This window comes from Bacillus sp. JJ1532, assembly GCF_036965085.1.
Classification (GTDB): Bacteria; Bacillota; Bacilli; order Bacillales; family Cytobacillaceae; genus Cytobacillus.
Genome location: NZ_JBALOW010000045.1, coordinates 33,309 through 90,979, shown reverse-complemented (window position 1 = coordinate 90,979; position 57,671 = coordinate 33,309). Strand labels below are relative to the sequence as shown.

The window sequence follows — 57,671 nt, the reverse complement described above, 5'->3', positions numbered from 1 at the left end:
ATTAAGAGATTACGGGATGTTGATAGGGTCGTCCATCAATTCAGTGATTTTGATTTTATTGATCGGGCGGGACTAGCAGGCATCGAAATGGGTCAAGGTGTAGCAGAAATTGACTTATATGCCCCAGACGATCTTTATGATGAAGTATTAAAAGAGATTGTGGGAGTAGAAATTCGCGGCAAAGATCATTTATTAGAATTAATGCAAGATTTTGCCCATGCCAAAAGGGAGTTTGATCAAATTTCAGATGCATTGAAAATGGTAAAACAAACTGGCTATGGGATTGCGGCCCCATCATTGTCCGACATGAGCCTTGATGAACCGGAAATCACACGCCATGGCTCGCGGTTTGGGGTAAGACTTAAAGCAGTAGCTCCATCCATTCATATGATTAAGGTTGATGTAGAATCAGAGTTTTCTCCAATCATTGGAACAGAAAAGCAAAGTGAAGAACTCGTTCGCTATTTAATGCAGGATTTCGAGGATGATCCTTTATCAATTTGGAATTCCGATATTTTTGGCCGCAGCCTTAGCTCGATTGTTCGAGAAGGAATTCAGGCAAAGCTTTCGATGATGCCTGAAAATGCAAGATATAAATTAAAAGAGACACTAGAAAGAATTATAAATGAAGGATCAGGCGGTTTAATAGCCATTATTTTATAAGACTCCACTCGGGGTCTTTTTTTGTTTTTTCATATAATATGACAAATAAACAAAAAATTAGGCGGTAAATGGGTGTAAAAAGAAAACTTTCCCAATAAAACGTGAATTATTCTTGATAACACGAAATGATTGTGATAATCTTTTAACAGAATTACCGTTGTGACATCCTAAACCCTTAGTAATAAAGGTTTTTTGGAGAAATGGTTTGAAAACTTCATCCATTTAATTTATTATGAGACATGTTAAACAAAAATTTGTTACAACGTTTAGAATTCAGTAATTTTGTTTACAAATGTAAGTAAGAATGCTTAATATGTCTAATTTAAGTCACCCATTTATATTTTTGGGAGGAGGTGAAACCATGAACAAGACAGAACTAATTAACGCAGTTGCTGAGAGCAGTGAACTTTCTAAAAAGGACGCTACTAAAGCAGTTGATGCAGTATTTGATGCAATCCTAGATGCTTTAAAAGCTGGTGATAAAGTACAATTAATTGGTTTCGGAAACTTTGAAGTTCGTGAGCGTGCTGCCCGTAAAGGACGCAACCCGCAAACTGGCGAAGAAATCGAAATCGCTGCAAGCAAAGTTCCTGCATTCAAACCAGGAAAAGCATTGAAAGATGCTGTTAAATAAGTACATACAAGTGCTTAAACAAAGCCTAAGTTAAAAACCGCGATCATTCGCGGTTTTTTTTATATCAATGCCCCCTTGCATTTCTTTTTGCTTGTAATGAAAATAATATGCTAATATGGAAATATTGGAGTTTAAGAAAGCAAGATTGTCTGAGGGGGAAGTTTGATGTCGAACGTAAATCGTGCGCAGATAGAAGATGCCGTACGTTTAATATTAGAAGCAGTCGGGGAAGATCCAAACCGTGAAGGATTATTAGATACACCAAAGCGAGTAGCAAAAATGTATGAAGAGGTGTTTGCAGGATTAAATCAGGATCCGAAAGAATACTTCGAGACCATTTTTAGCGAAGATCATGAAGAGTTAGTGTTAGTAAAGGACATCCCTTTCTATTCACTTTGTGAGCACCACCTTGTACCTTTTTACGGAAAAGCACATGTTGCATATATTCCTAGAAATGGCCGAGTTGCAGGATTAAGTAAATTGGCTAGGGCAGTGGAGGCAGTTGCGAAACGTCCACAGCTTCAGGAACGAATTACTTCTACAGTGGCGGATGCGATTTTAGAGAAGCTTGAGCCAAATGGAGTAATGGTTGTAGTGGAAGCTGAACATATGTGCATGACGATGCGCGGAGTGAAAAAGCCGGGCTCCAAAACAGTTACAACTGCTGTTAGAGGTACATTCTCAGAAGATGATAAAGCACGTGCTGAAGTTTTAGCTTTAATCAAGTTTTAATCCATTAAGCTAAGAATGAGAGAATTCTTCTTGACGCTTAAATAATCGCTAAAAGGGTGTTAGTATGGATAAGAAAAATCCCAATGGAAATGATTATATCGTTATTAAGGCAAAGGAAGACGGTGTCAATGTCATAGGTTTAACAAGAGGAACTGATACTAGATTTCATCATTCGGAAAAACTGGATCAAGGTGAAGTCATGATTGCTCAGTTCACAGAGCATACTTCCGCCATTAAAATAAGAGGAAGCGCGAAAATCCTGACATCTTATGGTGAGATAGACAGCGAAGCGAAAAAATAACTTTATCGCAGATTAACGAGCTGTAAGATCCCCACTTCAAAATGTTGTTTAAAACAATAAATTCTACTTGGGGATCAACAGCCCGTAAAGGCCCGATTGGTTCAACTAACATTTAGCGGGGATAAAGCGCCCCATTAAATGAAGTTTCACTTTAATCCATTTGCAGGCTTTTATATGTAAGACTTTAGTTTTTCCGGAAAATCTCCTATTAAGGTATTCTAAGTTGTGATATAATTGTCCTGCCTTATGGATATTAGATATGTGTAATAAATGTAAAAAAGAAGAAAATGATAATAACGCACTGATGAAGAAAACTTAAGGAAATCAAGGGTGATCGCATGCTAGACATGAATGTGAAAATGGCAATTGTTAAGGAGCAAATCGAAAAAAAGATACGGCACCCTTATTTACTTAAATACATAGAATCTCCAAATATAGATGAAGATAAGCTATTACTTCTAGTTACGGTTCTTGATCATGTTAATCTTCCTGAAGAAAGGCTAAGAAACTTTGCTATTACAACGATGCTGATTCAAATTGCGCTTGATACACATGAATTAGTAACGAATGAAGAGCTGGACTCAGATCAACTAAAAGACAGGCAGCTAACAGTTCTCGCCGGTGTGTATTATAGCGGTTTATATTATAAGATTCTTGCCGAACTTGAAGATATCCCCTTGATTAAATCGCTGGCTACAGGTATTAAAGAAGTAAATGAAAATAAGATTTCTGTTTATCAAACAGCAGTTGAAGCAGTTGATATATTAATGGAAAGTGTAAAAAAGATTGAATCCTCATTATTTGAAAAGGTAATTGATTTAATAGAGGATCCGAATTGGAACGAATTTGCCTCTAACCTTTTATTTAGAAAAAGATTGTTGATGGAAAAGATGAGATTTTTAAAAGGTGAGACATCAATCGTTTTTGAGGCACTGAAAAAATTGTTACTACCTAAAAATCAAAATACCGAGCTATGTGAAGAGCAGCAGCACTTATTGATTCACACGTGCGACAGGTATCTTAATAGCTCAAAGCAATTAATTGATAAATATATGAGCAAACTCCCGAATCTGAATGAACCGATGAAGCAAAGAGCATATGCAATCATTAGTCAGCATCAGCCCGCAGAAAATATATTTGTGGAGGAAGGTTAGAAGGCATGCAACAATCAAAAGAAGAGCGCGTCCATCATGTTTTTGAGAAGATCTATGACAATTATGACAAGATGAATTCCGTCATTAGCTTTCAGCAGCATTTAAGATGGCGTAAGGACACCATGAAACGCATGAATGTCCAAAAAGGTTCCAAAGCATTAGACCTTTGCTGTGGAACTGCTGATTGGACTATTAGCTTGGCAGAGGCAGTAGGAACTGAGGGAGAAGTGGTAGGCCTTGATTTCAGCAAAAACATGCTGAAAATCGGTGAGCAAAAGGTAAAAGAGCTGAATTTGAAGCAAGTTAAGCTCGTTCATGGCAATGCAATGGAACTGCCATTCCCTGATCACTCCTTTGATTATGTGACAATAGGCTTTGGACTCCGAAATGTGCCGGATTATTTGCAAGTATTAAAGGAAATGCGCCGCGTGCTTAAACCTGGTGGTATGGCTGTTTGCCTTGAAACATCTCAGCCAACGATGTTTGGCTATAAACAAGCATATTACCTTTATTTCCGCTTTATCATGCCTATGTTCGGAAAAATATTTGCAAAAAGCTATAAAGAGTATTCATGGTTACAAGAATCAGCCCGCGATTTCCCTGGTATGAAGGAGCTTGCAAACATGTTCGAAGAAGCTGGTTTTGTCAAAGTAACATATAAACCGTACAGCGGTGGAGTTGCAGCGGTGCACATTGGAAGTAAAGAAAAATAAAACTTTTTTCTGAATGCTTTTTTCATAGAAATTAATGTCCGGACGGATCCAATGAAGAACTTCTGGCTCGATTTGTACGTCCTCTAATGTATGGAAGCTGCAGACAGGATTTTAAGCTGGGTGAGTATGGGAAATGAAGTTAAAAATGATGTATTCATTTCTAAATTCCGATTTAAAAAATATAGAGCAAACACTCGAAGAGACAGTTCAAGCGGAGTCTCCTTTATTACACCAAGCATCCTTGCATTTATTAAAAGCTGGGGGAAAGAGAATCCGCCCCGTTTTTGTTTTGCTTGCTGGCAAGTTTGGCGCTTACGACATTAACAAAATAAAAAATGTGGCTGTTGCGCTTGAGTTAATTCACATGGCTTCCCTCGTTCATGATGATGTCATTGATGATGCAGAATTAAGACGGGGAAAGCCAACAATTAAAGCCAAATGGGATAATAAAGTCGCCATGTACACAGGGGACTATATTTTTGCTCGTGCTTTGGAACTGATTACAGATATTGAGAATCCATTTACTCATCAGATTTTGTCAAACACGTTAGTTGAACTTTGTATTGGTGAGATTGAACAGATTCAGGATAAATATAATTTTGAACAAAATATTCGCGATTACTTCCGAAGAATAAAGCGGAAGACAGCGATACTCATTGCTGTAAGCTGCCAGCTTGGGGCAATTGCAGCTGACGTTGATGAAAAGGTCCACAAAAAGCTGTATCGCTTTGGGTATTATGTTGGAATGTCCTATCAGATTATTGATGACGTCCTTGACTTTACAGGCACGGAAAAAGAGCTCGGGAAACCAGCTGGAGATGACCTTCATCAAGGCAATATTACTTTACCGGTCTTTTTTGCCATGGAGGATGCAGAAATTCGAAAAGAGATTATTAAAGTTCGTGAAACGACAGAACGAAGTGATATGGAAAGAATCATTTCGCTCATTAAGAACTCTGGCGCCATCGAAAGATCTCTTCAAGTCAGTGATTTATATTTAAATAAGGCACTGGATATATTAAAAGAACTCCCGCAAAATCGTGCAAAGAAAACACTAATCGATATTGCGAAAGTGATTGGCAAAAGAAGTTTTTAATCACGATTTGGTCGATGTTTCTCCATTGACCTTGTATTATCTTCAAAACAATGTTAATATTTTCGTGGATTATCGTATTAGGATAATTCACTATACATAGCTTTAGGAGTTGACATTTATGGAAAAAACATTTTTAATGGTTAAGCCTGACGGCGTTCAACGTAATTTAATTGGTGAGATCGTTGCTCGTTTCGAAAAGAAAGGTTTTCAACTTGTTGGTGGAAAGCTTATGAGCATCTCTAAGGAACTTGCTGAGCAGCATTATGGTGAGCACAAAGAGCGTCCTTTCTTCGGAGAATTAGTAGATTTCATCACTTCTGGCCCTGTTTTCGCAATGGTATGGGAAGGCGAAAATGTAATTGCAACAGCTCGTCAAATGATGGGAGCAACTAATCCAAAAGATTCAGCACCAGGTACAATCCGTGGTGATTTCGCAGCTACTGTAGGAAAAAATATTATTCACGGTTCTGATTCACCTGAAAGTGCAGAACGTGAAATTGGCTTATTCTTCAAACAAGAAGAACTTGTAGAATACTCAAAGTTAATGAATGAGTGGATTAACTAAATGGAAAAAGTGCTCGCAAACATTGCGGGTGCTTTTTTTTGTTATAATCCCTTTTTGAAACAAATTTTGGACCTTTTTGTCAAATTTTCAGCTATACTTACTTTATATGAGAATAGAATGAATATATGCTTAGGGGAGAAGGGCAAATGTCTAGTGATTATCAAAGCTTTATTGTAAATATAAAGAAGAAAACAGGAATTGACCTATCTTTATATAAGGAAGCACAAATGAAAAGGAGACTCCTATCTCTTTATGAAAAAAAGGGATATAAGACCTTTCAAGAGTTTTTTGAAGCAATAAGAATGGATAATCAGCTTTTAAATGAATTTTTGGATAGAATGACCATTAACGTTTCTGAATTTTATCGAAATTCAAAAAGGTGGGAGGTGCTAGAGAATAAAATACTTCCTAAATTGCTGGCTAATAATAGACGGTTAAAAATATGGAGTGCTGCTTGCTCCACTGGTGAAGAGCCTTACACGTTAGCCATGGTAATGTCAAATTTTATGTCATTATCCCAAGTGCAAATATTGGCGACAGATATTGATGAAAATGTCATTGCGAGAGCAAAAATTGGTACATACCCTGAAAGATCATTGAATGAAGTCCCAGAAGATATGAAGAAGAAATACTTTGTGAAGGACGGAAGCTTTTATAAAGTGTCAGATGAAATCAAAAAAACTGTAACCTTTAGAAATCAAAATTTGCTTTCAGATCCATTTGGCGGACCATTTGATCTCATTGTGTGCCGGAATGTCCTCATTTATTTTACGGAAGAGGCGAAGGATACGCTTTATAATAAATTTAGCAACGCTTTAAAAACAGATGGCATTTTTTTTGTTGGCAGCACAGAGCAAATATTTAATCCTAGCAAATATGATTTTGAATCGGAGGATACATTCTTCTACAGAAAAAAATAAAGATCTGAAGTCTGTTTAGATGCAGGCTTCTTTCTTTTAGAAGTTAATATTTTTTTGTGTTGAAAATGCCGGCCTTCCTTGAATGGATTGTACGTAATAATTATTGTTTTTTTGCAAAAAATTAAATGAATTTTCTATTTTTACTATTCATATTTTTGCCGATATGTTATATTGGTACATAATTCTTTAATGAGTTGAAGGGGGAAAGAGTTTTGAGATATTTGACTTCAGGTGAATCACATGGACCGCAGCTGACCGCTATTATTGAGGGGCTGCCAGCGGGGTTGCCTTTGCTTACTTCTGATATAAATATAGAATTAGCTAGACGTCAAAAAGGACATGGCCGAGGCAGAAGAATGCAAATTGAAAAGGATACAGTACAAATTACTGGGGGAGTCAGGCACGGATACACTTTAGGATCCCCAGTTGCATTAGTCGTTGAAAATAACGATTGGAAGCACTGGACGAAAATTATGGGTCAAGATCCTATTGCTCCAGAAGAAGAAGAAGAGATAAAAAGAAAAATTACTCGTCCTCGCCCTGGGCACGCTGATTTGAATGGTGCTCTAAAATATGGACATAGAGACATGAGAAATGTTCTTGAACGCTCTTCAGCAAGAGAAACGACTGTAAGGGTGGCTGCAGGGGCAGTTGCCAAGAAGCTATTAGCTGAGCTTGGAATAAATATCGCTTCTCATGTTGTAGAAATTGGCGGAATTAAATCCGCAGTCAGAGAATACGAAACTCTTGAAAAGCTGAAGGAGATTTCAGAAGACTCACCAGTTCGCTGCATAGATCCTGATGCAGCACAGCAAATGATGAAAGCTATTGATGATGCAAAAGAGCAAGGTGATTCTATTGGCGGTATTGTTGAAGTCATCGTTGAAGGCATGCCTCCAGGAGTCGGCAGCTATGTTCACTATGATCGTAAGCTTGACGCTAAATTATCAAGCGGGATAATGAGCATCAATGCCTTTAAAGGTGTAGAGATTGGGATCGGCTTTGAAGCGGCAAGTAAGCCAGGCAGCGAAGTTCATGATGAAATTGCATGGAGCCAGGAACAAGGCTATTACCGTAAAACGAATCGTTTAGGCGGCTTAGAAGGCGGAATGTCAACAGGTATGCCGATTGTAGTAAGGGGAGTCATGAAGCCTATTCCTACTTTATATAAACCGCTTCAAAGTGTGGATATTGAAACGAAGGAGCCATTTGCAGCAAGCATTGAGAGGTCTGACAGCTGTGCCGTTCCTGCAGCAGCAGTAGTAGCAGAGAATGTTATAGCCTGGGAATTAGCAGCAGCGATCGTGGATCAATACTACTCGGACCGGTTTGAAACATTAAAGGAAATTATTGATCAGCAGAGAGCGTTTGCGAGGGAATTCTAATGGATGCGGTAACCATTGAAACGAATTCGAAAACATATCCTGTATATGTTGGCGCAGGGGTTATCGAGCAAATAAGCTCATTTATTCAAGATAAATTCCCTTCCTTAACAACGATTATGGTTTTGACTGATGAAACAGTTGCAGAGCTTTATTTAGATGACATGAAAGCTGCCATATCCAATTTCAAATCGGAAATCTGCATCGTTCCAAGCGGAGAAAAAGCGAAAACCTTTGATGTATATTATCAGTCATTAAGTTTTGCGTTAGAAAAAAAGCTGGACAGAAAATCAATACTGATTGCATTTGGTGGTGGAGCAATTGGAGACCTTGGAGGATTTGTAGCTTCGACATTCATGCGAGGAATCCCTTTTCTCCAAGTGCCAACGACAATCTTAGCTCATGATAGCGCAGTTGGCGGGAAAGTCGCTATCAATCATCCATTGGGAAAAAATATGATTGGCGCTTTTTATCAGCCGGAAGCTGTATTCTATGATTTGCATTTTCTGCGATCGCTACCGCTGAAAGAAAGACGATCTGGTTTTGCTGAAGTCATAAAGCATAGCTTAATTCATGATCCGTCCTTTTATGATTGGCTGTTAACTCATGTAAATTCTCTAGATGAACTTGGTGGAGAGGATTTACAATATGCTTTAGTTAAGGGAATTGAAATTAAGAACTATTTTGTTTCTATGGATGAGAAAGAGTCTGGAATCCGTGCTTACTTAAATTTTGGCCATACGCTTGGCCATGCGATTGAAGCTGAAATGGGCTACGGCAAATGGACACATGGGGAATCAATATTGATCGGCATGCTATTTGCATTGCAACTAAGCGATAACATAACGGGTTTATCCTTTAATATGGAGCCGTTAAAAAATTGGCTCGCTCGTCTAGGCTATGAAACCAAAATACCTAAAGCACTGACGATACAAAATTTAATTGAGCGAATGAAACAAGATAAAAAGTCAATCGGTCAAAAAGTAAACTTTGTTCTATTAAAGGAAATCGGTAACCCCGAATTATTTGAGGTTTCAGAAGCGGAATTGATCAAGCAGCTAGAATATTTTCAAAAATAAAGGAGGGGTTGCATGTGATACGCGGCGTAAGAGGAGCTACTACAATAAATGAAAACAATGAAAAAGAAATTATTGAAGCTACAGAGATTTTGCTGAGGAAGATGATTGAGGAAAATTCGATCGATGCTGAGATGGTTGCATCTGTCTTCATTTCAGTGACAGAGGATATCACAGCAGTATTCCCTGCCAAAGCAATGAGATTAATAGAGGGCTGGAAGTATGTCCCTGTTATGTGTATGAGAGAGATTCCAGTCGATTCCTCATTAGAAAAATGTATCCGTGTCATGATGCATGTGAATACAAATATTTCACAAAAAGATATTAGTCATATTTACTTAAGAGACGCCATTAAATTAAGACCTGATTTAAATACTGCAGAATAGTATTAAAATTAATCTTTTATACATTGATTTTTAATGACATTCAAAAGAAAAGGTGAATCATTATGAAATGGAAAGAGCAGTTGCTTCATTTATCTCCTTATCAGCCTGGGAAACCAATCGATGAAGTAAAAAGACAGTATGGTTTGGAAAAAATTATAAAATTGGCATCCAATGAAAATCCGTTCGGATGCTCTGAAAATGTGATTGCTGCTATCAATTGTTCTTCAGCATCATTTCCTTTTTATCCAGACGGAAATGCTACTAATTTAAGAGAAATGATTGCTGATTATTTCCATTTAAGCCCATCACAATTTATTTTTGGCAATGGGGCTGATAACCTCATCCAAATTATTTCAAGGGCTCTTTTAAAGCCAGGCACTAACACAGTAATGGCTACACAAACCTTTTCGCAGTATAAGCATAACGCTGTCATTGATGGTGCAGAGGTTAGGGAAATTCCTCAAATAAACGGAGAACATGACCTAGATGGAATGCTGCAGGCTATAGACGAGTCAACTTCAGTAGTGTGGGTTTGTAACCCAAATAATCCGACAGGAACATATATAGGTGAAGATCGATTAGTTTCATTCTTAGAGAAAGTGCCGAATGAAATTCTCGTTGTCATTGATGAAGCCTATTTTGACTATGCTGTTGCTGAAGACTATAGCAGTTCGGTACATTTACTGGATCGTTTTCCAAATATGATCGTCTTGCGTACATTCTCAAAAATTTATGGCCTTGCAAGCCTTCGTGTTGGATTCGGGATTAGCCAACCTGAAATCATTAAAGTTTTAGAACCAGCAAGAGAACCTTTTAATGTTAATACAATGGCCCAAGCAGCAGCAGTTGCAGCTCTTGAAGACAAGGAGTATGTTGATTTCTGCAGACAAAAAAACCGTGAGGGTCTGGAACAACTTTATGCATTTTGTGAGGAGAAGGGCTTAAGCTATTACCCCTCACAAGCAAACTTTATCCTCATTGATTTTAACAAGGACGGAAACGAAGTATTTCAATATTTGCTCGAAAGAGGATATATCGTTCGTTCAGGCAAGGCACTTGGTTTCCCTACATGTGTGAGGGTGACAGTTGGTTCAAAGGAGCAAAATGAAGGTGTTATGCAGGTTATGGCTGAATTACTAGCTGAAAAGACAATCATTTCATAAGAAAACAATTATTTATTAGAAATCAGAGGCTGCTATAGCCTCTGAAGCTTTTTTCCCTAATTACCATATATTTAGCCAGTAAATGTGCTTTTACAATGGATAACTCAATCATAAAGGTGGTGAGCCGCTTGAAAGGCCGTGTACTTATTATAGGTTTAGGATTAATTGGAGGATCCTTGGCACTATGCATTAAAAAGACTCACAAGGATGCAGTTGTCGTTGGTTTTGATGCGAACGAAGAACAGACAAAGCTTGGAAGGATGCTTGGGGTGATTGATGAAATTGCCATTTCAATTGAAGAAGCTGCTGAACATGCTGACCTGATTTTAATTGCTACTCCAGTAAAAGTAACCGAAAAGATATTTAAAATCCTAGAAAATATTCCATTAAAGAATCAAGTTATTATTTCAGATGCAGGCAGTACGAAAAAGGAAATCGTTCAATTGGCTGACGCTTTTAAGAAAAGGGGAATCAGTTTTATTGGCGGGCATCCAATGGCTGGGTCACACAAAAGCGGTGTAACTGCTGCAAAATCGATCCTTTTTGAAAATGCCTTTTATATTTTTACGCCTGAAGATCATATTTCAAACAGTAAGCTACAGGAACTGCAAAATTGGCTTTCTGGGACAAAAGCAAGATTTATTACCTTATCCCCACAGGAACATGATTATTTAACAGGAGTTATCAGTCATTTTCCGCATATTATTGCAGCCTCTCTCGTTCATCAAGCTGAGAAAACAAGTGCAAAGCAAAAGCTAGTACCAAGTTTGGCAGCTGGAGGCTTTCGAGATGTGACAAGAATCGCATCTAGCAGTCCTGAAATGTGGAGAGACATTTTACTGCATAATAAAGAAGTTATGTTACATCTTCTTGATGATTGGCAAAAAGAAATGCAGAAAGTTACTAACATGCTTGCCGAAGAAAATGAACATGAAATTTATCATTATTTTCATCGTGCTAAGCAATTTCGTGATGAATTGCCACAAAAAGAAAAAGGAGCTATCCCATCTTTTTACGATCTGTTTGTTGATATCCCTGACTATCCAGGTGTAATTTCTGAGATTACAGGATATTTAGCAAAAGAGGATATCAGCATTACTAATATTCGAATCCTGGAAACTCGAGTGGATATTAATGGAATCCTAATTATTAGTTTCCAAACAGAAGAAGATCGTGCGCGTGCAGAGGTTTGTATTCATAATTACACTAATTTTGAAACCTCTGTAGGAATTTAAGTTTGGGAGAAAAAAGCATATATAAGGGGTGTTTTTTTTGAAGCCAATTAAATTAAAGACCAGTATTCCTTCTTTAAGGGGATCAATCAATATTCCAGGTGATAAATCAATCTCCCACCGATCCATCATGTTTGGGGCTATTGCTGAAGGGAAAACGACCGTTACAAACTTTTTGCTCGGGGAGGATTGTTTAAGTACAATCGCTTGCTTTAAAAAATTAGGTATATCCATCCAGCAACTAGAGGATAAAGTGATCATTGAAGGAAACGGCATTGATGGGCTAAAGGAACCTTCAGATATATTAGATGTCGGAAATTCGGGAACAACTATTCGATTATTGTTAGGCATTCTTGCTGGACGGTCTTTTCATTCTGTATTAGTTGGAGACGAATCGATTGGGAAAAGACCGATGACTAGGGTGACAAAGCCATTACAAACGATGGGAGCAGTCATACAGGGCAGGAAGAATGGTGAATATACACCCATTTCCATTTCAGGCGGCTCGTTAAAACCAATGGAATATTCATTACCTGTTGCAAGTGCCCAAGTTAAGTCTTCTCTGTTGTTTGCGGGATTACAGGCTAATGGGACTACAACTATCATAGAGCCAGTGAAAACTAGGGATCATACTGAAAGAATGATAAATAAGTTTGGCGGCTCGATTGAAGTGGATGAACGTACAATTCGCATTAAGGGTGATCAGAAGCTTACAGGAACTGATATACATGTTCCAGGCGACATTTCATCTGCGGCTTTCTTCCTCGTTGCAGGGGCTATCGTGCCTAATAGCTGTATAACATTAAAAAATGTTGGCTTAAATCCGACAAGAACGGGAATTATTGATGTTTTGAAAGCAATGGGCGCTGATATGACCATTGTTCCTTATGAAGACGATACATTTGAACCGTGTGGAGATATTACGATTAAAACATCGACTCTAAAGGGAATCACGATTGAAGGCGACCTAATTCCAAGACTGATTGATGAAATCCCTATTATCGCTCTACTAGCTTCACAAGCTGAGGGTGAAACTGTTATTAAAGATGCTGAGGAATTAAAGGTGAAAGAGACAAATCGGATAGATACGGTAGTATATGAGCTAACGAAACTTGGAGCAGATATTGAAGCAACAGAGGATGGAATGATTATTAAAGGAAATTCTCAATTGAACGGTGGAATCGTTTCAAGTTACGGTGATCATAGAATTGGAATGATGCTTGCCATCGCCGCAGCTATATGTAAGGAAGAGGTATTCCTCAAAAATGAAGAGTCAATTTATATCTCTTATCCTTCATTTTTTACACATTTAGAAAGTCTTAGTAAGTAAATATTATTCAGGGGCTGCGTATCAGCCTCTTTTTGTTTTGTTACAAATATTAAATTGAGAATAACTTCTAAATAAATAATCATAAATATTAATATTTTTCATAGCTTGTCTTAAGACCGTATAAAGGGTGGTTTTATGACATATATCATTGAAAACGCCAATATTCTTAAGGACCAGAAATTAACGAAAGCCTCACTTTTAATTGATAACGGATCCATAGTATCAATTAAACCAGACTTTAAAAGGTATAAGTATATAAAAATGAATGCTGAACCATTTATAATGGCCCCCACTTCAATCCTGTTTAAAAAAGATTTTCCGTTAGAAAAATCTTTTCAGGAAATGAAAAAATTTTATATGGAAGAATTTATTCTAAAAGGATGCACGACCTTCATAACAGTGGCAGCTGTGAAGCATGAGTATGAATTATCAGCTGCAATTAAACGTTTAAAAATACATCTGCTAAATAGCCCAATTGATTTTATTATAGGTGTTCGGATACCAATCCGGCTATTAACCCAATCTTTTTTAAGAAAGTGTAAGCAGGAAAAAGTTCCCGCTATCTTTGTTGAGATTAATCAAGTGTACGAGCTGTTCAATTTGCCTTGGGGATGGCTTCGGGAGGCTATGTTTCCTTATAACAGCCCCCTAATACCAATATTTATGAATGCTAATAAACAGGACGCAAATGAATGGAAAAGGCTCATGAAAGAAGAAAAAATCCCGTTTGTACAGGAAGAATTACAAGAAGATAAGCCCATCCCAAAAGACGTTTTATGTAAGATGGGGATTTATCCATTCAAGGCAAGCATTTATCAAGGGTGCGAATTGTCTTATAATTACTATTTGCAAAGCAGAGAAATACGAAAAATTGAAGAATCTCAATTGTTTCATTATCATAGAGATAAGTTAGTCATTACAGTTCAAAATGGATTTGTTATCCGCTCTGGCCATGATGTTGTTTATAGGCCTGGATATGGCAAGCATGTTAAAATAAAAACACCATCATTTTTTAAGATTGACGTATAGACGTGAAAGGAACTTACTATGGAGAAAATAAATGAAATTATTAAATTGCTTGAAAACGGTCAACATGAAGAAGCGTTGACCCATTATAAGAGAATTTTATTAAATGGATCTCATGAAGAAAGATATGTTCTAGGTGAGGAATTACTTCACTACGGATTTCTGGAGGAAGCAAAAAAAATATTCGAAAGACTGCTTGAATCTTATCCGGAAGAGGGAGAATTGCTTGTCCTTTTAGCAGAAACTCATATTGATCTTGGAGAAGAGGATGAAGCAATACTCGTTTTAGAGAAAGTACAAGAGGAAGATCCAAGTTTCCCGCAATCGCTATTGCTGCTTGCTGATCTTTATCAAATGGAAGGTTTATATGAGGTGAGTGAACAAAAGCTGTTAAAAGCAAAGTCCATTTTGCCTAAAGAGGTAATTGTTGATTTTGCACTTGGCGAACTTTACGGAGAACAAGGCAGATTTCTCGAAGCTGCAAAAATCTATAGACAAGTTCTTAATACAGATGAAATCATTGCAGGTGTGAATGTTAATCAGAGGCTAGCAGAGGTTCTTAGCGTGGGAGGAGCATTCGAGGAGTCTTTGCCTTACTACGAAAAAGCTATGGAGGATAAACTTGAAATTAATACACTGTTTAGCTATGCATTTACTGCACTGCAAGCAGGATATAATAGAACGGCCATCGAAAAGTTTAATGAATTAAAGGAGCTTGATCCCGAATATCATTCCTTATATATCAATCTTTCCAAGGCTTACGAGCGTGAAGAGGAATTAGAAGACAGCTTTAATGCGATTAAGATGGGAATTCAATATGATGAATATAATAAAGAGCTTTATTTATATGGCGGTAAACTTGCGCTAAAGTTAGGCAAGGAACAGGAAGCAGAAAATTTATTAAGAGAGGCGCTTGCACTTGACCCAGAATATATTGAAGCAGGGGCCAGCTTAACAAAGCTTTTTCTTAGGCAGGAAAGAAATAAAGATGTTTTGGAAATTACGGAATTGTTAAGTGATTTTGAGGAAGAGGAGCCGCAGCTTATTTGGGATTCAGCCTTAGCCCATCACCAGCTTGAAGAATATTCATTGGCATTAAACAAATACAATCGTGCATATACTTTCTTTAAGGAAGAGCCGGATTTTCTAATAGATTACGGAAATTTTTTAATTGAGGAAGGAAAAAGCACTGAAGCTGCCGAAGTTTTTAGTAAATTAGTAAAACTTGAGCCAGGCATCATTGAATATCAGGAAATACTACAAAGACTCTTGGATCAATGAAAAAAGTGAAATGGGCTTATTAATTTTGTAATAGCAGAGGAGGGAATCGAATATGTCAGCCCCTGTATCTGTCAACGAGAAAAAAGATTTTATTCGCTGGTTTCTAAACCATTATCAATTAAAGAGACGGGAATGTGTATGGATTCTTAACTACTTAATGAGCCATGATCAGTTAATGGAAAAAGTTCATTTTGTTGAGCATGCACAGTATTGTCCGAAAGGATTAATAATGTCAACTCATTGTGTTGACGAAGTCCCGTTTCGTTTCTACAAGGAAAATGTCATGACGACTGATGCAGAGAAATCTTTTCATGACATACGGCTTAATCGTGATGAGGATATCTTTATCCAGCTAAATTTCCACGCTTCCAATAAAGCCCATCAATATGCAGCTGTTTTGGAGGAAAACCCATTTTTACCGAATAAAATGGAAATTAGTGAGAAGGATAAAATGGTTGCTGAAAAGTTTCTTTGCGACAGCATAAAGAAATATCAAAGAGAGACCCTTCTAAGGAAAATTGATGAGGCTTTGGACAGTCAAGACGAGTCCGCTTTCATCCAATTAACTGAAAAACTAAATAAATTAAAGTCTTAATCCTTGCTTGCTATTATTAGCAGGCTTTTATTTTTTTGTCGCAATTTCATAATAGTGTTAAGATAAATAGGATAAATTAGAAATATGGAGTGAGTTGGATGAAGTGGATTTCTCAGGATATTGATAAGTTTCTTCAGTCAAAAGAGTATGTGGATACAGCAGTATTGCCATTGCTTCCTGTTTCCCTCGGCAATGATATGAAACAATCAGCTTCGATGAGTGAGTTTATTTCCTTACTAAGTGTTCAGCTAGAAAGACAGTTTAGGGGAAGGGTTATGATGTTGACGGGATTTTCTTATCTTAAATCAGCAACAATGGACAAGCTTGGCGAGGATGTAAAGGTTTGGGAGAATGAATTATTTGCAAATGGTTTTAAGCATGTTTTTCACGTCACCTCTGACAGCAGCTGGAAAGGAATTGAAGATCGGCTAAATGGAAGTTTAATTTGGCTTCCATCCATTCCACTTGAACATATGGATGAGCGAAATCGAAATTCTATACTCGAGGATCAAGTTAAACAGCTATTAACTCTGTTTATGCAAAAATGGCAAAATGCTAAATGATGAAGGTTGTTATTAAGGGTTATTACTCCCTTTAGTCGAAAAAATGAAGACGAAGCTCGTTAAGAAGGGTTCAAAACTCCCTTCCAGTCGGAAAAATGAATACGAAGGTCGTTAAGAAGGTCTCAAAACTCCCTCCCATTCGGAAAAATAAAAACTATGTATTTTTAAATATCCAATTGACGGTATTCGTCTATTAATGTATTTCTGTGTAGACAAATTCGAGATAATAATTATACTCCTTTATTTTAAAAATGTAACTATTTTTAATATTATTTAAATCTGTCACAGAGTCTACATGTTTTTACCAAAGGATTATATTGACCTTCAAAGAAGATTGATATATCATGGTTATGTCCTAGTTTTATATTGTGTTGAACTTTGTCCGTTGGACTTAACTTCATAATAGAGGGGGGAAAAGTATGAGCAAAAATCGTGTATCAAGACGTCAATTCCTTAGCTATACTCTAACTGGTGTAGGCGGTTTCATGGCTGCAGGTATGTTAATGCCTATGGTTCGTTTCGCAATTGATCCAGTATTGCAAGCAAAAGCTGAAGGTGATTTCATTCCAACTAAACAAAAAGTTGCCGAAATTACCGATGTTCCAACTAGGGTTGACTATACATTTGAACAGCAGGATGCATGGTATACTTCAGATGTAACAGGTACAGCATGGGTTTACAAAGACGAAAAAGGTGAAATTGTAGCTTTATCGCCTGTATGTAAACATTTAGGGTGTGTAGTTGACTGGAATACTGATAAATCCAATCAGAATCACTTCTACTGTCCATGTCATGGCGGTCTTTATACTAAAGATGGTACAAACGTTCCTGGAACTCCGCCAATAGCACCGCTTGACGTATATCCTTTCATCGAAAAAGACGGCTTCCTTCACTTAGGAAAAGCCAAGCCAAAGGGGGCGTAATGATTGTTAAACAAAATTTATGATTGGGTAGATGAACGTTTAGATATTACGCCTTTATGGCGCGACATCGCGGACCATGAAGTTCCTGAGCACGTAAACCCTGCACATCACTTCTCTGCGTTCGTATACTGCTTTGGCGGATTAACGTTCTTCGTTACTGTTATCCAAATCTTATCTGGAATGTTCTTAACTATGTATTATGTTCCAGATATTAAAAATGCATGGGAATCTGTTTATTACTTGCAAAACCATGTTGCTTTTGGACAAATTGTCCGTGGAATGCATCACTGGGGTGCAAGCTTAGTCATTGTAATGATGTTCTTACATACGCTTCGTGTTTTCTTCCAAGGTGCTTATAAGAAGCCTCGTGAGTTAAACTGGGTTGTTGGTGTACTTATTTTCTTCGTTATGCTAGCACTTGGATTAACTGGTTATCTATTGCCTTGGGATATGAAAGCATTATTTGCAACAAAAGTTACAATGCAAATTATTGAATCAACACCACTGATTGGTATGCAATTAAAAACGCTAATTGCAGGGGATCCGGATATTGTCGGTGCTCAAACGATTACCCGATTCTTCGCGATTCACGTATTCTTCTTGCCTGCAGCCTTATTCGGGTTAATGGCAGCACACTTTGTAATGATTCGTAAACAAGGTATTTCAGGTCCGTTGTAAAAATACAATTACGATAATATTGAAAAAGGAGGGGGAATCGCCCAATGCATCGTGGTAAAGGTATGAAATTCGTAGGTGACTCTCGTGTTCCTGCTGAACGTAAACCGAATATTCCGAAAGATTACTCGGAATACCCTGGAAAAACAGAGGCGTTCTGGCCTAACTTCCTATTAAAGGAATGGATGGTTGGTGCTGTTTTCTTAATCGGATTTTTATGTTTAACAATTGCACATGAACCACCGTTAGAAAAAATAGCTGATCCGAGTGATACAGCTTATATCCCGCTTCCAGACTGGTATTTCTTATTCTTATACCAATTGCTTAAATATACTTATGCATCTGGACCATACAATGCGGTAGGTGCGTTTATTATTCCAGGTCTAGCATTTGGGGCGTTACTATTAGCGCCATTTATTGACCGTGGTCCAGAACGCAGACCATCTAAACGACCATTAGCAACTGGATTTATGCTTTTAGCTATCGCAGGTATTACATTTTTAACTTGGCAGTCTGTAGCTACTCATGACTGGGAAGCTGCTGCAAACCAAGGGAAAATCGTAGCAGAAGTTGACATTGATACTGAAGCAGAAGGCTATAAATTTCTTGAAGCAAACAATTGCTTGTCATGTCACGGAGCTGAACTTACAGGTGGTGCAGGGTCACCTGCTCTTATCGACACTGGCTTAACTCCTGAAGAAATTTCTGATATTGCGGTAAATGGTAAAGGAAGCATGCCTCCAGGGATGTTTAAAGGAACGGATGAAGAATTAAAAGTACTTGCTGAATATATTTCGGGTTTAACAAGTAAATAACTGGAAAAAGCTGACGTTTTGCGTCAGCTTTTTTTGATGATGTTAAATGTTTTGAATCTAACTATATTTAATGTATATGGTAAAATAGTCAATATAATACAAACCATATAAAGAAAAGAGGACCTTCATGAAGTGGATTTATCCTATCCTAGCACATCGAGCTGTACTGTGGCTGTTATTCATAGTGAATTTTGCAGGAACTGTATACGGTTTTATTTGGTATAAATGGCAGCTAGTTGAGACACCGCCCATTTTCTTGCCTTTCGTTCCAGACAGTCCAACTGCAAGCTTGTTTTTTGTCTTCGTATTAATTGCTTTTTTACTGGGGAAAAACTGGCCCCTTTTTGAAGCATTGGCTATTGTAACGCTCATTAAATATGGGGTATGGGCCGTAGTCATGAACTTATTAGTTTTCAATGTAACAGGAGAATTGGATTTGGTTGCACTTATGCTTATACTTTCACATGGTGCGATGGCTGTCCAAGGTGTACTGTACGCTCCATTTTATCGTATTAAAACTTGGCATTTAGTTGTTACGGGGATTTGGACATTACATAATGATGTAATAGATTATGTGTTTTTTATGCTTCCCCGTTACCCTATTTTGGACTTATACACGCCGCAAATTGGTTATTTTACATTTTGGCTTAGCATGTTTTCATTAGGTATCACTGCTTTTTTAACCTTAAGAAAAAATCGATTTATCTTAAAATTGAATTCTTATTGAATAGGTATAACCTTGTCCCATCTCTCATAGATATTTAATAGTAATTTGAGGGGGGACAAGAATGAAAGCTAGGATTATTGTTACAGTCATTATATGTTTTCTATTATTGCCTATATCAGTTATCGCAAACGAAACCTCACCTGTAGATAGATTGGATCAATTATCCGATGAAGCATTGCAGATGGTTAAGCTTCATCGATACGAAGATGCCAAAAGGCTTCTAGATTATTTTTCTGAACAATTTGTTTCTGTTACTGGAAAGGAAAGATCTTTCACTGCGGATGAATTGAGAATCTTAACCATTTCACATGATGAGGCCGTGCAGGCTGCTGCCAATGCCACCATGAATCATGAAGAGAAAATTAACCGCGTTACGAAGTTTAGGCTTGTCATGGATGCCATAACTTCTCCATATCAACCATTATGGACTGAAATGGAATCACCCATTATGACTGTTTTTGCAGAAGTTAAGGAAGCTGTGTATGCTGGTGATAAACAACAATTTAATACGACATTGAATTCATTTTTATCATTGTATGACATGATTTATCCTAGTATAAAAATAAATGTGGATAGAGACCACATACAAAGATTAGATGCAAAAATAGATTTTATTGATAAATATAGGCCTCAAGTTTTAACTGAAACAGCCAGCCAAATGGAGCTCGAAGCATTAGAAGCGGATTTACAGCTATTATTTGATGAAATGACTGAAGACGAAGCAGATCCTTCCTTATGGTGGGTAATCATTTCAACAGGAAGCATTATTATTCTTACATTATCCTACGTTGGATGGAGAAAATATAAGGGAGATCAGGAAAAGAAGGAAAAGTCACTTTCCAGGAGGCAAAAAGATTGACGCCATCTTTCAGCAAAAATACAATAATATAGAGAAGCTTCACTAACTTTGTGGAGTGTCATTCTTTCAAGTACCAATTTCTAATACTGCATCTAGAGAAAGCTGAATAAGGAGGGATAGCAATGGGGGGGTACCTTATATACTTTGCTATCATTATTTTGATTCCGCTATGGGCGCAAATGAGAGTGAAAGGCTCCTATACTAAATATTCAAAAGTCCCAGCCTCATCACATATGAGAGGTGCGGAAGTTGCAAGAAGAATTCTTGACACTAATGGATTATTCCATGTCGGTGTTGAGGAAGTAAGAGGTCATTTAACAGACCATTATGATCCCCGTTCCAAAACAGTAAGGCTGTCAACTGCAAATTTCCATGGTCACTCCGTAGCCGCTGCGGCAATTGCAGCTCATGAAGTCGGTCATGCCATACAGGATCAGCAAAATTATGCACCTTTACGTTTCCGCCATACGCTTGTGCCAGTCGCAAATATCGGTTCCAATTTTTCTTGGATCCTGATTATGATCGGTTTCTTTGCAGGTTTAAGCGGATTTGTGTTACTTGGTATTATTTTTATGGCGTCAGCTGTAGTCTTCCAGCTTGTCACTCTTCCAGTTGAATTTAATGCATCCAACCGTGCTATGGATCAAATCGTATCACTAGGGATCATCAGAAACGATGAGGAAAGGGAGACGAGAAAGGTGCTTAATGCGGCAGCACTCACCTATGTAGCAGCAGCTGCTGTTGCCGTGTTAGAATTACTTCGCTTAATTCTTATTTATACAGGAATGCAAAGACAAGATTAAAACCAGCCTGTTGGCTGGTTTTAGTCTTGTCTTAATGTTCGATTGGCTTTTTGTTTTCGTCTAATGTGAATCCTTCTCCAAGTACATCGTGGACAACTGTGACCGAAACAAAGGCATGTGGATCCACTGAGTTAATGACATTTTTTAACCGGACAATTTCATTCTTCCCGACAACACAATATAAGACTTCTCGATCCTTTTTAGTAAATGACCCATATCCCCTAAGGACTGTTACGCCCCGTTCCATTTCTATCATGATCTTGTTGGCTATTTCATCATTTAAATCGGAAATAATCATTGCTCCTCTTGCGGAATATGAGCCTTCCTGCATGAAATCAATCACCCTTGCTCCGACAAATACAGCAACAAGTGTATACATCGCTTCTTGATAGGATAAATAAAAAATTAAAGATAGCGTAATCACGACGGCGTCAAATATGAACATCGTTCTTCCCATGCTAATGCCTGCATACTTGTTCACTAATCTTGCAATAATATCAACTCCGCCAGTGGTTCCACCAAAGCGGAATATAGTTCCAAGGCCAATACCGATAAAAACACCAGCAAATAATGCTGCAAGTGTTAAGTCTTCATTGAGCGGCATATGTATTTGATTACGCTGAAATATCCATAAAAAAACCGAGACGCTGACAGTACCGAGAATTGTATATAGGAATGAGTTTTTCCCGAGTAATTTCCAGCCTAGAAAAAATAGCGGAATATTTAACAATAAATTCGTATACGAAGGATCCCATTTAAACAGGAAATATAAAAGAAGGGTAATACCAGTAAAGCCCCCTTCAGATAAATTATTTTGCATATTAAAATGAACGATGCCGAAAGAAAAGATGGCAGATCCAAACAAGATAAAAAGAATATTTTTCAATTTCACATAAAATCCTCCGCTTCCAATTTCCTACATGAATTATTGTGCCCGTTTATTAAGGATAAAGTCAAGTGTGTTTGGAAACTAGAACAAACGTATCCACCTATTATTTAATAAAAAATATTTGTAAAAGAACTATCGTTTAGCTAACATGAAAGAAGGGAAATAGTAGGTTACCTTTTAACAGAAGAAGGGATGAATAAAGAGTGCAAGAAAAAACAATGAAAGATCTACAGGAAGAAGTAGATGCATACATAGGCCAATTTAAAGAAGGGTATTTTAGTCCTCTAGCCATGCTGGCAAGACTAACAGAGGAACTAGGCGAACTTGCAAGAGAGATCAATCATCAATACGGTGAGAAACCGAAAAAAGCTACTGAAGCGGAAAAAGCAATTGAAGAGGAAATGGGAGATATGTTGTTTGTCCTCATTTGCTTAGCCAATTCATTAAATATCGATCTTGAGACAGCACATAATCAAATTATGAATAAATTTAATACCCGCGATAAAGACCGCTGGACTAGAATTGAAGAGCAGGGGGATAAATAAAATGGAAAAAATCAATATTGTGATTGCAGGTGCAAGAGGTAGAATGGGAAGGGAAGCCGTTCAGCTTGTTCAGCAAACTGATCGTTATCAGCTAGTGGCAGTAGTTGATCATAAGAATGGAGGAGGCTTGCTCAGTGAATTTGATGGCTTCACTGGAATAGATATTCCAATTTACACAGATATGTCTCAATGCTTCCAGGAAATTGATGCAGATGTCCTTATCGATTTAACTACACCTGAATTTGGTATGCTTCATGCAAAAACAGCTTTGACGTATGGGGTTAGACCGGTTGTCGGAACAACTGGCTTTACGAAAGAGAATCTAAGTGAGCTTGAATCTCTTTGCCGTGAAAAGGAACTTGGTTGTATCATTGCACCTAATTTTGCCATTGGTGCTATTTTAATGATGAAGTTTGCCCAAATGGCTGGAAGATATTTTAATGATGTAGAAATTATCGAACTCCACCATGATCAAAAGCTGGATGCTCCTTCTGGAACAGCGGTAAAAACGGCAGAAATGATTGCAGAGGTTAGGCAGCCAAAAAAACAAGGGCATCCGGATGAAAAGGAAACAATCTATGGTGCAAGAGGAGCAGATTTTGAAGGGATGCATATTCATTCAGTCAGATTGCCTGGCTTAATTGCCCATCAGCAAGTGATGTTCGGCTCAGAAGGACAAACCTTGACAATCCGGCATGACTCTTATAATCGTGCCTCCTTTATGTCGGGGGTTAAACATGCGGTAGATACCGTGTTGAAAATTGATACATTAGTATACGGTCTAGAAAATATTTTGGAATAGAAAGGGGCGATAAGATGAATATTGCTTTAATTGCACATGATAAGAAAAAGGATGCGCTTGTTGGCTTTGTAACGGCGTATAAAGACATTTTAGCCGAGCATACTCTTTTCGCCACAGGAACTACTGGTTTAAGAATAATCAATGAAACAGGCTTAAACGTTCATCGATTTCAATCAGGCCCCTACGGTGGAGATCAGGAAATCGGTGCATTTGTAGCCAATAATAAAATGGATATTGTGATATTCTTCAGAGATCCTTTAACAGCACAGCCCCATGAGCCAGATGTGACAGCATTAATTCGTTTATGCGATGTATACTCTGTACCACTCGCAACAAATATGGGGACTGCAGAAATTATAATTAAAGGGCTTGAGCGCGGGGACTTATCTTGGAGAAATATTGTATATGGAAAAAGCGGTGGTAAGGATGTCTGATATAAAGCTTGATATTCTTGCATTTGGTGCACATGCTGATGATGTTGAAATCGGCATGGGTGCATCCATTGCAAAATTTGTAAATATAGGAAAAACTATAGGTATTTGTGATCTAACGAATGCGGAGCTATCATCGAATGGAACGGTCGAAACACGAAAGATAGAAGCCCAAAAAGCAGCAGAGGTGTTAGGCGTTAGCATAAGGGAGAATCTCGGACTGCCTGATAGAGGGCTATTTCCTAATCCAGAATATATAAAGAAAATGGTAGCAGTTATTCGCAAATATCGCCCTTCCCTTGTTTTTGCACCTTATTATCATGATCGGCACCCTGATCATGGACAATGTGCCCGTCTTGTAGAGGAGGCGGTCTTTTCTGCTGGAATACGAAACTATTCTTCTGAAGAGGATTTTGGCCCGCATCGGGTTAAAAACCTGTACTTTTATATGATTAATGGGTTTCATGAACCAGATTTTGTCATTGATGTATCAAATTATATGGATAAAAAAATTGAAAGCCTACAAGCATATAAAAGCCAGTTTGTAAAAAATGCGGGGACCTTCAACACTCCGCTTGTAAATGGGTATATTGAAACGATTGAAGCAAGAGAAAGACTTTTCGGTAAAGAAGTTGAAGTAGCCTATGCTGAAGGGTTCAAACGCAAAAAGCCAGTCATTATAAATCTAGATTTATTTGGTGAAAACGAATGAAAACAAAATTAAAAATAGGGATAACCTGTTATCCGACAGTAGGCGGATCTGGAGCTATAGCTACTGAATTAGGGAAAAAGCTTGCTGAAAGGGGTCATGAAATTCATTTCATTTCCTCGAGCCTTCCGTTCCGATTAAATAGAATGCATTCAAATATTTATTATCATCAAGTAGAAGTAAATCAATATTCCGTTTTTCAGTATCCCCCATATGATATTGCCCTTGCCAGTAAGATGGCTGAAGTTATAAAACGGGAAAATCTTGATTTGCTCCATGTCCATTATGCGATTCCGCATGCTGTATGTGCCATACTTGCCAAGCAAATGTGTGAACAGGATATTAAAATTGTTACCACTTTACACGGGACAGATATTACAGTTCTTGGCTATGATCAATCTTTAACGGGGGCAATCCGTTTTGGAATAGAAAAATCTGATGCCGTTACGGCAGTATCAAACTCCTTAACTTCGCAAACATACGATGTAATCAAACCTGAAAAAAAGATTGAAGTCGTTTACAACTTTATTGATGAGCGTGTATATCGTTTAATGGATTCTTCCTATTTACGGAAGGAATACGGAATAAAAAAAGAAGAAAAGGTTATTATCCATGTTTCAAATTTCCGCGGGGTGAAAAGAGTTCAGGATGTAGTAAAAGCTTTTGCTCTAATTGCAGAAAAGCTGCCTGCCAAGCTGCTTCTTGTCGGAGATGGGCCTGAAATGACTGTCGTTTGCAGTCTTGTAAATAAATTAGGTATTAATGATAAAGTACTATTATTAGGTAAACAAGATAATCTTGAAGAGCTATACTCAATTAGTGATTTAATGCTGTTGCTTTCCGAAAAGGAAAGCTTTGGTTTAGTTGCTCTCGAAGCAATGGCTTGTGGAGTACCTTGTATTGGGACAAATATCGGCGGTATTCCTGAAGTGATAGCTAATGAGAAAAATGGCTATTTATGCGAACTTGGCGATATTCCGGCAATTGCAGAAAAAGGCATCCATTTGCTATCTAATGAAGAACTGCATCAACGGTTTTCCAGAGAGGCCATTAATACAGCGTACCATAACTTTCGCTCAGAACTTATTGTCACTCAATATGAGAATATATATTACAACCTACTTAAAGAGGATGACGTAATTTGAAAGAGTCTTTTCTAAAAGCCATTCCCCTTTTATCAAAAATTCAAGAGTCAGGCTATGAAGCTTACTTTGTCGGAGGATCGGTTAGAGATTATTTGTTAGATAAGGAGATTGCAGATGTCGATATTGCTACCTCTGCAACACCTGAGGAAATTAGAACTATTTTTCCGAAAACGATAGATGTCGGAATCGAGCATGGAACTATTGTTGTCCTATATAATGGGATTCCATATGAAGTGACAACCTTCCGAACTGAAGCAGAATATGTTGACTTTAGAAGGCCATCAGAGGTTCAATTTATCCGGTCATTGGATGAAGACTTAAAACGCAGGGATTTTACGATGAATGCGATTGCCATGGACAAGGAAGGCCGATTTATTGATCCGTTTCATGGCAGGCGGGCTATCAAGGAAAAAATAATACAAACAGTAGGTGGGGCAGAGGATCGTTTTTCAGAGGACGCCTTAAGAATGATGCGTGCTGTTCGTTTCTATAGTCAATTAGGCTTTCAAATAGAAGAGAAGACTTATCAGGCTTTGAAATCATCCGCTTCATTACTGGCAAATATCTCAACAGAGAGAAAACTAGCTGAGTTCGAAAAACTTCTAGCTGGAAAAAATCGAATTCAAGCATTGCTTGTACTAGCTGATACTGGCCTTTTAAGCCACTTGCCGGGTATGAATCCATTTGTCGAAGCGATAAATGGCATTAAAAAGTATGATAGCAGCAAACTTTCAGCTAATGAAATGTGGGGGCTGCTACTCTTTCTTTTTAAGATTGACTTACATAAAGTTAATGATTTTATGAAAAATTGGAAGCTGCCAGTGAAAAAAATAAAAAAAATCAATCAATTATTGTTTTGGCTGAATTTTAGAGAAAGAAGCGATTGGACAAATAAAGCGATGTTCGATGGGGGCTCTGAAATCATTGAGGGAACAGAAAAAATTTATAATGTATTACATAATCAGGATGTAAACGTACATATAGAAAGTTTACTGTTTAGTTATAATTTATTGCCCATTAAACAGCGAAGTGAATTACAGGTTACAGGAACCGACCTTCAAGAGTGGTTTCAAAAAACCCCTGGACCTTGGATAAAGGAAAAATTAGCTGAGGCTGAGATCGCAGTCTTAAACAAGCAAGTCAGTAATCGCAAAGATTCGTTAAAGGAGTGGCTGTTACGGTGCAATCGGAGTTAAGAAAGAAACTGCTTGATGCATTTACACTAAATGAAGATGAATATTTGTCTGGCCAATATTTAGCTGATCTATTAGGATGCTCAAGAACAGCAGTCTGGAAGCATATAGAAGATATGCGTAAGGACGGGTTTGAACTTGAAGCTGTTCGGAGGAAGGGATATAGAATAACAAGGGTTCCGGAAAGAATTACAGCAGATGAAATAAGGTTGGGGCTTTTAACAAAGTTTATCGGAAAGAATATACATTACGAGGAAAGTGTTGACTCCACACAAAAAATTGCCCATCGTCTAGCAAATGAAGATACTCCGGAGGGTACAGTTATTATCGCCGAGGAGCAGTTATTAGGCAGGGGAAGAATGGACCGGAGATGGCATTCTCCGAAATATACCGGGATTTGGATGAGTGTGATTTTGCGTCCAAATCTCCCGCCTCCAAAGGCCCCACAGCTAACCTTAATAACTGCGGTTGCCGTTGTTCAAGCAATAGAAGAATTAACTGACCTATCTCCACAAATAAAATGGCCGAATGATATTTTAATCAATGGGAAGAAGGTGACCGGAATATTGACAGAGCTTCAAGCCGATGCAGACCGGATCACTTCCATTATTATTGGAATTGGTATTAATGTAAATCAGCAAAAGGAAGATTATCCTGAGGAACTGCATACTATTGCTACCTCTCTATCTATCGAAAGCGGTAAAAAACTCCAAAGAGCAGAATTAGTAAAAATTCTGTTAAGCAAATTGGAGAATTTATATACTCTATACCTAGAAAAAGGCTTCTACCTGATAAAGCTGCTTTGGGAAAGTTATGCCATCAGTATAGGCAAAGTCATAACAGCCAGAACGATTACGGGAAGTATTCAAGGAAAGGCATTGGGTATTACTGAAGATGGTGTTCTTATGATAGAAGATGAAATGAGTAAAATCCACCATATTTACTCAGCCGACATTGAACTTAAATAAAAAAGTTTATCTAGTCAAATGAATCATTGATTTGTTATAATTAACGTGTCTAGCGTAAGCTAAATGATTGGGCAGTATCCTCAAGTTGAACTGCACCGTGTATGATTAGGTCATCAATGAAAAATTCTTTGAAACACCTAAAAATTAAAGATATTCTGCCTAGATCCAATAATGGACCGGGACAGAGGGATGAGACATAATAAAGAACGAAAGAAATTCGGAATCCTTCTGCTTACAGAAGGATTTTTATCTTTGTTTTTCACCCTCTTCCTTAATTCAAAGGAGGAATAAGGATGAAGCAAACGACTGATTTTTTGAAAATGAAGGAGAACGGTGAGAAGATTGCTGTTCTGACGGCTTACGATTTTCCGGCTGCTAAGCAAGCGGAAAAAGCCGGGGTTGATATGATTTTAGTTGGTGATTCACTTGGAATGGTTGTATTAGGATATGATTCAACCATCCCTGTTACGTTAGAAGACATGATTCATCATGGAAAGGCTGTCAAAAGAGGAGCTGGGGAAACCTTTATTGTCGTAGATATGCCATTCATGAGCTATCATCTGTCAGTTCGCGACACACTTATAAATGGTGCGCGTATTATTCAAGAAACAGGGGCACATGCCGTTAAAGTTGAAGGTGCAGATGAAGTGATTGACGGAATCGAAGCATTAACAAAGGCTGGTATACCTGTCATGGCTCATCTCGGACTAACACCGCAATCTGTCGCAGTGCTTGGAGGCTATAAGGTTCAAGGCAAAAATGCAGAAGCGGCTCGTAAGCTGATCGAAGACGCGAAAAAATGCGAGCAGGCTGGTGCGTTTGCCGTTGTATTAGAATGTGTTCCGAAGCAGCTAGCAAAGGAAGTTTCCGAATGCCTGACAATCCCGACAATAGGAATCGGTGCTGGCATTGAAACAGATGGACAAGTTCTTGTCTATCATGATGTACTTTCCTATGGTGTTGAAAGAGTACCGAAATTTGTTAAGAAATATTCAAATGTGAATGTAGTCATAGAGGAAGGTCTAACTGCTTATGTGGATGAAGTGAAACAAGGAGTATTTCCTGGAGAAGAGCATAGTTTCTCAATGAAAGAAACTGAGCTTTTAAGCTTGTACGGAGGGAAAGCATGAAAGTCATTACAACCATTAGCGACATGCAGCAAACAATGATTCGAGAAAAAATGTCAGGTAAATCAATTGGCTATGTCCCAACAATGGGTTTTTTACATGAAGGTCATCTGACATTAATCGATCATGCTCGAGAAGAAAATGATATAGTCGTACTAAGTATTTTCGTAAATCCGCTTCAATTTGGGGTAACTGAAGATTTAGGCTCATATCCTAGAGACTTTGACCGTGATAGTGCTTTAGCTGAACAACATCACGTTGACTATATTTTCCATCCGTCTGCAGAGGAAATGTACCCAGCACCCTTATCGGCAACCGTAATCGCTAAGGAGCGGACTGAGGTATTATGCGGGCAATCCCGGCCGGGCCATTTTGATGGTGTTGTAACAGTTTTAACGAAGCTTTTCAATATTGTTCAGCCGAATAGAGCTTATTTTGGCAAAAAAGACGCTCAGCAGCTAGCTGTTGTGGAGGGACTTGTGAATGATTTCCATTTCCCAATTGAGATTGTGCCGGTGGACATTGTGAGAGAACATGATGGGCTAGCTAAGAGCTCAAGAAATGTTTATTTGCTTCCAGAAGAAAGAGAGCAAGCACCATTTCTATACAAAAGTCTATTAGAGGCTAAAGCAATGATCGATGAAGGGGAAAGAGACTCTCAACAAATCATTTCGTCTATGAAAGAATTGATTTCTGAAAAGACGAGCGGAACGATCGACTATATTGAAATATACTCTTATCCTAATCTTAAAGAAATTGAGGAGCTAGAAGCCAACATTATTATTGCCTTAGCAGTAAAATTTTCAAAAGCACGGCTTATTGATAATTTGATATTAACTATTAATTAGGGGGAAACATCATGTTCCGCACCATGATGAATGGTAAAATTCATAGAGCAGTTGTGACAGAGGCTAATCTAAACTATGTCGGCAGCGTTACAATTGATACAGATATTCTTGATGCCGTTGGAATGCTTCCAAATGAAAAGGTACAAATTGTGAATAATAACAATGGGGCAAGGTTTGAGACGTATATCATTCCTGGAGAAAGAGGCAGTGGTGTCATTTGTGTGAATGGTGCTGCAGCTAGACTTGTCCAAGAGGGAGATGTTGTTATTATTATTTCCTATGCGCTAGTTGCTGAGGAAAAAATTTATATTCATCAGCCTAAAGTTGCTATAATGGGTGAAAATAATAGAATTAAGGAAATAATCAATAAGGAACCTGAAAAAACGATCATGATGTAAACATGCTTCTTATTATTAAAAGGCTGACCGGTAAAGACCGAGTCGGCCTTTTTGTCCAATACTCTTTTGAAAACAATGAAAATGGCCTAAAATATATAATGGATGGCATTAATTCTTTTTCTTTTTCCGTTTTTATGGTACCGTTTGATTGACTGAATGTTAGAGGTGTGTAGTATGTGTAATAAATATGTTGTAATCGATTTAGAAACAACAGGGAACGCCCCAAAGAAGGGCGATAAAATGATCCAATTTGCCGCTGTTGTTATAGAAAACGGAAAAATAGTTGAAGAATTTTCCTCACTTGTGAACCCAGGACAGTCAATCCCTCCATTCATTGAGGAGTTAACGGGTTTAGATGATGAGGCAGTAAAGGATGCCCCTGTTTTTTCTGAAATAGCACCAAAAGTCCTTACTTTATTAGAGGATGCTTATTTTGTTGCACATAATGTCCTATTTGATTTATCGTTCTTACAGGAGGAGCTCCTTCTAGTTGGCTACAATGGATTTTATGGACCAGTTTTGGATACAGTAGAGCTTTCTCGAGTATTTATGCCAACTGCAGATAGCTTTCAATTATCAGAATTGGCTTTTAGGGAAGGGTTAAATCATGAGCGTCCCCATCAGGCTGACAGCGATGCCTATGTAACTGCTGAGCTTCTGCTTCTCCTTTTGGACCGGCTAGAACGGCTGCCACTTTGCACGATCAAGCAAATTTATAAGCTTTCTGGCGGATTAAAAAGTGATTTAGATTTACTCATAGACTCAATTCTTACGAAAAAAGAAGCAATGGTCGAGGTTTTACAAAACGATCTTGAAATTCACCAAGGAATTGCACTGAAAATGTTTAATGAACAAGATACTGATGATGACAATGAGACACTAAATTATCCTAAACAGCAAGAAGCGAAAGAAGAGCTCTTCAAAAAGGCTTTTTCAAATTATGAAATTCGTTTAGGACAATTTAAAATGATGGATTCAGTATATCAAGCCTTTAAACATAAACGACATGCATTAATTGAGGCAGGCACAGGTGTTGGCAAATCATTAGCCTATTTAATTCCTGCTGCTATTTACGGAAAAGAAAACAGACAAACTGTCATGATTAGTACATATACAACACAGCTTCAGGAGCAGCTTCTTTCCAATGATATTCCTAAATTAAAACAGATGCTTCCATTTCCTGTTAAGGCAGTATTGCTAAAGGGAAGAAGCCATTATTTAAGTTTGGCTAAATTTGAGCAAACTTTAAAGGATTTAGATGATAATTACGACACTATTTTAACAAAAATGCAAATTCTTGTATGGCTCACAGAAACGAATACTGGGGATATAGACGAAATAAATTTGTCCAGTGGTGGAATGATATTTTGGAATAAAATCAAAAATGATGAGGCGATATTCCTTCAAAATAAATCTTGGATTTCAAGAGATTTTTATTTGCGGGCCCGAAAATCCGCTTTAAAAGCTGACCTGATCATTACGAATCATTCACTGCTGCTGAGTGATTTAGTTTCACACAATAAGATTTTGCCAGAATATAGTCACATTGTCATTGATGAGGGCCATCATTTTGTGAAAGTGTCCGGTCAGTATTTTGGCTTTTCTCTAGACTACTTAAAGACACGTTTTTTGATCAGCCGTATTGGGCATTTAGAACAGAAACAATTACTGTTTATGCTTGAACAAGTTCTAGAAAAAGCAGAGATTGAGAAGAAGCACTTAGTTCATTCTTTTGAATTGAATCAAATGATACAAGAACTTAGTTTTGAAATGGATGAGCTATTTAAGATTATAAGCATATTTGCGAAAAAGAAAACAAAATCCAGAAAAGGGTACAATCGGATTAGCAGCCGTTTTTTAGGTGATGATTCTAGTCATGAAAGCAGAGCGGTGCAAGCAAGTGCTGAAAGATTTTTATTTCTCATTAAGGATTTTACTGCAGAGCTAGAGAAAAGATTAAATGTCATGAGTATAATCAAGGAGAATCTTTCTGCCAGGGAAAAATCCTCATTGGAAGAGCTTGCTTCTGTTGTAGAAGAATTAAAAGAAATAGCTGAAGCCATTAAACATATCTTTTTACATCCATCTGAAGAATATGTTACATGGATCGATATGGATGTTCGATCTATGCAAAATGCTACTACCATCTATTCACAGCCTGTTAATGCAGGTCATTTATTAAAGGAAGAATTCTTCAGTAAAAAAGAATCAGCTGTTATCACTTCTGCAACCTTATCGGTGAAAAACTCATTCAACTATATGTTAAATGAACTGGGCTTGCAATTAACAGAGTACTCAGCAGAGCAAATTCAATCTCCATTTGATTATCATGAACAAGTAAAGCTCATCATTCCTGATGATCTTCCTGAAGTAAATTCTGTTTCATTGGATGAATATGTAATGTCCATTAGTGAACATATTATCTCCATAGCAGAAGCAACAAAAGGAAGGATGCTCATATTATTTACCTCTCATGAGATGCTCAAAAAAACATATGAGCTTATAAAAGAATCTGGATTTTTAAATGAATATGCCATTATTGCCCAAGGCGTATCGAGCGGGAGCAGATCGAGATTAACACGTAATTTTCAAAAGTTCGAAAAGGCAATTTTATTAGGAACGAATAGTTTCTGGGAAGGTGTAGACATCCCTGGAGAGGATTTAACGTGTTTAATCATCGTTAGACTTCCATTTTCACCGCCAGATGAACCTTTAACAGAAGCGAGATGTGAACAAATTAAGCAAAATGGCGGAAATCCATTTTCTGACTATTCTTTGCCGGAAGCGATTATTCGCTTTAAACAGGGATTTGGAAGACTGATTCGAACGAGAAGCGACAAGGGGTTTATTTTTATTTTTGATCGCAGATTGGTTACAACCCAATATGGAAAGGCTTTTTTAGATTCCATTCCGAAAATCCCTCATACAAAAAGTAATATTAATGGAATAGTCGAATTAATTAATAAATCTTTGTGAAATAAAGGAAAAGGCTTGCGAATAATTAAAAAAGAGCTGCGCCTTTTAAGGCGCAGCCAATGACGTTGGTGGATCAGAAGAATTAATAGAATTTTTTATTCAAGCTGTTAGATGTAGCTGTTATACTGATATTTAAAGGTTAAAATGTTTCGTATATATAGCTTGTCCTATATTTACTTGTGTATTAATTACAAATATTGTACTACTGAGGAGGAATTCCAGTATGGAAAGTAAAATTGAGGTTTTATCAACCGTGAAAATTCAACTAAGCCCTGACCTCTATAAAGTTGTTGATGCTTTAAACAGAACTTTAAAGGAAAATGATTTAATGTTTGGACTGGCACTTGATAAAGAAGATCAAAATAAAGCTGTTTTTTCGATTTATCGTACATAAGAAGAGTGACAAATGTGAAAAAAATAATTATTATAAGTTTATTGATATTTTCAATTATATTAGGATCTGGGGTTATTATTTATTTAAATGCAGTTGAGCCTGTTAAGGCAGCTGAAAAAGAAGCCATTGAAAGAGCGATGGAAGAAACGAGACTTTGGAAGGCTGAGGATTTTCAACTTTATCATGGACTGGAAACATATTTTGTCATTAAAGGGATAAATAAAGCTGGAACAAACATTTACGTCTGGGTACCTGAAAAAGAAGGACAGATTATTGTTAGAAAGGTGACAGATGGAGTTTCCAAACAGGAAGCAATTAATAAGCTAAAAGAAGAGAAAAATCCGAAAAAGATTATTTCCGTTCGCCTCGGTATGGAAAAGGATATCCCGTTATGGGAAATTTATTACCGGACAGAGGGGAATTTAATAAATTATTATTATGTTGATTTCAAAACAGGTGAGTGGCTAAAGAAGATAGAGAATTTATGATCCAAGTTCTTAATCTTCTTAAATGTCATTATGTGAGTGGAGGAAAAGGAAATGAACTTTCAATTAGCACAAAGAGTAAAAGCATTAACCCCATCGACAACGCTTGCCATTACAGCGAAAGCAAAAGAATTGAAGGAACAAGGCTATGATGTAATCGGGTTAGGAGCTGGTGAGCCTGACTTTAATACACCGCAGCATATTATTGATGCCGCCGTTAAATCGATGAATGAAGGACATACAAAATATACTCCATCTGCAGGTCTTCCTGCATTGAAAAAAGAGATCGTTAACAAGTTTAAAGCAGACCAGGGAATCGAATATGAAGCCTCTCAAATCATCGTGGGAAGCGGCGCAAAGCATGTCCTTTATACATTATTCCAAGCTATTTTGGATGAAGGGGACGAAGTAATTATCCCTACTCCATATTGGGTTAGCTATCCTGAACAAGTTAAATTAGCAGACGGTGTTCCTGTCTATGTTGAAGGTAAAGAGGAAAACGAGTACAAAATTACGCCTGATCAACTAGCAGAAGCATTAACGGATAAGACAAAGGCAGTTATAATCAATTCACCAAGTAACCCGACTGGTATGCTTTATACTGAAGAAGAGTTAAAGGCATTGGGCGAGGTTTGTTTGAAGCATAATATTCTGATCGTTTCAGATGAAATTTATGAAAAATTAGTTTATGGAAACAATAGACATGTTTCCATTGCTCAGCTTTCACCAGAGCTTAAAGAACAAACAATACTAGTGAACGGTGTATCAAAGTCCCATTCTATGACAGGCTGGAGAATTGGGTATGCAGCCGGCAATAAAGAATTAATTAAGGCAATGACAAATCTTGCGAGCCATAGTACTTCGAATCCAACAACAACTGCTCAATATGGGGCGATTGCTGCATATGCGGGTTCACAAGAGATGCTTTCAGAAATGCAAAAGGCTTTTGAACAGCGCTTAAATATTATTTACGATAAGCTTGTCGCTATTCCAGGCTTTACCTGCATTAAACCACAAGGTGCTTTTTACCTTTTCCCTAATGTGAAGGAGGCAGCTGAATTAACAGGCTTTGTAAATGTAGATGAATTCTCCCAAGCGCTCCTTGAGGAAGCAATGGTTGCCGTTATTCCTGGATCAGGCTTTGGTGCTCCTAATAATATTCGTTTATCCTATGCAACTTCCTTGGATTTATTAGAAAAAGCAGTTGAAAGAATCCATCAATTTGTTGAGAAGAAAATGAAATAACATTAAAGCGGCAGCTAAATATCTAGCTGCCGCTTTTGTTAGTTGCTTGTCTCTAATACAAAAGAGTATAATATATAGGATGTAAAAGTGATTTGCAAGTTTTTGGAGGGAATATAATTGATAAAAACAACGATATCTGAAGTATACAAATATGTTGATCAAGAAGTGAAAATAGGCGCTTGGATCGCAAATAAACGTTCAAGCGGAAAAATTGCATTCCTTCAGCTTCGCGATGGAACAGGATTCATTCAAGGCGTTGTCGTGAAAACGGATGTTCCAGAAGAAGTTTTTCAAGCGGCAAAGTCTGTTACTCAAGAATCTTCTATTTACATAACTGGAAAAATTCAAAAGGATGAGCGTTCACCATTTGGATATGAGATGCTTGTAACAGGATTAGAAGTGATCCAAGCAGCAGTTGATTATCCAATTACTCCGAAAGAGCATGGAACTGAATTTCTAATGGATCATCGTCATTTATGGCTTCGCTCCCGCCGTCAGCATGCGGTTATGAAAATTAGAAATGAAATTATTCGCTCCACGTATGAATTTTTTAATAATGAAGGATACGTAAAAGTCGATCCTCCAATTTTAACGGGAAGCTCGGCTGAAGGCGGATCAGAATTATTTGCTACGAAATACTTCGATGAAGATGCCTATTTATCACAAAGCGGACAATTACATTTAGAAGCAGCGGCAATGGCACTTGGAAAGGTATTCTCATTCGGTCCAACTTTCCGTGCAGAAAAGTCCAAAACACGCCGCCATTTAATTGAGTTCTGGATGATTGAGCCAGAGATGGCTTTCTATGAACATGAAGATAGCTTAAAGGTGCAAGAGGACTACGTGTCATATATTGTTCAATCTGTCCTAAAAAATTGTGAATTAGAATTAAAAACTCTAGGCCGAGATACGTCTAAACTTGAGAATATTAAGGCACCATTCCCGCGCATTACTTATGATGAAGCGATTAAGTTTTTACATGAAAAGGGCTTTGACGATGTCCAGTGGGGAGATGACCTCGGTGCCCCTCACGAAACAGCGATTGCAGAAGGCTATGACAAACCGGTTTTCATTACTCATTACCCAACGTCATTAAAGGCATTTTACATGCAGCCAGATCCGAACAGGGAAGAAGTTGTTTTGTGTGCGGACTTAATTGCGCCGGAAGGATATGGGGAAATTATTGGCGGCTCAGAGCGGATTCATGATTATGATCTAATGAAGCAACGTCTTGAAGAGAATAATTTAGATATGGATACTTATAAATGGTATTTAGAACTCCGTGAATATGGTTCAGTTCCTCACTCAGGGTTTGGACTTGGACTAGAAAGAACTGTAGCTTGGATTAGCGGAGTGGAGCATGTGCGTGAGACGATTCCATTCCCGCGTTTATTAAATCGACTATATCCATAAGCAGCAGCTCTTCATAATTTGAGCAAAATTAGAGGAATCGTCCTGTTGGCGATTCCTCTAATTTTTTCAGAGTAGTAAGAAAGGAATAGTTACCTGTTATTCTCCTTACTACAAAGACTTTGTTCATGATATACTGATATGGAGGTGTCAGGAATGTCCAAAACAAGTATATTAAAGTGGCTCCAGGAAGGAAATATTACGATACCTGGGGTTTTATTAACTCATTATAAAGAGATGAATTTAAATGAGCATGAACTAGTGCTTATATTGCATGTTACTTCCTTTATTGAAAGAGGGAATGCATTTCCCACTCCAGTTGAATTGTCTTCAAGCATGACGATCTCCGTTTCAGAATGTACATCGATCCTTAGAAAATTAATCCAGAAAGGGTATATCGAAATTAAAGATAGCTACTCTTCTGATGGAATTCGCTACGAACAATATAATATTGAACCTTTATGGGAAAAGCTGATAGATTATTTTCTATTTAAGGAAAAGCAAGAAACGGCAAAGATAAATCAGCAAAGTGAGACTGATTTATATACTTGCTTTGAACAAGAATTTGGAAGGCCTTTATCTCCATTTGAATGTGAAACACTTGCATTGTGGATGGATGATGACCGCCATGATCCACATATTATAAAAGCGGCTCTTCGAGAAGCGGTTATATCGGGGAAATTAAATTTCCGCTATATCGATAGAATTTTATTCGAATGGAAAAAGAATGGAATAAAAACAATTGAACAAGCGAAGAGCTACGGAAAAAAGTTCAGACAAAACCAGCAGCAAAGAGTTAAGGCTAACGAAGCTTCTGAACAACCTGGAAAAACCATACCTTTTTATAATTGGCTAGAGCAATAATTGTAGAATAAATAAAGTGGTGAGGAAGTTGTTGAACAATAGTCAAATAAGATTTTGCCTTGATGAGATGGGGGAAATGTTTCCGGATGCACACTGTGAACTTAACCACTCCAACCCATTTGAACTTGTCATTGCAGTTGCTTTATCTGCACAATGCACGGATGTGCTTGTCAATAAAGTAACAAAGAATTTATTTCAAAAATATAAAACTCCCGAGGATTATTTAAATGTACCTTTGGAGGAGCTGCAAGAGGATATTAGATCTATTGGGCTTTATCGAAACAAGGCTAAAAATATTCAAAAACTGTGCAGAATGCTATTAGATGATTACAATGGAGTAGTGCCGCATGATCGGGATGAACTGACAAAGCTTCCGGGAGTCGGCAGGAAAACAGCTAATGTAGTAGTCTCCGTTGCATATGGTGTTCCAGCTATCGCTGTTGACACCCATGTTGAACGAGTTAGTAAGAGATTAGCTATTTGCAGGTGGAAAGATTCCGTATTAGAGGTAGAGAAAACATTGATGAAAAAGGTGCCAATGGACGAATGGTCTGTTACGCATCATCGGATGATTTTCTTTGGGAGATATCACTGTAAAGCACAAAATCCTCAATGTGAGAGCTGCCCGCTACTGGAAATATGCAGAGAAGGGAAAAAAAGAATGAAGGGGAAGAAAGGGGAATGAGTAATAACAAGACCCTTTCCGTTCCTATAGAATTAGTACATCCATTTTTCTTTGCTGAGAATGAGGAAATTACTATCCATGTGGAAGAAATGGGAAATTTGTATGCCCTCAGGCCATTTCTTTATGAGACGGCTTTTTTTTCAGGAGTACAAGCAGTAAAACCATGGGAAATTCAAGAAAAAAGCATTCCAGTTCTAATTGAGGAATGGCAAAAAGTAAAAGAATTATTAGAAACACTTTTTGCTAAACGGGAGATGATTCATGTACTGGCCCCTATGAAAAAAGGGATTAGCCTCTTACTCGAATTGGTTTATTGGGGAAATGGACTTCCGGTTGTTCTTTCAAATTTGGACTTAGATAAATTAGCCATTAAGCCTGTCAATTTATCAGAGCGACTTGAATTTATTATGAAGAAACCATCCTTATATCACTCTTATATTCAATTAGCAGAGCTAATAGGTGAAATGAATAAACAATATGTCAAACAACAGATAATGAAAAAAGCGTCTAAGCCATAAGCTTAAGACGCTTTTTTTCTTTATTGTCCACTACTGCCAGGTGGATTTACAATTGGAGGGATGATCGGATTGGTATCAGTTTGATCACCGTCACCACCATCGCCATCACCCTGTCCATTACCATTACCATTACCATTACCATTACCATTACCATTACCATTTCCGTTTCCTTGCCCATTCCCATTGTCATTTCCGTTTCCATCATCATCAGGGATACCATCCTCGCCGTCCTGACCATCACCATATCCATCGTCCATTTCCGGCAAAGGAACTTGAACTGTTTGAACTGCTGGTTCACTCTTTTGATCATCACGGATTGCTGTAACCTTGAACTGATATATGCCGCCTGGAACCGGATTTGCAACTTTAATTCCTTTTTCAGCTATCACCTGTAGTAGCTGGTCTGCACCATCGTCTAATGCCGCTGAAACTTCAAATTGAACGTTCTCTACCCCTTCTGGATAATCCCACGTTAAGAGTATTTCATTCGTATTTACATCATATGATGCATTTAGGTTTGAAGGAGAATCAAGCTTATCGAATTTCTCGGATACCTCTGTTGGTGCATTTCCTTTAACCGCATACTCATAAATGATTTGATCTTTAGGCGTAAATTCACTAGCAAGTTTTGCTGGGATTGAGCCTTTTTCTATCGCAATCTTTTCAACACTGTTTGGAACAGGGAAGTCAGGTGTTTCGACTCCTTGAGAAACATGCGCCATTAAATTTTTGAAAAGAAGCATAGCGAGCTTTTGGTCCTTAGGAGCGATAGAGTTTTTCTTTTCCTTATAACCAGTCCATACAGCAGCTGTATAGTTGGTCGTATATCCGGCAAACCATGCATCTGGAATGCCTCCATTTTGAATATCCCAATCCTTTATTTCTTGTGCCGTGTAATTAGTTGTACCCGTTTTACCTGCAACATGAAGGTTTGAAATATTAGCTAATTTACCTGTTCCATATGAATCTTTCAATACACTTTTAAGCATATCGTTAATCATAAAAGCTGTGTAATCCTTCATAACTGGCTTTGAATCAGGAGTGACATCGATCTTTGAACCATCACGCATTTCAATGGCTGTGATGGAATGAGGTTCCGTATAAATCCCGTTATTGCCGAATGCACTGTATGCGCCAGCCATTTGCATCGGTGAAACCTCGTAAGCACCGATCGAAAACGATTCAAAAACATCCTTAATTTTAAATCCTAGGTTATTTGCAAATTGTTTTGCATTATCAAGTCCAACCTCCTGTAATGTTTGCAGGGCTGGAATATTTCTTGAACGAGCTAAAGCTTCTCTCATCGACATAGGGCCCATATGCTTTCGGTCCCAGTTATTAATTTTCGTCCCATTTGAATAAGTATAGGGCTTATCGTCAAGAGTATAGAAGGTGCCCCATTTTAAATATTCAATGGCAGGGCCATAATCAATAATTGGCTTAAATGTGGATCCGGCATGTCTCATCGTATCTTGGGCAAAATTAAACCCGCGCTTTACTTTAAGATTTCTTCCGCCGCCAATAGCTCGAATTTCCCCCGTTTTAGTATCAAGCAAAGTAATGCCGGCTTGGAAGTCCTCGTCTGGGAAATTAATAATTTCATTTGTATTTAACATTTTTTCCATATAATCCTGGGCATTCGTGTCTAATGTTGTATAAATCGTCAAGCCGTCGGAAGAAATATCTAGATCAGGATACTTTTTCTGAACCTCATCAATGACGATATCTACAAAGGAATCATAAGGAGAATCGTTCTGCTTTCTATTTTCCTCAGGAACGAGTGAGGATTCTACAGAAACTGCCTTTGCTTCTTCCATTTTCTCTTTTGAAATAAAGCCATGCTGATGCATTAAGGAAAGGACTATATTTCGTCTTTTTTCTGCCCGATCTGGATGTTTAAAAGGATTATAGTTTGCAGGGCTTTGCGGAATGCCCGCAAGCAATGCAGCTTCAGGAAGTGTTAGCTCATCAAGATTCTTTCCAAAGTAAACTTGGGAAGCTGTTAAAACCCCATGACTGCGATTTTCCATCCAGATTTTATTTACATACATCTCGAATATTTCTTGCTTCGTATATTTACGCTCTAGCTGAAAGGCCAACCATGCTTCCTGGGCTTTTCTGCTTATTGTTTTATTATTATTAAGAAAGGAATTTTTCACTACCTGCTGGGTAATGGTACTTGCCCCTTCTGAACCAAACCCGCGGGTAACGTTTGCAAGCACTGCTCCAGCTAAACGCTTTAAGTCCATTCCATGGTGCTTGTAGAACCGCACATCCTCTGTTGCAAGAAAGGCCTCTTCCACTAATTTAGGAATATCCTCATATTCAACATATTCTCGGCGTTCAGAGCCAATTTCCGTAATAAGATTATTGTCTTTATCTAATAATTTCGAAGGGATTGGATCCCTTAATTGTTTTTCATCAAGTTTAGGTGCGTCCTTTACCATAAAAGCAAAGGTTCCAGCTCCAACAAGCATTCCAACAATTCCAAGTGCAATTAGTGTAAGAAAGATACGTTTAAATAGGCTCTGTGCCGGTTTCTTTCCTTTGTTTTTTGGCTTGGAAGCTTGCTGTTTACGGCGCTCCTCTCTCGATTGATATTTTTCTGCCATATATGTTCATCCTTTCTGATGAGTAGAAGGTAGATTGAGATATTTATCCGAGGCTATAAAGATAATCGATTTTTTTAATATAGTCAATTCTAGGGTTATATCCTAGTGGGATTTGGTGGCCAAAAGTTTCAATTTCCTCTATAGTAATCGATTTTCTGCCGCCATCCTTCATCCTTTTCCAAAACATAAGTAGATGATGAGCCTCAAGCAGATAGATGTCCTCTGTTGCAGAAAACCTTAATAAAACAAAGCAGATCCCTTTTTGCTTCAGAATCGTTTCCATATGCAAAATTTGATGGTCATGGAAATTTTTTAATGGAAAGGAAGTTTGATTCTGAGTTTCCTTTGCCTCAAAATCAATATACCTGCCTTTGTAAACACCGTTGTAATCTGTTGTTGAAGCCTGTTTGAAATACGCTTCTTTTATGACCGCCGCACTTCTTTTCGGGTAATCCACATGAACAATTTGCACAGGTGTAGGCTTTTTATGAATGGAGGCAATTCCATTCGCTAAATAATACACATTCGTTTCATTTATATCTTCCTCCAAAGTCATACCACGGTTGCTATAGGACCATTTTTTTTCTATTTTGGTGCGCATCGTTTCTTTTTTAACGGGTAGAAACTTCTTGCCGTTCGGATAATGGAAATTCATTTAATTCACCTCACAAGCTACTACTTATCATAACAAATCTTCGTTATTTGTGGTTGAATAAAAAGTACAGATTTGCAAATGTTAAGCCATATGCTTTTTTTGGAGGCAGATCAATTATGTTTTTTGAAAGGGCAAATTATTTAAATCAGCTAAATATGGAAGAATTGGAATTGATTCAAAAAATAAAAAAACATACACAAAAGTACAATGCTGATAATATTTCCCGGACAGATGCCTATTTTCATTATTATAATCGAAATCCCGAAATTATTTGGTCATTCCTTGCAAGCATGGTGTCCCGAAATGCTGGATGGAATATGTGTGATCTCGAAGGTAAATGGTTTTCAAAAATAATAAATAAACAATTAAGAAAAAAACTGTTCCTAACTTATGAGCGGGCCAACTGGCTTATTTTTCAAGATGCATTTCCGCAATTGCTGCTCTATCAATATTCGACGAAAATGAATCGTCCAATGTTTCATTTATTAAGATATTTCCATGTATCTTCATATATGGTTAAGGAATGGCGGCTTTTTTGGGACCGCAGATGTATAAAAAGACTGATGATTTCACAAATCATTAACGAACAAAATATCATTCAGAAGCCTGTTATAAAGCATCCAGCCTATAGAAGGAAAGTTTTTCAAACTCCGCTGTTCCTGCTTCAGGATTGGTTTCATTATAGCTCCGTTATCTTTCCAACATGTGATGGGCAGCTATTTGGTGCGAGTGTAAATGGTTTTATATCGTTATCTAAAAGAATCGATCTAGGTAAGCGCCTTTCCGATATTCTATTTCAAAAGGAGTTATATCCTTCCTTTTACGAATTCGCAAAGCGGACCGTTCACACTGGCTCCAGGTATGATTATGAATTTTATTTTAAAGATCGGCCTAAAAGAACGACTCCATTTTTACGATGTACATTCCCATTAATAAAGCAAAGAAAACATAAGGCAGAAGACTGGTCCAAAAATAAAAGATTAAAAAGAAAATGGTTAAAGGAAAATGTGGAGCATATTCACCCAATCGAATTGACAGAATGGTATATGAATAAACAAGCTCAAATAAAGAAGGCTATTAACTTAAAAGAAATCGTGGAAATGAAAAGATAGCCAAAAAATGGAATTCAACACGAATGCTGTCTTCCACCTTTTGGCCGTGAAATGGAAAAAATACTTTGTTATGTTGATGGACGATTGGGTCCTTCAAGTTTTTTATTTCCATAGCCGGTTCTAGTTTCTTCCTGCTTTTTTGGTTGATTTCTTGTATGTTTTTCCTTTTTATTCAAAATACCGCACCTCCGCTTATTAGTTTGCACAGTAATGGGGTTTCCATGCGAGACGAAAATGTCGAAAGAAAGGGAGAAATAATAAAAATTTTTTCTTACTTTGACGAAACGCTTCTAGTTTTGTCAGCCTTGAAGGATTGGAATTAAGGAGAGCGAATAGAGTACATAACAATTAGAAAAGCGGAAGCGCCTTGCTCACCCCCGACAAGCACAAGACAAGCCTCTCGGAAAGGCGGTTTTACCTTTCTGGGAGGATTGGCTTGTGACCTCGAGGGGGTAGGCGCTGGAGCTAGACAATTCTTAAATATCCGGTGTTCTTATTCCAAGGAGGGCTTAGAAGATGAAGAAAAATGTTAAGGCAAAAGAGGAATTAATTAATATGCTTTCTGAAATTTATAATCAGCTTGAGGAATTAGAAACTGTACTTGATTCAAACTTTTCCGGCATTAGAAACGAATTACAAATAAATTGTTCTGACCAAATATCAGCCTGTACGAAAAGCATGGAAGCGTTAGAAACGGAAGCCGCTTATTATCAGGCTAAGAGCGGCAAGGCCGATGTGAAGGAAAATTTTCATCGTCAGCCAAGCATAAAGCTTGAAATAGGTTACAAATTACACTAAAATTGGGTCAATGTTTAGTAGCTGATTTTTATAAGCTACTTTTATTTTTGCAAAAATTCTCCTGACAGCAATTTCTGTCTATGAATTTGGAGCTGATTATTATGAATGAAGATGTAGAACTAATCCATCTGACAAACCAATTATTAAATTATATGTTCTTTTTGTCTGAAAGATATGAAAAGGCTAGGGAGCTGCAGAAGCCCGGAGATTTTTATAAAGAAGTTAAACCGTTCGCGGATGAAGTGAAATTAACGAACGATGAATGGAAAAATAAAGCGATCCAATGGATTACAACCAATCGACCGAAAAACCTATTTGCCCAGCAAGTAGAATCTACATATGAAAATATCGAAGCAATATCTGTACAAGCCTTTTATCCAGAAACGAGCAAGTCGAGGTTCACTAATTTAATTGTTTCTTCGCAATATGTACTAGACCGACTGCTTCAAACTGTAAAAGAAGAAATGGGCCCTCCTGTCACGTAATAGGAGGGCCGTTTGAATTATGTCATTTGCAGCTTAGAGTATCTACAGCGATGATAAGATTGACTACTTGTACGCCGATACTATAGTTTGTCTCTCTTAATGTGCCTTAAAGGGATTCAGGAACCTCTGCTCCTTGAGCCTCGAGTTCACGAACAAGGTTACGATAGACATTAATACAAATATCGTTTTGAACATATGACTTTTTCGTAAAATCAAGTAATTCGTTTACACTTTCAGGACTGTAATTCCTCATTTGAAAAAATTTCATTGCTAGTTCGTGAACATTCATGCTAATTTCCCTCCTCTAATTTTCTCTCGTATTCTGCTAAACTAGAAAGCTAGTTTACTAGCAGAATAACGAAATTTTACTGCATAGCGTTTATTTCTTTTCAATATCCTATCATAAAAAAGGTATGGTTCTTTATTTTTCAAATATTAAGACTTCCGACATGAATCTTCAACAATAGACAAAAAATGAAAACGTTTCCAGTGTAATCACAATATAGGCATTCTTTTCATAAATTATAGTAATGATTTCTCAAACAAGCTGAGATAGATTGTTTATGAAAGAGGAGGATGTCCCCATGTTTGGCCGAAGAGGAGCCAGCCATTATATAAATCAATATCACCCAACATATATGAATCAATATCACCCAACTTATATGAATAAATTTGATTACGGACTAAACCAATATCATTGGAGACAGCAGCCCCCTTATTATCCTTCTCCTACAGGGAATATGGGGTTCTACAACGGTCCACACAATCAACCTTTTCCATATGGAAGTGACATGATGTATCAAAATTCCTATCCTGCCATGGGCAGCCAAAATTTAATGTATAACCAGTACCCAACTAATGGATATCCGATGCAGCAAAATGGGATGCAGATGGGGCAAGGAAATGTTTCACAGAGCATTTTCCAAAATCCTTTAGATCCTGAAACAAACGAAAATATATCGAACTCTTATAATCCCTATTTCTCTAATTCTTATATGAACCCTTACCCAAAGCAATCCTTTATGCCTAAACAGTCATCAGGTGTACAATCCCTTATGAATTCATTTAAGTCACAGGATGGTTCAATCGATATTAATAAAATGATGAATACGGCCGGCCAGATGGTTAATGCCGTAAGTCAGGTTTCATCGCTTGTAAAAGGATTAGGCGGGTTTATCAAGGTTTAATGAAAAAATTTACAATAAGGTATTCGCCAAAATAGTCATGCGAATACCTTGTTTTTTATAGGCTAAAAAAAATAGGATTGACAGTAAATAGAAAATGGTGAAAAAATAGAGAAATGAATATAAAGTGAAACTTCAATCAGTGGGGGAGTTCCTTCATCCCTCACTGATTGTTAGTTGAACCAATCGGGCCTTTACGGGCTGTTGATCCCCACTTAGAATTTTTTTACTTTACGCAACTTTTTGAAGTGAGGGTCTTACAGCCCGTTAATCTGCAATAAATGGGGGATCCAGATGTTACGTTCATTACAGCAAATTGTTATCATATTCCTCTTAATCCTTTCTCTTGCTGCAATACCAATGATAGTAGAAGTAAATCCGCTTGAGAATCGGCTGGAATGGCATTTCGAAAAATTGCCTAGAATTTATGGTGATTTTATTAGTGAAATCAGTAATGGTAGCCTTGGTACATATCAGTTAGGGACTCAGCAGCGGGAAATTGCGGAGGATATTCGGAATAACTTTTTTACTAGTTTAAAAATCATGCTTATAGGTGTAAATGTTTCAATTATTATTAGCTTGATTTTTGGTATTTTCGTAAGCCGTTTTCGATTAACAAAGCTTTTTAATTTCATTTTGAACCTCTTATCAGCCATACCTGATTTTATTATTATTATTTTGTCTTTGATTTTAGCTGTAAATATCTATAAAGTCACAGGAGTTAGAATAATTTCTTTACGTGCCGATGCGGGAACGCTCAATCTTTGGTTTCCAACCTTGCTTGTAAGTATTGCACCGACATTATATATGTTTAAGCTTGTATCAGTGAAGTATCTTCAAATGAGCAGTGAAGATTATATTAAGACAGCGGTAGCAAAAGGAATGCGTTTAAATTATATTAATTTCCATCATGTTTATAAAAATGTTGAGCCCTTTATTAAAGCTGAATTAATTAAAGTCATTTCCTTAAGCGTCGGAAATCTATTTATCATCGAGTACATCATGAATGTATCTGGTATTACGAAATTTATTTTTCAAAGTAATGAGATTCAGCCAATTGCTATTGGCCTTTTCTCGATGCTTTTTATATCGGGTGTCGTCTATTTATCCATTAGAATAGTACTTTACCTTTTTAAACGAGGATTTATATATGAATAAATTATTTAACATCAATTATTCTTTATATGTAGGGATTTTCTGCGTATCAATCATTCTTTTTCTATGTGTATTTGGTCCAATACTGGCTCCGCACTCATTAACAGAGATGCTCGAAACGCAATATAGGAATGGAAAGGTACTATCTCCGCCAATAGAACCTTTTGAAAATGAAAGCTACCCATTAGGTACAGATAAATGGGGCTATGACTTGATGACGATGATCCTATATGGAATTCGTTATACGGTATTTGTAGCACTGGCTGTTACATGTATTAAGATGGTGTTAGGGACAATAATAGGATTATATGCAGGCATGTGGAAAAAAACATCTAGCTTGTTGAGTGCTTTTGAAAATGCCTGGAGCTATATCCCTTTGTTTCTCATTTTATATTTTTTTATGAGGCCGATAAGTTTTAATAGTCAATTAAGTACAAGCACTCTCTTAGGATATTTTATTATTATTGCTTCTGTAATCAGTATCCCTAGTATTGTTTCTTCCGTGAGACAGAAAACGGCTGAGTTATATAAATCTGTATATATTGAGGCTGCACATATTCTCGGGGCCAGCAAAAACAGGCTAATTTGGAAGCATATTTTTCCGCAAATGAAGGAAACGATTTTAGTGATGTTCATTTTGGAAATTGTCTATGTCATTACTATTATGGGCCAGCTGTCACTTATGAATATTTTTATTGGCGGAACTACTGTTCGATTTGATCCGATCATTTATCTATCGGTAACGAAGGAGCTATCTGGTTTAGTTGGACAAGCTAGAGGAAATATTTACGGGAATACTCATATTTTGTTGATCCCTTTAATGGTTCTCTTATTTACGACCATATCTTTCAGTTTATTAGCAAATGGTCTAAAAAATCGCTTTCAGGCAAACTACTCAAGAACACCATGGATAAGGACGGGACAGGTACATCGGATTTTACCTATTCGCAAGCAATTCAATCAGGAAAGGAAGCGTATACTCCCTCGAGGAGAAGGACTTGCCTTCGTTTTGCTTGTCATGTTATTTACCGGGGCAGGTGTTTATGTTACAGCCACGAAGGATGCAGATGTAGGGGTGAAAAATGATAGTAAAGCGTACTATGATATGCATGTAGAAATGGATTCAAAAGGTGTCTTTCATACAACAGCAAATATTCATATCAAAAATAAATCAGATAATTATTGGGAGGATCTCACCTTTTATTTCATTCCAAATGCATTTGAAAAAGGGCATTCTTTCCAATCGGTTAAAAGCTATTCTACAGTACAAATGAAGAAAATCATTATAAATGGCGAGCAAGCAAAATATAGCTTGGAAAAAGATCAATTAAACATTAGCATCCCGTCAACCATGCAGAAAAGGAAAAAATATCAAATTAAAATTGAGTATTCATTCACGATTCCAAATGAAGGTGTACGTCTTTCAAAAGAAAAGGAAAATTATTATTTGGCACATTGGTACCCAATGTTGGCAACCTATCAAAATGGAAAATGGAATAAGGAAGATTATGATGTAGGAATGGAGACGTTCCATACAGACTTTTCTAATTTTGAAGTCTCTTATAAAATTCCAGAAGGGTACTCCCTTATTTCTTCATCCGATAAGGACCCTCGAATAGGTGCAAGTGAAGGGAAAATCAAAGTAAAAAAAGTGAGGGATTTCTTCATTGGCATTGTTAGAGTTATGGATATCCATGAAACGGAGGCTAATGACGGAGTCAAGATCCGATTGTTCACAAAGACGGACCATCAGAAAAATATTAAGGAAACTTTAGAGTTAGCAAGAGATGCATTAAGCTTCTATCAGGAGAATATAGGGAAATATCCCCATAAACAATTAGATATTATTTTAGATAACGGCCCATTTATGGAATATTCAGGTGTAGTAACAATTAATCCTTACATAGAGGATACGTATTTTTACAGAAACGCCGTAGTCCATGAAATCGCCCATCAGTATTTCTATGGTGTGGTGGCGAACGATCAATATCATCAGGCATGGGTTGATGAAGGCATGACTGAGTTTGCAACCTCTATGTACTTTTATGCTGGCAAAAATCAAAGCAGGAGTGAAGCATTTCGCATTCCCTATAACCGAATGGAGCGTATAAAGGCTGCTAATCCTCCAATTGGCAGACAATATTCAAATGTTTCATTAGATAAAGTAAAAAATACAGGCTTTATTTATGGTCAGCCTGCCATTGAAATGTTAAAGATGGTGGAGGATAAGTATAGACTTAAAGGAGCCGATGTAAAGGAAGTTAGCATGCAATTTCTTTCTAGCTACTATGAGCATTTTAAATACAAGGAAGTAGATACGAAGGAATTTATTCGGTTCACAAGAGATTATTTCAGTGTACCGACTGGTTATTTTAATAAATGGCTGGATACTTCCGAGCATTAACAAGCAGTTTATTAGACTGCTTGTTTTTTATTCAATTTCATCGATTTTTATATGCTTTCCTTTTTGTTTAGGAACACGGATCTTTAAGAGTCCATTTTGGTATGATGCTTTTACCTTATTTTCGATAATTGGCTGCGGAAGTGGTATCGTTCTGCTTGATTTTTGCATTGATTGCCGCATTCTTCTAACCTTCTGGTCCTCATCCTCTTCGGTGAATATTTCATTAGATTGAACGGAGATGGTTACGTAATTATCAAAGACATCGAGCTTAATCTGCTCACGTTTAACACCAGGCAGCTCTGCCGTAATAATATGCTCCTCCATTGTTTCTCGGACATCAACGTGAAATGGAGTATGAAAAGGAAATGGGCTCTTGAAGAATTCATCTATTGATTGCAGAAATCCCTTAACTGGTTTTTCATTAAAGAAATGATTCACCGATTTCACTAAATCTCCCAACTCATTTTTTCCCTTTTTGTTATCGTTGCTCAATTTTTTCAGCCCCTATCAATTAATGATGTTGGCATAGCCACAATATCATATGAAGGTAACTGGGTATTTGTTCTTGGTAAATAAAATATTGGTAATTTTTGAACAAATATTGACAATTGAAAAAGCGTGATTTGAATCACACTTTAACTTTGGAATTGAGGATATTCTGATCATGTTATGAAAAAGCGTGATTTGAATCACATTTGATCATTGGAATTGAAGATATTCAGATCATGTTAATTTATTGGGAAAGTGGGAGATTGAAAGAATGTTTTGCTACCAGTGTGAACAAACTCCGAGTGGGGGATGTAAAGTTATCGGTGTTTGTGGAAAAGATGAAACCATTGCAAGCTTGCAAGATACAATTATTTTTGGCTTAAAGGGGATTGCTGCCTACCGTACACATGCAAATCAGCTAGGATACACGGATCCATTTGTTGATGCAACGACCCATGAGGCACTTTATTTGACATTAACAAACTCAAATTTTAATGTACAAGAACATATTGAGATGGCGTTAAAGGTAGGGCGCTCAGCCGTTAGGGCAATGGAAATGCTTGATGAGGCCCATACTACAAGACTGGGCGTTCCACAGCCAATCCGCGTATCGCAAAACAAAATCGAAGGTAAATGTATTATCGTAACAGGCCACAATTTATTCGCATTAGAGGAACTGCTCAAGCAGACAGAGGGAAAGGGAATTAATATTTATACGCACTCAGAAATGCTGCCTGCTCATGGGTATCCTGAATTGAAGAAGTATAGCCATTTAAAAGGAAATATCGGTAAAGCTTGGTATGACCAGCGCAGATTATTTGAAAAGTTCCCTGGCGCCATCTTGGCAACGACTAACTGTGTCATGCCAATAAAAGGTACATATGCAGACCGGATGTTTAGCTATGAGGTCGCAGGTCTAGAAAATGTAGAGAAAATAGTGAATGATGATTATAGCCGGCTAATAAATCGGGCGTTGGAGCTGCCAGAGGCAAATATTCAATCAGATGAAACATTACTAACTGGCTTCCACCATGAAACCGTACTAGGTCTTGCACCAGAGGTTATTGTGGCTGTTAAAGAAGGAAAAATAAAACGGTTCTTCGTCATCGCTGGCTGTGATGCCCCAGGGAAGGACGGAGAATACTACCGTGAACTTGCTACATCATTGCCGCCTGAAGCAGTTATTCTAACAACATCCTGTGGAAAGTTCCGTTTTAATGATGTTGATTACGGGGTTGTTCCAGGAACAGAAATTCCGAGATATATTGATTTAGGTCAATGCAATAACTCGGGATCAACCGTGAAAATTGCGAAAGCTTTGGCAGATGCTTTTGAATGTGAAATTAATGAGCTGCCAGTAAGTATTGTATTATCTTGGTTTGAACAGAAGGCCGTTGCGATTCTACTAGGATTATTTAGTTTAGGAATTCAGGATATCCGTATAGGACCTAAGGCACCTGAATTTATTTCAGAAGGCGTTTTGGATGTACTACAAAACACTTTCAATCTAAAACTTATTGGAACGGTTCAAGAAGACTTGGAAGAAATGCTTCAATATAATTAATAGCTAACAAAGAAGAACCACCTTTAATAAGTGGTTCTTCATTGTTATTTATAAGATTTCTTCTAATAGACTATCAGGATCAATAATAATATTTCCGGATGAATCTGTTTCAATCAGCTGGTCCTTTTTAAGCTTAGTTAGTGTCCTGCTGACAGTTTCTCTCGTTGTGCCGATCATGTTGGCGAGATCTTTATTAGTGAACTCTGCCTTTAAGAGATAGAACCCATTATCCATTTTCTGACCGTGAATTTTGGCTAGGCGAACGAGCAGTTTAATAATTTGCTCATATGTATTATTTAGGATTTGCGATTCGAGCCGTTCTTGCAGGTCAACAATTTTTTCTCCCAGAACTTTAAACACTTTAATACATAGCTCAGGATTTTCTATAAGGACCTTTTCAAATTGGTCAATTGGCACAACAACTAATGTGGAGCTTTCGAGTACCTCAGAAAAAGCAGGGTATCCTCCTTTTCGGAAAAAGCCTACATGTGGAAACATATCCCCATTTTTAGCGATTGCCACGATTTGTTCTCTGCCATTCACATCACTTTTATAAATTTTAATTCGTCCGCTTTGAATAAAATATACATTCTCTAACGGATCATCCTGCATGAATACATGACTGCCTTTTTTCCATTCCCTAGAGATGGAGATCTCAACAATTTTGTCAATTTCTGAATCACTGAGCTCTTTAAAAAGAGTAAACTGCGAGAGTACCTTTTTAATGTCAGAATAATTCATGTTATCACCTCTTAAGTAAAACCATTGTTACCAATATTGTAACAAAAAAGCCACAAGAAAGAAGCGTTTTGGGTTTGGAAGAATTTGAACATTTTATGACAGGGAAGTTTTTCTTTAAAAACGAACGCTTATTCGCTAGAATAATAGATATGAGGTGAGTAAGATGAAAGTTCGGAAAAGCTTGCATGAATTAATGAAGGAAATGAAAGAACTGGAAGAGTTCAAGCAAAACATCGTTCATTGGCACACAATTGAAGAAAAGGAAGCGAGGATTGACGACCTTCCAGCTGATATAAGCCCTAATCTTAAGGAGGCTTTACAAAGAAGAGGAATAACAAGTCTTTATACTCATCAGAAATCGGCATATGAAACCGCTATGAAGGGACAAAGTCTTGTTGCAGTAACTCCAACTGCTTCAGGAAAGACACTATGCTACAATCTCCCTGTTTTACAGACCATTATTAATGACCCTCATGCAAGAGCGCTATATATGTTTCCAACTAAAGCCCTTGCCCAAGATCAAAAAAGCGAAATTAATGAAATCATAAATGAAACAGGATTAGCTATTAATAGCTATACATATGATGGGGATACCCCTGCTAATATTCGGCAGAAGGTCCGAAAAGCGGGGCATGTCGTCATTACAAATCCAGACATGCTTCATTCGGCTATCCTTCCCCACCATACAAAGTGGGTTTCCCTTTTTGAAAACCTGAAATTTGTTGTGATTGATGAACTTCATATATACCGTGGTGTTTTCGGAAGTCATGTCTCTAATGTCATCCGGCGATTACAAAGAATTTGCCGCTTTTATGGAAGTGATCCTATTTTCATTTGTACATCGGCAACTATCGCTAATCCATCGGAACTTGCGGAGAAGTTAACAGAAAAACCGGTTAAATTAATTGATAATAACGGGGCACCAAGCGGGAGAAAGCATTTTGTTTTCTATAATCCGCCAATTGTTAATAAGCCTTTAAATATTAGAAGAAGCGCTACATTAGAAGCTAGAAAGCTAGCTTCAATTTTGTTGAAAAATAAAATACAAACGATTATTTTTGCGAGAAGCCGTGTAAGGGTCGAGATCCTACTTACATATTTACAGGAACTCGTAAAGTATAAATTAGGGCCAAAGGCTATTCGCGGCTACCGAGGCGGTTATTTGCCAACAGAGAGACGGGAAATTGAAAAAGGACTCCGTTCTGGAGAAATATACGGTGTTGTCAGCACGAATGCTTTGGAATTGGGAGTAGATATTGGACAGCTGCAAGTGTGTATTATGAATGGCTTCCCTGGGACGATTGCGAGCTCATGGCAGCAAGCAGGGCGTGCCGGAAGGAGGCATGGTGAATCCCTTGTGATTATGGTTGCGAGCAGCAGCCCAATGGATCAATATGTCATTCAAAATCCGGATTACTTCTTCAAAAGAAGTCCTGAAACAGCGAGAATTCATCCCGATAATTTGATTATTTTAATCGATCATATCAAATGCGCAGCCTTCGAGCTTCCCTTTCATGCAGGAGAATCCTTTGGATCATTTGAAACGGAAGAAGTCCTCGAATATTTAGCGGAAGAACGGGTTCTTTATGAAAATGGGGGAAAATATTATTGGATGAATGATTCTTTTCCTGCCCATAATATTAGTTTACGTTCAGCTTCCCAGGAAAATGTAGTCATTATTGATCAATCTGACATAGCGAATGTGAAGGTAATCGGTGAAATGGATCAATTTTCTGCTATGACGCTCCTGCATGAAGAGGCGATTTATCTTCATCAAGGAACCCAGTACCAAGTAGAGCTGTTAGACTGGGAGGAGAAAAAAGCCTTCGTTAGAGAAGTGGAGGCGGATTACTTCACAGATGCTAATTTGGCCGTTGAGCTCAAGGTTCTCGAACAGGATAAGCAGCGTTGCCTGCCTTCAGGAGAAATTGGTTATGGTGATGTGAGCGTTGTTGCCTTGGCAACTATTTTTAAAAAGATAAAATTTGAAACACACGAAAATATTGGTTCAGGGCCTATAAGTCTTCCAGAGGCAGAGCTTCATACAAGCTCTGCGTGGTTCTCATTAAATGAAGAGTGCTTACAAGACAAGCGAGAGAGATTAGAGCAAGGGCTTATAGGGTCAGCTCATGCATTAAGGCATATTGCCCCGCTTTTTGTCATGTGTGACCCTCAGGATATTCATGTTGTCCCGCAGGTGAAAGCGGCTCACAATGAGAAGCCAACGATATTTTTCTATGATCGCTATCCGGGTGGGGTTGGATTAAGTGAAAAGATATACGAAGGGTTTGAACATGTTTTACATGAGGCAAGACAAATGGTGGGCAATTGTCTTTGTGAGCAAGGCTGTCCTTCCTGCATTGGGACTGATACTGCTTCAAAAACGGCTAAAGCAGATGTCCTCAACATATTAACAAGCTTCACATCGAGAAATGTAATCACTGGTGATAACTATGTCCATTAAAAACAAGCTGAATCGAATAAAGTCACATCTATCGCATGAAAGCAGCACTGAAAAGCGAGTTCAAAAAGTAGAATTAACCGACTTTCCTTATAGAGAGGTTTGGGAAAAAGAAGGAGTTACACCATATTATTTTGACGAGGATTTTTGCTTAATTAGGGAAAAGGAATATTCAGTTAACGAGAAACACGGCATTTATACGTTTGACCAATTTTATCAGGCTGTGGAAGCATGGAATTCTTCAGATATCTATCATCCATTGTCAGCTGCTGGGTTTCGGGCAGATCAATTTTTTTTCTTTGACACAGAAACAACTGGACTCGGTGGAGGTGCTGGAAACACAATCTTTATCCTTGGCCATGCTAGCCTTCAAGGAAACAAGGTTCGTCTAAAGCAGCATATTTTGCCCCATCCAGGAGCAGAGGTCGCTTTATACAAAAGCTTTCTAGACAGTGTTGATTATAAGATGATGGCAACCTATAATGGAAAATCATTTGATTGGCCGCAAGTGAAAACGAGACATACTCTTATTCGGGATCAAGTTCCTAAATTGCCTCCATTTGGCCATTTCGATTTATATCATGCTTCTAGAAGGATGTGGAAGCATAAATTAGAACGTTTGAAGTTGTCTGTAGTTGAAAAAGAAATATTAGGTGTCGAAAGAAAGGATGATCTTCCAGGTTTTTTAGCACCGATGATTTATTTTGATTATGTGGAAACAAAAAATCCAGAAGGAATGCTAGGAGTATTGAAACATAATGAAATAGACATTTTATCCCTTATTAGCTTATATACTCACCTATCTTATCAAATTCTTGGGATTGATAAGTCACAGACTGCACGGGAGACATACGAAGTTGGGAGATGGTTTTCCCAATTGGGAGAAACTGCATCAGCCAAGAAGGCATTCTCAAATATTTCAGCAGGAGATGGCATTGAAGCACTTCAAGCTAAGCATGCACTTGCATTCGAATATAAGAAACAAAAGAAATGGCTTGAAGCTATTCAGCTATGGAAAGACGTTGCTGAGGGAAGCGAAATGGAAATAAAGGTGGAGGCATGTATTGAACTTGCGAAAATTTTTGAGCATCGTCAAAAAAATATCGAACAAGCTCTTACATATACGAAAATGGCTGATTCCTTTTATAAGGCAAATGAGATAGAGAGCGCTTCCGTTAAATATGAGGATCTCATTAATAGGCTCCAGCGACTGATGAGAAAGAAGGAGTCCTCTAATATCTTCACAAATAATTAATAATTGTTTGAAAAACCCACTAATTCCTAGTTGTAAGCCTATTGCAAAAGCTGTAAAATGTGTAATTGTGCAGTATTATTTAGGAATAGAGTGAGGCAGATATCATGTATAAAGCAATATTATTTCTGTTTTTTTTCGTTATTATATTTGTAGCCGTTTTATTCTCCAACTTAAAAGGGAGTTTTTATAGTATGTTCTAAAAGGGTCATACATATTTCTGAAATCCTGTTGCTTTTGTTTCTCTTTAGGTAGTAGCACAATATAAGTAAAAAGTAAAGAAAATAGGTTTTTTCATTAGTACAAGATTCCCCCCATCTACATAGGCTGTTAATGTAAATAAATTATGGAGAAAGGGGATCTTGATATGTTTTGCGGACCAAGACCAACAAATATTTTACCTGCTTTTGTTTCACCAACTAAATGTTGTGTGAATCATAATTTCCAGAATACGATCGTTCCACATATCCATCCAAGTCATACAACTACTGTGAACCATCATAATTTCCAGCATGTGCATTCTTTCCCGCATACGCAATCAGTAGTTAATGAGGTGACAAACCAACAGTTTGTTGCACCAGCAGCACCTGGATTTGTACCTTCTGCAGGATATGGTGCACCTGGTCCAGGGGCAGTAGCTCCGGGCTTCGGTGTTCCGGGACCGGGAATGTACGGTGCAGGACCATATTTCAGAAAATAATCAAGGCGAGGGCATATTTGGATATGCCCTTGTTTTTATATATCCGGTGAGTGAGCAAGTATCATTTGAAATTATCATGTATACATAGAAAGGCTAGTGCTATGACTAAAGTTGCAATCATATCTGGCTATAAACCTTATGAAATCGGTATATTTAAAAATGATGATCCAGCTGTTCATATTATTAAATTGGCAATAAAAAACCAGCTCTTATCCCTATTAGACGAAGGGCTGGAATGGGTAATCATTAGCGGTCAGCTTGGTACAGAACTATGGGCTGCAGAGGTAGTGTTCGACCTTCAGCTTGAAGGCTTCCATGATCTTCAGCTTGCCGTAATAACTCCTTTCTTGAATCAGGAAGATACATGGAAGGAAGCAAATAAAGAATGGTATGAATCGATATTGGCACAAGCTGATTATATTGATTCTGTTTCGAGAAAGCCTTATGAAAAGCCTTGGCAATTCCGTATAAAGAACCAATTTTTTGTAGAAAAAAGTGATGTTCTGCTTTTGTTTTATGATACGGAGAAAGAGGGAAGCCCAAAATACTTATTTGAAGAAGCGAAAAGGAAGCAGGAAAAGAGTCATTATGAAATTAGAGTTATCAGTTTCGATGACTTACAAGTATTAGCTGAGGAAGTGCAAATGAAAGCCGAGTATGAATGATAAAGTGAAACTTCAATCTGTGGGGGGCCGACGCACAGGATGTGTCTAGTGCAAATGTTGCGACAGGAAGAACGTTTTAAGTCTGCTTCCTCCCCACTGATTGTTAGTTGCGGCCCACAGGATGTGGGTCACACAGACGTTGCCACAG

General features: G+C 37.7%; 60 protein-coding genes (1 of these 60 only partly in view). 54 read left to right on the top strand and 6 right to left on the bottom strand.

Annotated elements, in window-relative coordinates:
- The 25 genes from spoIVA to V7122_RS15690 all read left to right on the top strand — a co-directional run.
- Positions 1-663, top strand: the end of a protein-coding gene (gene spoIVA, locus V7122_RS15810; protein ID WP_335527519.1) for a stage IV sporulation protein A. The gene continues 816 nt to the left of window position 1, outside the view; 663 of the gene's 1,479 nt are visible here — the last part of the coding sequence; its start codon lies beyond the left edge, outside the window; it ends in the stop codon at positions 661-663.
- Between the two features lie 361 nt (positions 664-1,024).
- Complete coding sequence (locus V7122_RS15805; RefSeq protein WP_066294243.1) at positions 1,025-1,297, top strand: HU family DNA-binding protein; 273 nt, start codon at positions 1,025-1,027, stop codon at positions 1,295-1,297.
- A gap of 165 nt (positions 1,298-1,462) precedes the next feature.
- Entirely contained in the window at positions 1,463-2,029 is a 567-nt protein-coding gene (folE, locus tag V7122_RS15800; RefSeq protein ID WP_335347294.1) for a GTP cyclohydrolase I FolE, read from the top strand.
- A 64-nt stretch (positions 2,030-2,093) separates the two neighbouring features.
- Complete coding sequence (mtrB, locus tag V7122_RS15795; protein WP_335347293.1) at positions 2,094-2,330, top strand: trp RNA-binding attenuation protein MtrB; 237 nt, start codon at positions 2,094-2,096, stop codon at positions 2,328-2,330.
- A 338-nt stretch (positions 2,331-2,668) separates the two neighbouring features.
- Positions 2,669-3,484, top strand: coding sequence for a heptaprenyl diphosphate synthase component 1 (locus V7122_RS15790; protein ID WP_335354254.1), 816 nt, complete (start codon positions 2,669-2,671; stop codon positions 3,482-3,484).
- 5 nt (positions 3,485-3,489) lie between these two features.
- Complete coding sequence (locus V7122_RS15785; protein WP_335347509.1) at positions 3,490-4,197, top strand: demethylmenaquinone methyltransferase; 708 nt, start codon at positions 3,490-3,492, stop codon at positions 4,195-4,197.
- Between the two features lie 133 nt (positions 4,198-4,330).
- Complete coding sequence (gene hepT, locus V7122_RS15780) at positions 4,331-5,293, top strand: heptaprenyl diphosphate synthase component II (RefSeq protein ID WP_335347510.1); 963 nt, start codon at positions 4,331-4,333, stop codon at positions 5,291-5,293.
- Positions 5,294-5,411: 118 nt separating this feature from the next.
- The gene (gene ndk, locus V7122_RS15775; protein ID WP_335347511.1) at positions 5,412-5,858 is read left to right on the top strand and encodes a nucleoside-diphosphate kinase; all 447 of its coding nucleotides are present in this window, start codon (positions 5,412-5,414) and stop codon (positions 5,856-5,858) included.
- A 146-nt stretch (positions 5,859-6,004) separates the two neighbouring features.
- Complete coding sequence (locus V7122_RS15770) at positions 6,005-6,778, top strand: CheR family methyltransferase (protein ID WP_335488608.1); 774 nt, start codon at positions 6,005-6,007, stop codon at positions 6,776-6,778.
- A 212-nt stretch (positions 6,779-6,990) separates the two neighbouring features.
- A complete protein-coding gene (aroC, locus tag V7122_RS15765; RefSeq protein WP_335347513.1) occupies positions 6,991-8,163 on the top strand; it encodes a chorismate synthase in 1,173 nt (390 codons plus the stop codon).
- Positions 8,163-9,239: a 3-dehydroquinate synthase gene (aroB, locus tag V7122_RS15760; RefSeq protein WP_335347514.1), complete on the top strand. Its 1,077-nt coding sequence runs from the start codon at positions 8,163-8,165 to the stop codon at positions 9,237-9,239. The genes aroC and aroB overlap by 1 nt, the downstream gene beginning before the upstream one ends.
- 14 nt (positions 9,240-9,253) lie before the next feature.
- Entirely contained in the window at positions 9,254-9,622 is a 369-nt protein-coding gene (gene aroH, locus V7122_RS15755; RefSeq protein ID WP_335527514.1) for a chorismate mutase, read from the top strand.
- 62 nt (positions 9,623-9,684) lie between these two features.
- The gene (hisC, locus tag V7122_RS15750) at positions 9,685-10,785 is read left to right on the top strand and encodes a histidinol-phosphate transaminase (RefSeq protein WP_335347516.1); all 1,101 of its coding nucleotides are present in this window, start codon (positions 9,685-9,687) and stop codon (positions 10,783-10,785) included.
- 128 nt (positions 10,786-10,913) lie between these two features.
- The gene (locus tag V7122_RS15745) at positions 10,914-12,020 is read left to right on the top strand and encodes a prephenate dehydrogenase (RefSeq protein ID WP_335354257.1); all 1,107 of its coding nucleotides are present in this window, start codon (positions 10,914-10,916) and stop codon (positions 12,018-12,020) included.
- A gap of 37 nt (positions 12,021-12,057) precedes the next feature.
- On the top strand, positions 12,058-13,347 hold the full coding sequence (gene aroA / locus V7122_RS15740) for a 3-phosphoshikimate 1-carboxyvinyltransferase (RefSeq protein WP_335527510.1): 1,290 nt from the start codon (positions 12,058-12,060) through the stop codon (positions 13,345-13,347).
- Positions 13,348-13,482: 135 nt separating this feature from the next.
- The gene (locus tag V7122_RS15735) at positions 13,483-14,376 is read left to right on the top strand and encodes a hypothetical protein (RefSeq protein WP_335527506.1); all 894 of its coding nucleotides are present in this window, start codon (positions 13,483-13,485) and stop codon (positions 14,374-14,376) included.
- Positions 14,377-14,394: 18 nt separating this feature from the next.
- A complete protein-coding gene (locus V7122_RS15730; protein ID WP_335347341.1) occupies positions 14,395-15,654 on the top strand; it encodes a tetratricopeptide repeat protein in 1,260 nt (419 codons plus the stop codon).
- 52 nt (positions 15,655-15,706) lie between these two features.
- Complete coding sequence (locus V7122_RS15725; protein ID WP_335527504.1) at positions 15,707-16,249, top strand: ReoY family proteolytic degradation factor; 543 nt, start codon at positions 15,707-15,709, stop codon at positions 16,247-16,249.
- 98 nt (positions 16,250-16,347) lie between these two features.
- Positions 16,348-16,812, top strand: a complete 465-nt coding sequence (locus V7122_RS15720) for a YpiF family protein (RefSeq protein WP_335347339.1) — start codon at positions 16,348-16,350, stop codon at positions 16,810-16,812.
- Positions 16,813-17,231: 419 nt separating this feature from the next.
- Complete coding sequence (locus V7122_RS15715; RefSeq protein WP_335345595.1) at positions 17,232-17,735, top strand: ubiquinol-cytochrome c reductase iron-sulfur subunit; 504 nt, start codon at positions 17,232-17,234, stop codon at positions 17,733-17,735.
- A gap of 3 nt (positions 17,736-17,738) precedes the next feature.
- Entirely contained in the window at positions 17,739-18,413 is a 675-nt protein-coding gene (gene qcrB / locus V7122_RS15710) for a menaquinol-cytochrome c reductase cytochrome b subunit (protein WP_335345594.1), read from the top strand.
- Positions 18,414-18,457: 44 nt separating this feature from the next.
- Entirely contained in the window at positions 18,458-19,225 is a 768-nt protein-coding gene (locus V7122_RS15705; protein ID WP_335345593.1) for a menaquinol-cytochrome c reductase cytochrome b/c subunit, read from the top strand.
- Positions 19,226-19,352: 127 nt separating this feature from the next.
- Entirely contained in the window at positions 19,353-19,952 is a 600-nt protein-coding gene (locus tag V7122_RS15700; protein WP_335527502.1) for a DUF1405 domain-containing protein, read from the top strand.
- A 61-nt stretch (positions 19,953-20,013) separates the two neighbouring features.
- A complete protein-coding gene (ypjB, locus tag V7122_RS15695) occupies positions 20,014-20,811 on the top strand; it encodes a sporulation protein YpjB (RefSeq protein ID WP_335345591.1) in 798 nt (265 codons plus the stop codon).
- 122 nt (positions 20,812-20,933) lie between these two features.
- Positions 20,934-21,614, top strand: a complete 681-nt coding sequence (locus V7122_RS15690) for a zinc metallopeptidase (protein ID WP_335345590.1) — start codon at positions 20,934-20,936, stop codon at positions 21,612-21,614.
- Positions 21,615-21,645: 31 nt separating this feature from the next.
- Here the strand turns inward: V7122_RS15690 and V7122_RS15685 are convergent, their stop codons facing one another.
- Positions 21,646-22,506: a YitT family protein gene (locus V7122_RS15685; RefSeq protein WP_335345589.1), complete on the bottom strand. Its 861-nt coding sequence runs from the start codon at positions 22,504-22,506 to the stop codon at positions 21,646-21,648.
- A 200-nt stretch (positions 22,507-22,706) separates the two neighbouring features.
- Between V7122_RS15685 and V7122_RS15680 the strand changes: the two genes are divergently transcribed.
- From V7122_RS15680 to V7122_RS15595, 18 genes are all read left to right on the top strand, one after another.
- A complete protein-coding gene (locus V7122_RS15680) occupies positions 22,707-23,048 on the top strand; it encodes a nucleotide pyrophosphohydrolase (protein ID WP_335345588.1) in 342 nt (113 codons plus the stop codon).
- A gap of 1 nt (position 23,049) precedes the next feature.
- Positions 23,050-23,850 (top strand): 4-hydroxy-tetrahydrodipicolinate reductase, encoded by an 801-nt coding sequence (gene dapB, locus V7122_RS15675; protein ID WP_335345587.1) that lies wholly within the window; start codon positions 23,050-23,052, stop codon positions 23,848-23,850.
- 14 nt (positions 23,851-23,864) lie between these two features.
- Entirely contained in the window at positions 23,865-24,284 is a 420-nt protein-coding gene (gene mgsA, locus V7122_RS15670) for a methylglyoxal synthase (RefSeq protein WP_335345586.1), read from the top strand.
- Positions 24,256-24,993 carry a bacillithiol biosynthesis deacetylase BshB1 gene (gene bshB1, locus V7122_RS15665; RefSeq protein ID WP_438824107.1) on the top strand — a complete coding sequence of 246 codons (738 nt, stop codon included), beginning with the start codon at positions 24,256-24,258 and terminating at the stop codon, positions 24,991-24,993. The genes mgsA and bshB1 overlap by 29 nt, the downstream gene beginning before the upstream one ends.
- The gene (gene bshA, locus V7122_RS15660) at positions 24,990-26,135 is read left to right on the top strand and encodes an N-acetyl-alpha-D-glucosaminyl L-malate synthase BshA (protein ID WP_335354261.1); all 1,146 of its coding nucleotides are present in this window, start codon (positions 24,990-24,992) and stop codon (positions 26,133-26,135) included. Before bshB1 ends, bshA begins: the two co-directional genes overlap by 4 nt.
- A complete protein-coding gene (locus V7122_RS15655) occupies positions 26,132-27,331 on the top strand; it encodes a CCA tRNA nucleotidyltransferase (protein ID WP_335345584.1) in 1,200 nt (399 codons plus the stop codon). Before bshA ends, V7122_RS15655 begins: the two co-directional genes overlap by 4 nt.
- A complete protein-coding gene (locus tag V7122_RS15650; protein ID WP_335527500.1) occupies positions 27,316-28,296 on the top strand; it encodes a biotin--[acetyl-CoA-carboxylase] ligase in 981 nt (326 codons plus the stop codon). Before V7122_RS15655 ends, V7122_RS15650 begins: the two co-directional genes overlap by 16 nt.
- 293 nt (positions 28,297-28,589) lie before the next feature.
- Positions 28,590-29,426, top strand: coding sequence for a 3-methyl-2-oxobutanoate hydroxymethyltransferase (gene panB / locus V7122_RS15645; protein WP_335345582.1), 837 nt, complete (start codon positions 28,590-28,592; stop codon positions 29,424-29,426).
- The gene (gene panC / locus V7122_RS15640; protein ID WP_335527497.1) at positions 29,423-30,271 is read left to right on the top strand and encodes a pantoate--beta-alanine ligase; all 849 of its coding nucleotides are present in this window, start codon (positions 29,423-29,425) and stop codon (positions 30,269-30,271) included. Before panB ends, panC begins: the two co-directional genes overlap by 4 nt.
- Before the next feature lie 11 nt (positions 30,272-30,282).
- Entirely contained in the window at positions 30,283-30,669 is a 387-nt protein-coding gene (gene panD, locus V7122_RS15635) for an aspartate 1-decarboxylase (protein WP_335345580.1), read from the top strand.
- 174 nt (positions 30,670-30,843) lie between these two features.
- Entirely contained in the window at positions 30,844-33,645 is a 2,802-nt protein-coding gene (dinG, locus tag V7122_RS15630) for an ATP-dependent DNA helicase DinG (protein ID WP_335527496.1), read from the top strand.
- A gap of 223 nt (positions 33,646-33,868) precedes the next feature.
- Entirely contained in the window at positions 33,869-34,039 is a 171-nt protein-coding gene (locus V7122_RS15625) for a YpmA family protein (RefSeq protein ID WP_335345578.1), read from the top strand.
- A 14-nt stretch (positions 34,040-34,053) separates the two neighbouring features.
- Positions 34,054-34,527: a cell wall elongation regulator TseB-like domain-containing protein gene (locus V7122_RS15620; RefSeq protein ID WP_335345577.1), complete on the top strand. Its 474-nt coding sequence runs from the start codon at positions 34,054-34,056 to the stop codon at positions 34,525-34,527.
- Between the two features lie 51 nt (positions 34,528-34,578).
- Positions 34,579-35,769 (top strand): pyridoxal phosphate-dependent aminotransferase, encoded by a 1,191-nt coding sequence (locus V7122_RS15615; protein ID WP_335345576.1) that lies wholly within the window; start codon positions 34,579-34,581, stop codon positions 35,767-35,769.
- Between the two features lie 120 nt (positions 35,770-35,889).
- Complete coding sequence (asnS, locus tag V7122_RS15610) at positions 35,890-37,182, top strand: asparagine--tRNA ligase (RefSeq protein WP_335354265.1); 1,293 nt, start codon at positions 35,890-35,892, stop codon at positions 37,180-37,182.
- Positions 37,183-37,335: 153 nt separating this feature from the next.
- On the top strand, positions 37,336-38,043 hold the full coding sequence (locus V7122_RS15605; protein ID WP_335348108.1) for a DnaD domain-containing protein: 708 nt from the start codon (positions 37,336-37,338) through the stop codon (positions 38,041-38,043).
- Between the two features lie 28 nt (positions 38,044-38,071).
- Positions 38,072-38,728, top strand: a complete 657-nt coding sequence (nth, locus tag V7122_RS15600) for an endonuclease III (protein WP_335527492.1) — start codon at positions 38,072-38,074, stop codon at positions 38,726-38,728.
- The gene (locus tag V7122_RS15595) at positions 38,725-39,246 is read left to right on the top strand and encodes a YpoC family protein (RefSeq protein ID WP_335527490.1); all 522 of its coding nucleotides are present in this window, start codon (positions 38,725-38,727) and stop codon (positions 39,244-39,246) included. Before nth ends, V7122_RS15595 begins: the two co-directional genes overlap by 4 nt.
- A 20-nt stretch (positions 39,247-39,266) precedes the next feature.
- Here the strand turns inward: V7122_RS15595 and V7122_RS15590 are convergent, their stop codons facing one another.
- Together V7122_RS15590 and recU are read right to left on the bottom strand one after the other, a co-directional pair.
- Positions 39,267-41,858 carry a PBP1A family penicillin-binding protein gene (locus tag V7122_RS15590; RefSeq protein ID WP_335527489.1) on the bottom strand — a complete coding sequence of 864 codons (2,592 nt, stop codon included), beginning with the start codon at positions 41,856-41,858 and terminating at the stop codon, positions 39,267-39,269.
- Between the two features lie 43 nt (positions 41,859-41,901).
- Positions 41,902-42,513, bottom strand: a complete 612-nt coding sequence (gene recU / locus V7122_RS15585) for a Holliday junction resolvase RecU (RefSeq protein WP_335527486.1) — start codon at positions 42,511-42,513, stop codon at positions 41,902-41,904.
- 116 nt (positions 42,514-42,629) lie between these two features.
- Between recU and V7122_RS15580 the strand changes: the two genes are divergently transcribed.
- The 3 genes from V7122_RS15580 (at position 42,630) to V7122_RS15570 (ending at position 44,908) form a co-directional block, all read left to right on the top strand.
- A complete protein-coding gene (locus tag V7122_RS15580; protein WP_335527485.1) occupies positions 42,630-43,625 on the top strand; it encodes a DUF2515 family protein in 996 nt (331 codons plus the stop codon).
- Positions 43,626-44,141: 516 nt separating this feature from the next.
- Positions 44,142-44,423 (top strand): hypothetical protein, encoded by a 282-nt coding sequence (locus V7122_RS15575; RefSeq protein WP_335348103.1) that lies wholly within the window; start codon positions 44,142-44,144, stop codon positions 44,421-44,423.
- Positions 44,424-44,524: 101 nt separating this feature from the next.
- Positions 44,525-44,908 (top strand): YppE family protein, encoded by a 384-nt coding sequence (locus V7122_RS15570; protein WP_335348102.1) that lies wholly within the window; start codon positions 44,525-44,527, stop codon positions 44,906-44,908.
- Between the two features lie 106 nt (positions 44,909-45,014).
- Here V7122_RS15570 and V7122_RS15565 read toward each other — a convergent pair whose 3' ends face one another.
- Positions 45,015-45,197 (bottom strand): YppF family protein, encoded by a 183-nt coding sequence (locus V7122_RS15565; RefSeq protein WP_335348101.1) that lies wholly within the window; start codon positions 45,195-45,197, stop codon positions 45,015-45,017.
- Positions 45,198-45,492: 295 nt separating this feature from the next.
- On the opposite strand from V7122_RS15565, the gene V7122_RS15560 reads away from it, so the two are divergent.
- The 3 genes from V7122_RS15560 to V7122_RS15550 all read left to right on the top strand — a co-directional run bounded on the left by V7122_RS15560 (position 45,493) and on the right by V7122_RS15550 (position 49,651).
- Positions 45,493-46,095 (top strand): YppG family protein, encoded by a 603-nt coding sequence (locus tag V7122_RS15560; RefSeq protein WP_335348100.1) that lies wholly within the window; start codon positions 45,493-45,495, stop codon positions 46,093-46,095.
- Between the two features lie 291 nt (positions 46,096-46,386).
- Positions 46,387-47,250, top strand: coding sequence for an ABC transporter permease subunit (locus V7122_RS15555; protein WP_335527483.1), 864 nt, complete (start codon positions 46,387-46,389; stop codon positions 47,248-47,250).
- Positions 47,243-49,651 carry an ABC transporter permease subunit gene (locus V7122_RS15550; RefSeq protein WP_335527481.1) on the top strand — a complete coding sequence of 803 codons (2,409 nt, stop codon included), beginning with the start codon at positions 47,243-47,245 and terminating at the stop codon, positions 49,649-49,651. The genes V7122_RS15555 and V7122_RS15550 overlap by 8 nt, the downstream gene beginning before the upstream one ends.
- A gap of 27 nt (positions 49,652-49,678) precedes the next feature.
- Here V7122_RS15550 and V7122_RS15545 read toward each other — a convergent pair whose 3' ends face one another.
- Positions 49,679-50,143, bottom strand: a complete 465-nt coding sequence (locus tag V7122_RS15545) for an Hsp20/alpha crystallin family protein (RefSeq protein ID WP_335344432.1) — start codon at positions 50,141-50,143, stop codon at positions 49,679-49,681.
- 268 nt (positions 50,144-50,411) lie between these two features.
- Between V7122_RS15545 and hcp the strand changes: the two genes are divergently transcribed.
- Positions 50,412-51,704 carry a hydroxylamine reductase gene (gene hcp, locus V7122_RS15540; protein WP_335344433.1) on the top strand — a complete coding sequence of 431 codons (1,293 nt, stop codon included), beginning with the start codon at positions 50,412-50,414 and terminating at the stop codon, positions 51,702-51,704.
- 48 nt (positions 51,705-51,752) lie between these two features.
- Here hcp and V7122_RS15535 read toward each other — a convergent pair whose 3' ends face one another.
- On the bottom strand, positions 51,753-52,445 hold the full coding sequence (locus tag V7122_RS15535) for a Crp/Fnr family transcriptional regulator (protein WP_335344434.1): 693 nt from the start codon (positions 52,443-52,445) through the stop codon (positions 51,753-51,755).
- A 163-nt stretch (positions 52,446-52,608) separates the two neighbouring features.
- Here V7122_RS15535 and V7122_RS15530 point away from each other — a divergent pair, with 163 nt between their 5' ends.
- From V7122_RS15530 to V7122_RS15515, 4 genes are all read left to right on the top strand, one after another.
- Positions 52,609-54,909 carry a DEAD/DEAH box helicase gene (locus V7122_RS15530; protein WP_335527479.1) on the top strand — a complete coding sequence of 767 codons (2,301 nt, stop codon included), beginning with the start codon at positions 52,609-52,611 and terminating at the stop codon, positions 54,907-54,909.
- Positions 54,899-56,161 (top strand): ribonuclease H-like domain-containing protein, encoded by a 1,263-nt coding sequence (locus V7122_RS15525; protein ID WP_335344435.1) that lies wholly within the window; start codon positions 54,899-54,901, stop codon positions 56,159-56,161. Before V7122_RS15530 ends, V7122_RS15525 begins: the two co-directional genes overlap by 11 nt.
- A gap of 364 nt (positions 56,162-56,525) precedes the next feature.
- Complete coding sequence (locus V7122_RS15520) at positions 56,526-56,858, top strand: spore coat protein (protein WP_335344793.1); 333 nt, start codon at positions 56,526-56,528, stop codon at positions 56,856-56,858.
- Between the two features lie 101 nt (positions 56,859-56,959).
- Entirely contained in the window at positions 56,960-57,523 is a 564-nt protein-coding gene (locus V7122_RS15515; RefSeq protein WP_335344792.1) for a DUF1273 domain-containing protein, read from the top strand.
- The last annotated feature ends 148 nt before the right edge of the window (positions 57,524-57,671 follow it).

Coding starts and splice junctions, on each gene's coding strand:
- V7122_RS15550 (WP_335527481.1), top strand. CDS start 47,243: ATGAATAAATTATTTAACATCAATTATTCTTTATATGTAGGGATTTTC.
- V7122_RS15715 (WP_335345595.1), top strand. CDS start 17,232: ATGAGCAAAAATCGTGTATCAAGACGTCAATTCCTTAGCTATACTCTA.
- V7122_RS15770 (WP_335488608.1), top strand. CDS start 6,005: ATGTCTAGTGATTATCAAAGCTTTATTGTAAATATAAAGAAGAAAACA.
- V7122_RS15730 (WP_335347341.1), top strand. CDS start 14,395: ATGGAGAAAATAAATGAAATTATTAAATTGCTTGAAAACGGTCAACAT.
- V7122_RS15570 (WP_335348102.1), top strand. CDS start 44,525: ATGAATGAAGATGTAGAACTAATCCATCTGACAAACCAATTATTAAAT.
- V7122_RS15625 (WP_335345578.1), top strand. CDS start 33,869: ATGGAAAGTAAAATTGAGGTTTTATCAACCGTGAAAATTCAACTAAGC.
- folE (WP_335347294.1), top strand. CDS start 1,463: ATGTCGAACGTAAATCGTGCGCAGATAGAAGATGCCGTACGTTTAATA.
- V7122_RS15575 (WP_335348103.1), top strand. CDS start 44,142: ATGAAGAAAAATGTTAAGGCAAAAGAGGAATTAATTAATATGCTTTCT.
- V7122_RS15555 (WP_335527483.1), top strand. CDS start 46,387: ATGTTACGTTCATTACAGCAAATTGTTATCATATTCCTCTTAATCCTT.
- dinG (WP_335527496.1), top strand. CDS start 30,844: ATGTGTAATAAATATGTTGTAATCGATTTAGAAACAACAGGGAACGCC.
- ypjB (WP_335345591.1), top strand. CDS start 20,014: ATGAAAGCTAGGATTATTGTTACAGTCATTATATGTTTTCTATTATTG.
- V7122_RS15720 (WP_335347339.1), top strand. CDS start 16,348: ATGAAGTGGATTTCTCAGGATATTGATAAGTTTCTTCAGTCAAAAGAG.
- recU (WP_335527486.1), bottom strand. CDS start 42,513: ATGAATTTCCATTATCCGAACGGCAAGAAGTTTCTACCCGTTAAAAAA.
- V7122_RS15515 (WP_335344792.1), top strand. CDS start 56,960: ATGACTAAAGTTGCAATCATATCTGGCTATAAACCTTATGAAATCGGT.
- V7122_RS15700 (WP_335527502.1), top strand. CDS start 19,353: ATGAAGTGGATTTATCCTATCCTAGCACATCGAGCTGTACTGTGGCTG.
- V7122_RS15615 (WP_335345576.1), top strand. CDS start 34,579: ATGAACTTTCAATTAGCACAAAGAGTAAAAGCATTAACCCCATCGACA.
- V7122_RS15590 (WP_335527489.1), bottom strand. CDS start 41,858: ATGGCAGAAAAATATCAATCGAGAGAGGAGCGCCGTAAACAGCAAGCT.
- V7122_RS15565 (WP_335348101.1), bottom strand. CDS start 45,197: ATGAATGTTCACGAACTAGCAATGAAATTTTTTCAAATGAGGAATTAC.
- panB (WP_335345582.1), top strand. CDS start 28,590: ATGAAGCAAACGACTGATTTTTTGAAAATGAAGGAGAACGGTGAGAAG.
- dapB (WP_335345587.1), top strand. CDS start 23,050: ATGGAAAAAATCAATATTGTGATTGCAGGTGCAAGAGGTAGAATGGGA.
- V7122_RS15790 (WP_335354254.1), top strand. CDS start 2,669: ATGCTAGACATGAATGTGAAAATGGCAATTGTTAAGGAGCAAATCGAA.
- V7122_RS15705 (WP_335345593.1), top strand. CDS start 18,458: ATGCATCGTGGTAAAGGTATGAAATTCGTAGGTGACTCTCGTGTTCCT.
- V7122_RS15805 (WP_066294243.1), top strand. CDS start 1,025: ATGAACAAGACAGAACTAATTAACGCAGTTGCTGAGAGCAGTGAACTT.
- V7122_RS15690 (WP_335345590.1), top strand. CDS start 20,934: ATGGGGGGGTACCTTATATACTTTGCTATCATTATTTTGATTCCGCTA.
- panC (WP_335527497.1), top strand. CDS start 29,423: ATGAAAGTCATTACAACCATTAGCGACATGCAGCAAACAATGATTCGA.
- V7122_RS15605 (WP_335348108.1), top strand. CDS start 37,336: ATGTCCAAAACAAGTATATTAAAGTGGCTCCAGGAAGGAAATATTACG.
- V7122_RS15735 (WP_335527506.1), top strand. CDS start 13,483: ATGACATATATCATTGAAAACGCCAATATTCTTAAGGACCAGAAATTA.
- panD (WP_335345580.1), top strand. CDS start 30,283: ATGTTCCGCACCATGATGAATGGTAAAATTCATAGAGCAGTTGTGACA.
- V7122_RS15520 (WP_335344793.1), top strand. CDS start 56,526: ATGTTTTGCGGACCAAGACCAACAAATATTTTACCTGCTTTTGTTTCA.
- ndk (WP_335347511.1), top strand. CDS start 5,412: ATGGAAAAAACATTTTTAATGGTTAAGCCTGACGGCGTTCAACGTAAT.
- hcp (WP_335344433.1), top strand. CDS start 50,412: ATGTTTTGCTACCAGTGTGAACAAACTCCGAGTGGGGGATGTAAAGTT.
- V7122_RS15725 (WP_335527504.1), top strand. CDS start 15,707: ATGTCAGCCCCTGTATCTGTCAACGAGAAAAAAGATTTTATTCGCTGG.
- V7122_RS15535 (WP_335344434.1), bottom strand. CDS start 52,445: ATGAATTATTCTGACATTAAAAAGGTACTCTCGCAGTTTACTCTTTTT.
- V7122_RS15560 (WP_335348100.1), top strand. CDS start 45,493: ATGTTTGGCCGAAGAGGAGCCAGCCATTATATAAATCAATATCACCCA.
- hepT (WP_335347510.1), top strand. CDS start 4,331: ATGAAGTTAAAAATGATGTATTCATTTCTAAATTCCGATTTAAAAAAT.
- V7122_RS15595 (WP_335527490.1), top strand. CDS start 38,725: ATGAGTAATAACAAGACCCTTTCCGTTCCTATAGAATTAGTACATCCA.
- V7122_RS15530 (WP_335527479.1), top strand. CDS start 52,609: ATGAAAGTTCGGAAAAGCTTGCATGAATTAATGAAGGAAATGAAAGAA.
- aroB (WP_335347514.1), top strand. CDS start 8,163: ATGGATGCGGTAACCATTGAAACGAATTCGAAAACATATCCTGTATAT.
- mgsA (WP_335345586.1), top strand. CDS start 23,865: ATGAATATTGCTTTAATTGCACATGATAAGAAAAAGGATGCGCTTGTT.
- bshA (WP_335354261.1), top strand. CDS start 24,990: ATGAAAACAAAATTAAAAATAGGGATAACCTGTTATCCGACAGTAGGC.
- mtrB (WP_335347293.1), top strand. CDS start 2,094: ATGGATAAGAAAAATCCCAATGGAAATGATTATATCGTTATTAAGGCA.
- V7122_RS15785 (WP_335347509.1), top strand. CDS start 3,490: ATGCAACAATCAAAAGAAGAGCGCGTCCATCATGTTTTTGAGAAGATC.
- hisC (WP_335347516.1), top strand. CDS start 9,685: ATGAAATGGAAAGAGCAGTTGCTTCATTTATCTCCTTATCAGCCTGGG.
- bshB1 (WP_438824107.1), top strand. CDS start 24,256: ATGGAAAAAGCGGTGGTAAGGATGTCTGATATAAAGCTTGATATTCTT.
- V7122_RS15580 (WP_335527485.1), top strand. CDS start 42,630: ATGTTTTTTGAAAGGGCAAATTATTTAAATCAGCTAAATATGGAAGAA.
- V7122_RS15525 (WP_335344435.1), top strand. CDS start 54,899: ATGTCCATTAAAAACAAGCTGAATCGAATAAAGTCACATCTATCGCAT.